This window comes from Nostoc sp. DedQUE02, from assembly GCF_034531035.1.
Taxonomy (GTDB): Bacteria; Cyanobacteriota; Cyanobacteriia; order Cyanobacteriales; family Nostocaceae; genus Nostoc.
This window is the reverse complement of record NZ_JAVRBY020000053.1, coordinates 1-50,714: the sequence shown is the minus strand read 5'-3', so window position 1 is coordinate 50,714 and position 50,714 is coordinate 1. Positions and strand designations below refer to the sequence as shown.

45 protein-coding genes and 2 pseudogenes are annotated in these 50,714 nt (G+C 40.6%); 29 read left to right on the top strand and 18 right to left on the bottom strand.

What is annotated here, in order from left to right:
• The first annotated feature begins 76 nt into the window (after positions 1–76).
• The 7 genes and pseudogenes from RMX98_RS28355 to RMX98_RS28325 all read left to right on the top strand — a co-directional run bounded on the left by RMX98_RS28355 (position 77) and on the right by RMX98_RS28325 (position 9,389).
• Positions 77–3,211, top strand: a complete 3,135-nt coding sequence (locus RMX98_RS28355; RefSeq protein ID WP_322681994.1) for a hybrid sensor histidine kinase/response regulator — start codon at positions 77–79, stop codon at positions 3,209–3,211.
• Between the two features lie 40 nt (positions 3,212–3,251).
• Positions 3,252–3,638: a four helix bundle protein gene (locus RMX98_RS28350; RefSeq protein WP_322681993.1), complete on the top strand. Its 387-nt coding sequence runs from the start codon at positions 3,252–3,254 to the stop codon at positions 3,636–3,638.
• 105 nt (positions 3,639–3,743) lie between these two features.
• On the top strand, positions 3,744–4,769 hold the full coding sequence (locus tag RMX98_RS28345) for a chemotaxis protein CheW (protein WP_322681992.1): 1,026 nt from the start codon (positions 3,744–3,746) through the stop codon (positions 4,767–4,769).
• Between the two features lie 134 nt (positions 4,770–4,903).
• On the top strand, positions 4,904–6,181 hold the full coding sequence (locus RMX98_RS28340) for a GAF domain-containing protein (protein WP_322681991.1): 1,278 nt from the start codon (positions 4,904–4,906) through the stop codon (positions 6,179–6,181).
• 183 nt (positions 6,182–6,364) lie between these two features.
• Complete coding sequence (locus tag RMX98_RS28335) at positions 6,365–8,617, top strand: chemotaxis protein CheW (RefSeq protein ID WP_322681990.1); 2,253 nt, start codon at positions 6,365–6,367, stop codon at positions 8,615–8,617.
• Positions 8,618–8,865: 248 nt separating this feature from the next.
• A pseudogene (locus RMX98_RS28330) lies at positions 8,866–9,060 on the top strand (DUF4277 domain-containing protein); the annotation flags it as partial.
• A 47-nt stretch (positions 9,061–9,107) separates the two neighbouring features.
• A complete protein-coding gene (locus RMX98_RS28325; protein ID WP_322681989.1) occupies positions 9,108–9,389 on the top strand; it encodes a 3-alpha domain-containing protein in 282 nt (93 codons plus the stop codon).
• Positions 9,390–9,564: 175 nt separating this feature from the next.
• Here the strand turns inward: RMX98_RS28325 and RMX98_RS28320 are convergent, their stop codons facing one another.
• Both RMX98_RS28320 and RMX98_RS28315 read right to left on the bottom strand, forming a co-directional pair.
• Complete coding sequence (locus RMX98_RS28320) at positions 9,565–10,113, bottom strand: HNH endonuclease (protein WP_322681988.1); 549 nt, start codon at positions 10,111–10,113, stop codon at positions 9,565–9,567.
• Positions 10,114–10,129: 16 nt separating this feature from the next.
• Positions 10,130–10,315 (bottom strand): hypothetical protein, encoded by a 186-nt coding sequence (locus RMX98_RS28315; protein ID WP_322681987.1) that lies wholly within the window; start codon positions 10,313–10,315, stop codon positions 10,130–10,132.
• A 443-nt stretch (positions 10,316–10,758) separates the two neighbouring features.
• Here RMX98_RS28315 and RMX98_RS28310 point away from each other — a divergent pair, with 443 nt between their 5' ends.
• Together RMX98_RS28310 and msrA (RMX98_RS28305) are read left to right on the top strand one after the other, a co-directional pair.
• On the top strand, positions 10,759–13,467 hold the full coding sequence (locus tag RMX98_RS28310; protein ID WP_322682011.1) for an MGH1-like glycoside hydrolase domain-containing protein: 2,709 nt from the start codon (positions 10,759–10,761) through the stop codon (positions 13,465–13,467).
• 464 nt (positions 13,468–13,931) lie between these two features.
• Complete coding sequence (msrA, locus tag RMX98_RS28305) at positions 13,932–14,609, top strand: peptide-methionine (S)-S-oxide reductase MsrA (RefSeq protein WP_322681986.1); 678 nt, start codon at positions 13,932–13,934, stop codon at positions 14,607–14,609.
• A gap of 49 nt (positions 14,610–14,658) precedes the next feature.
• Here msrA (RMX98_RS28305) and msrA (RMX98_RS28300) read toward each other — a convergent pair whose 3' ends face one another.
• From msrA (RMX98_RS28300) to RMX98_RS28285, 4 genes are all read right to left on the bottom strand, one after another.
• Complete coding sequence (msrA, locus tag RMX98_RS28300) at positions 14,659–15,150, bottom strand: peptide-methionine (S)-S-oxide reductase MsrA (protein ID WP_322681985.1); 492 nt, start codon at positions 15,148–15,150, stop codon at positions 14,659–14,661.
• Positions 15,151–15,432: 282 nt separating this feature from the next.
• On the bottom strand, positions 15,433–16,029 hold the full coding sequence (locus RMX98_RS28295) for a peroxiredoxin-like family protein (RefSeq protein WP_322681984.1): 597 nt from the start codon (positions 16,027–16,029) through the stop codon (positions 15,433–15,435).
• A gap of 453 nt (positions 16,030–16,482) precedes the next feature.
• Positions 16,483–16,686: a hypothetical protein gene (locus RMX98_RS28290; RefSeq protein ID WP_322681983.1), complete on the bottom strand. Its 204-nt coding sequence runs from the start codon at positions 16,684–16,686 to the stop codon at positions 16,483–16,485.
• Positions 16,687–16,893, bottom strand: coding sequence for a hypothetical protein (locus RMX98_RS28285; RefSeq protein WP_322681982.1), 207 nt, complete (start codon positions 16,891–16,893; stop codon positions 16,687–16,689).
• A 726-nt stretch (positions 16,894–17,619) separates the two neighbouring features.
• On the opposite strand from RMX98_RS28285, the gene RMX98_RS28280 reads away from it, so the two are divergent.
• On the top strand, positions 17,620–17,910 hold the full coding sequence (locus RMX98_RS28280) for a putative quinol monooxygenase (protein ID WP_322681981.1): 291 nt from the start codon (positions 17,620–17,622) through the stop codon (positions 17,908–17,910).
• Positions 17,911–17,955: 45 nt separating this feature from the next.
• Positions 17,956–18,630 (top strand): type 1 glutamine amidotransferase domain-containing protein, encoded by a 675-nt coding sequence (locus tag RMX98_RS28275; RefSeq protein ID WP_322681980.1) that lies wholly within the window; start codon positions 17,956–17,958, stop codon positions 18,628–18,630.
• Here RMX98_RS28275 and RMX98_RS28270 read toward each other — a convergent pair.
• Together RMX98_RS28270 and RMX98_RS28265 are read right to left on the bottom strand one after the other, a co-directional pair.
• On the bottom strand, positions 18,608–18,817 hold the full coding sequence (locus RMX98_RS28270; RefSeq protein WP_322681979.1) for a hypothetical protein: 210 nt from the start codon (positions 18,815–18,817) through the stop codon (positions 18,608–18,610). The two genes, RMX98_RS28275 and RMX98_RS28270, sit on opposite strands and share 23 nt — an antisense overlap.
• Before the next feature lie 224 nt (positions 18,818–19,041).
• Entirely contained in the window at positions 19,042–19,203 is a 162-nt protein-coding gene (locus tag RMX98_RS28265; RefSeq protein ID WP_322681978.1) for a hypothetical protein, read from the bottom strand.
• A 373-nt stretch (positions 19,204–19,576) separates the two neighbouring features.
• Here RMX98_RS28265 and RMX98_RS28260 point away from each other — a divergent pair, with 373 nt between their 5' ends.
• On the top strand, positions 19,577–21,214 hold the full coding sequence (locus tag RMX98_RS28260; RefSeq protein ID WP_322681977.1) for an AAA family ATPase: 1,638 nt from the start codon (positions 19,577–19,579) through the stop codon (positions 21,212–21,214).
• Between the two features lie 75 nt (positions 21,215–21,289).
• Positions 21,290–21,664, top strand: coding sequence for a DUF1257 domain-containing protein (locus RMX98_RS28255; protein WP_322681976.1), 375 nt, complete (start codon positions 21,290–21,292; stop codon positions 21,662–21,664).
• Positions 21,665–21,725: 61 nt separating this feature from the next.
• Here the strand turns inward: RMX98_RS28255 and RMX98_RS28250 are convergent, their stop codons facing one another.
• From RMX98_RS28250 to RMX98_RS28215, 8 genes are all read right to left on the bottom strand, one after another.
• On the bottom strand, positions 21,726–22,961 hold the full coding sequence (locus RMX98_RS28250; RefSeq protein WP_322681975.1) for a WD40 repeat domain-containing protein: 1,236 nt from the start codon (positions 22,959–22,961) through the stop codon (positions 21,726–21,728).
• A 79-nt stretch (positions 22,962–23,040) separates the two neighbouring features.
• On the bottom strand, positions 23,041–24,342 hold the full coding sequence (locus RMX98_RS28245) for a WD40 repeat domain-containing protein (protein WP_322681974.1): 1,302 nt from the start codon (positions 24,340–24,342) through the stop codon (positions 23,041–23,043).
• A gap of 37 nt (positions 24,343–24,379) precedes the next feature.
• Positions 24,380–25,165, bottom strand: a complete 786-nt coding sequence (locus tag RMX98_RS28240; RefSeq protein ID WP_322681973.1) for a GUN4 domain-containing protein — start codon at positions 25,163–25,165, stop codon at positions 24,380–24,382.
• An 8-nt stretch (positions 25,166–25,173) separates the two neighbouring features.
• Positions 25,174–25,776, bottom strand: a complete 603-nt coding sequence (locus tag RMX98_RS28235) for a hypothetical protein (RefSeq protein ID WP_322681972.1) — start codon at positions 25,774–25,776, stop codon at positions 25,174–25,176.
• Between the two features lie 90 nt (positions 25,777–25,866).
• Complete coding sequence (locus RMX98_RS28230; RefSeq protein ID WP_322681971.1) at positions 25,867–27,063, bottom strand: WD40 repeat domain-containing protein; 1,197 nt, start codon at positions 27,061–27,063, stop codon at positions 25,867–25,869.
• A gap of 58 nt (positions 27,064–27,121) precedes the next feature.
• Positions 27,122–28,681, bottom strand: a complete 1,560-nt coding sequence (locus RMX98_RS28225) for an Hsp70 family protein (RefSeq protein ID WP_322681970.1) — start codon at positions 28,679–28,681, stop codon at positions 27,122–27,124.
• A gap of 100 nt (positions 28,682–28,781) precedes the next feature.
• Entirely contained in the window at positions 28,782–29,441 is a 660-nt protein-coding gene (locus RMX98_RS28220) for a hypothetical protein (protein WP_322681969.1), read from the bottom strand.
• Positions 29,442–29,452: 11 nt separating this feature from the next.
• On the bottom strand, positions 29,453–29,665 hold the full coding sequence (locus RMX98_RS28215) for a DUF2997 domain-containing protein (protein WP_109012984.1): 213 nt from the start codon (positions 29,663–29,665) through the stop codon (positions 29,453–29,455).
• Between the two features lie 295 nt (positions 29,666–29,960).
• On the opposite strand from RMX98_RS28215, the gene RMX98_RS28210 reads away from it, so the two are divergent.
• From RMX98_RS28210 to RMX98_RS28160, 11 genes are all read left to right on the top strand, one after another.
• The gene (locus RMX98_RS28210) at positions 29,961–31,214 is read left to right on the top strand and encodes an STM4015 family protein (RefSeq protein WP_322681968.1); all 1,254 of its coding nucleotides are present in this window, start codon (positions 29,961–29,963) and stop codon (positions 31,212–31,214) included.
• 59 nt (positions 31,215–31,273) lie between these two features.
• Entirely contained in the window at positions 31,274–32,506 is a 1,233-nt protein-coding gene (locus RMX98_RS28205) for a hypothetical protein (protein ID WP_322681967.1), read from the top strand.
• Between the two features lie 74 nt (positions 32,507–32,580).
• Positions 32,581–33,810, top strand: coding sequence for a WD40 repeat domain-containing protein (locus tag RMX98_RS28200; protein WP_322681966.1), 1,230 nt, complete (start codon positions 32,581–32,583; stop codon positions 33,808–33,810).
• The gene (locus RMX98_RS28195) at positions 33,810–34,763 is read left to right on the top strand and encodes a HEAT repeat domain-containing protein (protein WP_322681965.1); all 954 of its coding nucleotides are present in this window, start codon (positions 33,810–33,812) and stop codon (positions 34,761–34,763) included. Before RMX98_RS28200 ends, RMX98_RS28195 begins: the two co-directional genes overlap by 1 nt.
• Positions 34,756–35,910, top strand: coding sequence for an STM4014 family protein (locus RMX98_RS28190; RefSeq protein ID WP_322681964.1), 1,155 nt, complete (start codon positions 34,756–34,758; stop codon positions 35,908–35,910). The genes RMX98_RS28195 and RMX98_RS28190 overlap by 8 nt, the downstream gene beginning before the upstream one ends.
• Before the next feature lie 35 nt (positions 35,911–35,945).
• Positions 35,946–37,187: a HEAT repeat domain-containing protein gene (locus tag RMX98_RS28185; RefSeq protein WP_322681963.1), complete on the top strand. Its 1,242-nt coding sequence runs from the start codon at positions 35,946–35,948 to the stop codon at positions 37,185–37,187.
• A gap of 115 nt (positions 37,188–37,302) precedes the next feature.
• The gene (locus RMX98_RS28180; protein ID WP_322681962.1) at positions 37,303–38,094 is read left to right on the top strand and encodes an STM4013/SEN3800 family hydrolase; all 792 of its coding nucleotides are present in this window, start codon (positions 37,303–37,305) and stop codon (positions 38,092–38,094) included.
• A 15-nt stretch (positions 38,095–38,109) separates the two neighbouring features.
• Positions 38,110–39,510 (top strand): STM4012 family radical SAM protein, encoded by a 1,401-nt coding sequence (locus RMX98_RS28175; RefSeq protein ID WP_322681961.1) that lies wholly within the window; start codon positions 38,110–38,112, stop codon positions 39,508–39,510.
• 80 nt (positions 39,511–39,590) lie between these two features.
• Positions 39,591–40,046: a hypothetical protein gene (locus RMX98_RS28170; RefSeq protein WP_409881921.1), complete on the top strand. Its 456-nt coding sequence runs from the start codon at positions 39,591–39,593 to the stop codon at positions 40,044–40,046.
• On the top strand, positions 40,047–40,847 hold the full coding sequence (locus RMX98_RS28165; protein WP_322682010.1) for an STM4015 family protein: 801 nt from the start codon (positions 40,047–40,049) through the stop codon (positions 40,845–40,847).
• A 22-nt stretch (positions 40,848–40,869) separates the two neighbouring features.
• Positions 40,870–41,745, top strand: coding sequence for an STM4011 family radical SAM protein (locus tag RMX98_RS28160; RefSeq protein ID WP_322681959.1), 876 nt, complete (start codon positions 40,870–40,872; stop codon positions 41,743–41,745).
• Between the two features lie 349 nt (positions 41,746–42,094).
• Here the strand turns inward: RMX98_RS28160 and RMX98_RS28155 are convergent, their stop codons facing one another.
• A complete protein-coding gene (locus RMX98_RS28155) occupies positions 42,095–45,205 on the bottom strand; it encodes a filamentous hemagglutinin N-terminal domain-containing protein (protein ID WP_409881488.1) in 3,111 nt (1,036 codons plus the stop codon).
• 56 nt (positions 45,206–45,261) lie between these two features.
• Here RMX98_RS28155 and RMX98_RS28150 point away from each other — a divergent pair, with 56 nt between their 5' ends.
• Positions 45,262–45,582, top strand: coding sequence for a hypothetical protein (locus RMX98_RS28150; protein ID WP_322682104.1), 321 nt, complete (start codon positions 45,262–45,264; stop codon positions 45,580–45,582).
• A gap of 121 nt (positions 45,583–45,703) precedes the next feature.
• Here the strand turns inward: RMX98_RS28150 and RMX98_RS28145 are convergent, their stop codons facing one another.
• On the bottom strand, positions 45,704–48,292 hold the full coding sequence (locus tag RMX98_RS28145) for a CHAT domain-containing protein (protein ID WP_322682103.1): 2,589 nt from the start codon (positions 48,290–48,292) through the stop codon (positions 45,704–45,706).
• 565 nt (positions 48,293–48,857) lie between these two features.
• Here RMX98_RS28145 and RMX98_RS28140 point away from each other — a divergent pair.
• The 4 genes and pseudogenes from RMX98_RS28140 to RMX98_RS28125 form a co-directional block, all read left to right on the top strand.
• Positions 48,858–49,712, top strand: coding sequence for a class I SAM-dependent methyltransferase (locus RMX98_RS28140; protein WP_322682102.1), 855 nt, complete (start codon positions 48,858–48,860; stop codon positions 49,710–49,712).
• A gap of 20 nt (positions 49,713–49,732) precedes the next feature.
• Positions 49,733–49,858: a hypothetical protein gene (locus RMX98_RS28135; RefSeq protein WP_322682101.1), complete on the top strand. Its 126-nt coding sequence runs from the start codon at positions 49,733–49,735 to the stop codon at positions 49,856–49,858.
• A gap of 243 nt (positions 49,859–50,101) precedes the next feature.
• On the top strand, positions 50,102–50,353 hold the full coding sequence (locus tag RMX98_RS28130) for a hypothetical protein (protein WP_322682100.1): 252 nt from the start codon (positions 50,102–50,104) through the stop codon (positions 50,351–50,353).
• 211 nt (positions 50,354–50,564) lie between these two features.
• A pseudogene (locus RMX98_RS28125) lies at positions 50,565–50,714 on the top strand (IS1634 family transposase); the annotation flags it as partial.

Genomic DNA, 50,714 nt, shown 5'->3' with positions numbered 1-50,714 from the left:
AAAAATTTGTACAAAAACTCTCCCCTGCTCCCCCTGCCTGCCTTAACAGATAAATCTCCTTGACACCAAGCGTATTATGAACCCCGATCCCAGTAATCAAGAGCAGGCTTTTCTTGCGGAAGCGGCAGAGTTATTGCAAACCATTGAGCAGAATCTGATCGGTCTACTTGATGAAAAAACAATAGAAAAAGTTCATGCCTTGATGCGAAGCGCCCATACTATCAAAGGGAGTGCTGCCAGTGTTGGGCAAGAAACTATTCAGACAATTGCCCATCATTTGGAAGATGTATTCCAAGCTTTATATGCTCCAGAATTGGAAATCGATCCAGAATTGGGTGCTTTGCTTCTAGATGCTTATGAATGCCTGCGAACTCCATTGAGTGCAGCCTTGATGGGCTTATCCTGCAATGAGGCAGAAATACTTGATCGCACTGCCTCAATTTTCGCCCAACTCCAACATAAACTAGGCGACTTTTTTGGTCGTGAGGCTCCGCTTCCCAGTTCGGAAGAACTTGGCTTTGATGTGGTAGAGTCAATCTTTTCCGGGAGTGTACTCCAGGATTTGCAACAACTTGAAGCTGATATCCAAAGCCAAGATCCGCAACAAATTCAAACAACACTCAACTCTCAAGCAGAATTTTTTGTTGAATTAGCAGCATCTTATGGCTTATCTGGATTGGAAGAAATTGCCCAGGCGACCCTAAACGCACTCAAAGCACATCCAGATAAAGTATTGGAAATCGCTCAGGTGGCTTTAGAAAATTTTAAAGCGGCTCAAACAGCAGTACTTGCAGGCGATCGCACTCAAGGAGGAGAGATATCTCTACAATTGCGAGAATGGGCAATGCTCACTAGTCCTGTCTCAGAACCGCAAGAACAGCCAGTTGCGATCGCTGCTCAAGCAACACAAACGACTACAACTGAGAATCAGCCATCTCCCCTCCTCAGTGCCAGCGAAGCGGAATCAATTTGGTCGTTTTTCCCGAAGCGGACTGATAACTCGCTACCGAAAACACCGGAGGTACTAGCACCTATTTCTCAGGATTCGGTAGTAGCCCCCTCCGCCATAGAGCGGATTTTACAGTCAATCTGGATCGGAGATCCCCAGACATCCTGCCGATACTCAGACTCAGATCGGCCAGCCTCTCCACCACCACCAAGCCTCCAGGCTCAATCATCGGCATCACTTCCCAGTATCCGAGTAGCGATAGAACAGCTTGATCGTCTCAGCCATACAATTGGGGAATTGCTAATCAGTGAAAACCAACAAAACCTGCAATCTAATCACATTCAGAAAGCAGCTCAAGATACTCTACTACAGTTTTTGTACTGTCAACAACAACTTAGTAAAGTTTTTACTTGGTCGGATCGACATCTGCTGCTTCCCGAACGCAAGCAGCGACATATACATGGCTCTCCACGCTCAGTTCCAACTACCGAGGCACAATCCAATTTTGATGCCTTAGAAATGGATAACTATAGCGAGTTGCACATTCTCCTGCAAAATCTTACAGAAGACATGGTGCAATTAGGAGAACGGATTGAGGCTGTTAATGGCTTAGTTCAGCAATCTCGCTTCAGTCTCGGCAAGCGCAAGCAACTGCTTTCAGGAGCGCAGGAGGATTTGCTGCAAGCCAGAATGGTTCCACTGGGAACAGTGTTGAATCGATTACCCCGGCTGCTGCAACAGATGGTAGCAACTTATCATAAGCCTGTTGAACTCAAGCTTGGCGGTACGAAGGTACTGGTGGATAAAGCCATTTCTGAGCAGTTGTACGATCCCTTGCTGCACATGATTCGTAATGCCTTCGATCACGGCATTGAACCGGTAGAAGCTCGCCGCCAGCAGGGTAAACCAGAAACCGGAACAATTACAATTCAAGCCTATCATCAAGGCAACCGCACTACTATTGAAGTACGGGATGATGGTCAAGGCTTTAACTGGGAATCCATTCGTCAGCGAGGTATAGAAAAACACCTGCTGACTTCCGAACAAGCTGCCTATGCCTCAGAAGACCAACTGGCAGAGTTATTATTTGAACCAGGCTTTTCTACCGCCAAGCAGATCGGTGAGTTATCTGGTCGTGGTATCGGCTTAGATGTCGTTCGCACTCAATTGCAAGCTTTACAAGGTTCGATTGTGGTGCGATCGCTTTCAGGGCAGGGAACCACCTTCATCTTGCAATTGCCTCTGAGCTTGACAACAGCACGCTTGCTGGTTTGTCAATCTCAAGGTATTACTTATGGCTTGCTGTCTGAAGGAGTTAGCCAGGTTTTATTACCGCAGCCAGAGCAGATTCAAGTCCAGCAATCTTTACACGGGCAAGGCAGCCAAAAATTCTGGCAGTGGGGAGAAGGGCAAAGTCAGCAACTAGTTCCCATCCGCTCGCTTGCCAATTTGCTGGATTACAAATATCCTTTATTCACCCAAGACCACAATTTAAACCTCAGTCCTTTTCCAGTCAAACAACGGAACACCGTTGAACCTCTGCTACTGTTGGAAACAGAGCATCAATACCTGTGTTTGCAAGTCGATCAGATTTTAGTCGAGCAGGAATTAGTAATTAAATCCCTCGGCAGAGTCCTGACTTTACCTAGTTACATCCAAGGCTACAGCGTGTTGGGCAATGGTAGTCTTACCCTAATCGTTGACCCGTTGGAGTTAGTTCGGCAAATCTGGGAGACAGATATGATGCCAACTTCCCCGGCATCAAGTCTTGCAACTAAACTATTGCCCGCACCTGAGCCTGTTCTGGCTCTAGAGGGTCAGCAATCCCAGCTAACGATAACGCAACCGCAACAACAGTCGGTGGAAGTTAATACAGCCGTTGCTCAACCTGACCGGCTGATGGTGTTAGTAGTGGAAGATTCGGTTGTACAAAGACAAAGTTTGGTGCAGACGCTCCAGAAAGCCGATTATCAAGTATTGCAAGCAGGCGATGGTCGAGAGGCGATCGCGCAAATGCTGCAACACGGTGATGTCGATTTAGTGATTTGTGACATTGAAATGCCACGTATGAATGGATTTGAGTTTTTAGAACACCGTCGCCAAGACGAGCGTTTGTCTGGGATTCCTGTGGTGATGCTGACTACCCGTAGCGGCCAGAAGCACCGCCAATTAGCTTTAGCTCTAGGGGCGAAAGCTTACATGACCAAACCCTATTCAGAACAGAGCTTTCTAGCCGCGATCGCTGAACTGGTTCATACCTGAGATGAGGCAGGGGAGCAGGGGAGCAGAGGAGTAGATGGAGATGGAAAAAGAACCAATTAAAAATCATAAAGACTTGAAAGTTTATCAAATGGCATTTGATGCAGCTATGAAAATCTTTGAACTCTCCAAAAAGTTTCCTGTTGAGGAGCGGTATTCATTAACCGATCAGATCCGTCGATCATCACGTTCTGTTTGTGCAAATCTGGCTGAAGCTTGGAGAAAACGTCGATATGAAGCAGCTTTTGTGGCTAAACTCAATGACTGTGAAGCAGAGGCAGCAGAAACGCAAACATGGATTGAATTTACTGTTAAGTGCAATTATTTGGATGTTGAATTAGGCAGAGAATTATATGGAATCTACAATCGGATCTTAGGTGGTTTGGTAAATATGATTACTGACCCCTCACCTTGGCTAATGAAGCGTTAATATCTTTCTCCCCTGCTCCTCTGCTCCCCTGCCCCTCTGCCCCTCTGCTCTCCTGCTCCCCTGTCCCTCTGCCCCCTAACCACAGTTTTCAACACCTACCGACTTATGCTTAACACTCCCTTTCCGTTTAAGCGATTATCTGGTGCTGTGAGCGAGCACGATTCATTACGAGTCGTTGTTTTTGCGATCGCAGACTATTTATTTGCCCTGCCAGTTGGGGCAGTTCTCAAGGTGATGGCTTGCCCTCCTATTAGCAATACGGTTGAAAGTGGTATCGGGATGGTTGATTTGGGAGCGCAAACGATCACAATTGTGGACTTGCGCCAAAAGTTCATTTCGCAAATGCAAGCCCAACAGCCGTATCAAGTTCCCTCTGCAGTTGACACTTCAGGGCGCTTCTTACTTCTGACTCAAACGCGGACTGGGGAAATTTGTGGCATTCCTGTGGACAAGCCCCCTGCCTTAATCGATATTCCTTTGTCAGCTGTGCGTCCCGTGCCTTGGTCTTATCGGCAAGTGGCAGAGTTAAGCTGTGTGAGCCACATGGCTGTTTTGCCTGTAGCACCAAACGAGGAACCACTCAAAGTACTTCTTTTTGGTATGAGCCAGATATTGGCTGATAAGTTGGGGTTGCCCGGAACAACCCCAACCTTGGCTCCTGGATTGACATCAGGCGAACAACGGCAAAGATTTCTCCGTTTTTCTTTGGGGAATCAAGGAAGTGGATTGCTACCATTTGACTCAATAGTGGACATGATTCATCTCGCTAGCCAAGAAATTTCCCCAGCCCCGGCCTTACCAAGTTGGATTTTAGGTTTCTATAATTGGCAAGGACAGATGCTGCGGCTGGTTGACTTGGAACATTTGCTTGGTTATGCGCCACTTTTAAAGCGGCAATCACGACCAGAAAAGCCAATGGTTCTGGTTCTCGAATTGCAAAATCAGGTAGTCGGATTTTTGGTGGCTCATGTCTACGATGTAGAGTGGCAGGATTTACAGCAAGCACAATCGGCACCAACCGACTTTTCGCCAAACAAACTACTAAATTTTGTGCGAGGTATTCTGCCAGGCGATCGCTGGATTTTAGACACCAGAGCGATCGCCCAGACATTGCAATGGCAAACCCACTGATAAGAGGCAGGGGGCAGGAGGAGGGGGGCGGAGGAGAAAGAACTTGGTATTTGAACTCTCCTTTGCTCCCCTGCTCCCCTGCTCCCCTGCTCCCCTGCTTTTTTATTTGACTTGATGCTGCCAAGGAGTTTTCTGTGACGATCGCAACTTTAGACCCTAATTCTGAAACCCAGCCTGTTGAAAATGAAATCCAGATAGAAGAAATTTTGGCTAATGTGGCTGTAATCAAAGCAGTCTTTCAATCTGCTAAGGGGCCAAAGGTCGCTCAATTGCAGCAGAAGGTAAGTCAAATCGAAGCTTTTATCCAAGCTTTAGCTAAAGCTAAGGATTCGCCCAGTGACAATGATGAAAATGTTCGAGGGGCTTTTCAACTTCAGCGAGAACAACTTGCGACCATCGAGCGACAAATGCAACAAGCAAAAGGTCAAACCGCACTTTTGGAGGTTACAGTCACCGCCCTTCGAGATGTTCTCAAAGCCGATCGCGTCTTGATTTATCGTTTTGAGGAAGATAATCGTAGTCGGGCGATCGCTGAAGCTATACAAGCGGGTTGGACATCCTTGCTCAACCAATCCCTACCGATAAATTTGTTTGTTAATAAACCCGATGTTGGCGACGGACAAAACTCGCAGGGCAACCTAACTGAAGTATTGGAATTAACTCCACGCCAACAGCAATTTTGGCAACGCTTTCAGGTGCAAGCTAGCCTGTGCTTGCCCTTGATTGTCAAACAACAGCCTTGGGGTTTTTTAGTTATTCATCATTGCCTTCAACCACGAAAATGGCAGGAAGCAGAGCGCAGTTTGCTACAACAAGTAGGAATGATTTTGACAATTAACTTGCGTTGGGCTGAAATAGTAGCTCCACCTGCTCAACATCTGTCATCGCCTCCCCAAAAAGCTGAATCCTGCGATCGCTCTGAGTTACTAGTGCCATTTCAGCAGGTGAGCCAGGCTGTACAAAAAGGAGTAAGAATCGCCGAACTTGCCAACGAGCATTTAATGTCTATTCAAGATACTGTTGCTATTACTAATAAACAGCTGCAATACCTTGGTGAATTTTGCCAGCAAGCTTCTGGCTTTGTTCATCTTGTGGAAGGCTTGAGTAGCAAAATTCAGGTTTTGTCCCTGAATACAGCCATCGAAGCCACAAAAACTAGCGACCAGGAACGAGGTTTGCTAGCTGCTGCCGAACAGGTGGAAATTCTCGCCCGTCAAGCCCGCGACAGCACCTTAAATATAGAGGAATGGTTCCAAGAACTCCAGGTCGCAGCAGCAGACGTTGCTTCTGCTATCGAACCTTGCGATCGCCAAATCAGTGCGGGGCTGGAGTCAATCGCGCAAATCCAGGAGCAATTCACAGCGATCACCGACATCGCTGCTTGTACCCTCAAATCAATGTCGAAGCCATAAGACCTCTTGGCATTTGTGCTTTTTGCAAGAGGTGGGAAAAGGGTAAAGGTTAAAGGGGAAAGGCAAAATACAGAACCTTTCCCCCTTATCCCCTTCTTGGGACCCCACCTTCGCCTTTTCCCGACAAATGCCAAGAAGTTTATAGAATTGTCACAAACCCCATAGAAACTGAGAGTTGTTTTCATGAGTACCGATTTTGTCCCCCAACCGCAGAACGACGATCGCTTTCTAGAAGAAGCGATCGATCTGTTACTGTTCTTGGAGCAGGAGTTGCCTAACTATACAAAAGACAGTAACCCTGGTACAGCTTTGGCTCTCATGGAAGCTGCTCGCTCTCTGCATTCGATTGCCATAGCAGCCGAGTTAGATGCCATTGCCATAGTTGCGGCTACACTAGAAGAGATTTTTCAGCTTCTGCATCAGTATCGGGCAACTGTCAACGCCCCAATCGCTTCCCTGTTGTCAGAAGGATTAGATTGTCTACAGATGCTATTGATGGCATTTTTAACAGCCTCGCAAATTGACGAAGTAGAAATTCTGGAGCGGATGTCTGCCATTGTTGCTCGTCTACAAGCAGAGTTTGGCAATCGCCAACAAAGCGTTATCACCCAGGAAACAAACCTTGAGATATCGATAGAGCAACCACACGAATGTGAAAAAGCAGGGGAGCAGGGGAGCAGGGGAGCAAAGGAGAGTTCAAATACCAAGTTCTTTCCCCTCCGCCCCTCTGCCCCTCTGCCCCTCTGCCCCTCCGCCCCTCTGCCCCCTGCCTCTTGTGAGACTAGCCCCCAGTCTGACAGCCTTGTTCACGTAGATACAGAGCAGCTTCCCATCAAGGTAGGGGAACTAGCAAACCTAGAGGAAGAAGATTTTCATGCTTGGTTAGGGGATTTTTCCCTGCCTACTGAAACTTCTGTTGCATCCCTAGTTAAATCTGTTCGCGATCAACATCCACTCTCTTTGCAAGAATCGATTTCTACCATTCTTGCAACAAGTATTCCAACCGCCACACCCATCAACATTGAGCATCTCGAACAACTAAACGCGTTAGTTGCAACATTATTAACTACATATAATCAGCAAGCCTGTCAAGAAGAACAACAGCAACATACGATCGGGCGGTTGCTCCGACAAGTTAAACGATTACAACACCTGCTGGATAATCTACAGGAATGGTCAGGACGTTTAGTAGCAATTTCAGATACCCTTTCTCCTCTAGCTGCTTCTCGCTCTCAGCAATTATACAGTACTCTGCAATCTGTTTTAGCTGAAGCGTCTCAGGTGGCATCAACTGTTGATTCGCTGAATAACAATCATCACCAACTCAAACAAGAACTTATACAGCAGAAAAAGTTACTTAACCATTCTTCCAATTTAGTCAAAACAGTTACAACTATTCCTTTAAAAGTAGCCTTAGAATCCTTGCATCGGCTTTGGTCTCAGTTACAAGCTCTACAAGATAAGTCTGCTAGACTACATTTACAAGTTAGCGATATCCAAGTCGATCGGGCATTTAGCGATCGCCTCCATGCTCTTTTGTTACATATAAGTTGCTATTTACTAGAGCAAAGTATTGAGTCTGGCCAAACACGCCAACACCTTGGTAAAAATAGCAACGGTATTATTGAAATTCAAGTTTACCAGCAGGGAAATCAACTAATTATTGATGGCTGTGATGATGGCGCAGGACTGAACTTATCTCAAATCTATCAACAAGCTTTAGCCCAAGGACTCGCCCTGACAAAACCAGGGGATATCTTACAAGAACTGGTAATTGAACCAGAGGTTTCATCTGTTTTATGCGATCACGCTGCTTTAGAGTTAGGAGTAGAATTAACTGAAGTTTGCAAGCAATTAACAGCTATTCAGGGAAGAATAGTATTGAAGTCTAAAGCTGGACATGGTACAGCCTTCTCACTCCAAATTCCCCTCAATCAAAAAATTGCTCAACTTATCATCTGTCAAGCTAACTCCAGAGTCTATGCATTTATTGCCGATTCTGTAGAGCAGATTTGTCTATCTCAATCCGAACAAATCATCCAAACTCAAGCGGGACGTATGTTATTTTTGCAGTCTTCTGGCACCAGTGGCTTTCTTGGTTGTGCTGATGAGGATTTAACAACAGAAATACTCGTGCCTATCCACTTATTGACTGATGTGCTGATTTGTCCTAACCACCTTCCCACCTCAGCTACTACTTACAGCACAAATACACTAAATGCTTTCAAGCAGGATAAGCCTTTATTAGTATTTCGTTACTTAGACAAACGATGTGCTTTAGAAGTAGATTGCATCATCGGCAAGCAATCTTCTGCGATCCATCCTCTGGGGGAAGCAATCCCAGTTGCTGCTTATATCCAAGGAACTAGCATTCTTGCTAATGGGCAACTTAGCCTGGTTTTGGATGGTCAGCTTCTCACAAAATCTCTAACTTGAATCAATACCTGCCGAAATGTTTGTTGCACATGAATTACAGCAGTTTTAACCCACGTTCTGCACCTAAAACTAGCACACAGAGAAAGCAGTAAGTAAATCAAGAATAATAGTAATAATTGAGACAATAAAACCACATAAGTAAAGTTAATAGCCAGAATTAGGGTAGAAGTCAAAAAATAAATAAAATTAGCACTATATAAGCTTCCATCATGAAAAGCTAAAAATAGTTGATGGGATATAGTGTGAAAATGAATTCGCCCTTGAGCATTGAAGTAAAAAATCTAAATCATCTGGGGATAATAGCAGGAATTATTGATGAAATAGGGTTGGTAGACCAAATAAATAAAATACTTGGACAGCACCCGCAAGAAAAGGTAAGCGCGGGTCAGGCGGTCAAAGCAATGATACTAAACGGGTTAGGGTTTGTATCTGGAACATTATATCCGGGATTCCGCACCCAGAACTGTCACATCACAATAAAATGGAGATATTGGGAATTAAGTTTGGAAAGGCTGATATAGTTAAACAGTTTTTAGATAGCCGCCTAACGGGGTTCTACTTTTCGGTGCTGCAAGAGGGTAAAGTCGGAAATGATGATACTTTGTCGTTAATCAGTCGAGACTCAAATAATGTCACTGTTGCTGATATTACCCGACTTTATGCACGGGAAACACACGACTTAGAATTGTTGCACCGCGCCGTACAAGTTGAGGCGTTACCTACAGGTTGGCGAGATTACTTTCAACAGCAAATCGATAAGTTTAAAAAATGAATTTTTGCATACTTGGCTGGCAACAGAAAGTTGATATTGGGAAATAACTTATGACTTGAGGATTGGGTTTAACAGCACAGTTGAGCAATAGCAAATGACCTCGAATTTAGCATTAGTAGTTTCGGCTGTTCACTCAAATATTGTGTTAGCCCTTGCTTTTATACTCCCCATACTACTATACTTCACAGCGTGTCTGCATGAGGTTATCGGACAAAGATATGGCTTTATATAAAGCTTCTGTTGAAGGTCTTTTTTTCACTAAAGATGGATCGAGACCATAATACAAACCAGCTAAATCATACAACTCTATTAATAACTCAATACCACATCTCTGATTACAATCATTACAAAGTGTTACTAAGTTCCTAATTGTTGTTTCACCTCCCCTACTATAAGGTACTATATGTTGCATTGTAAGTTGTGATTCGGCTCCACAGAGAAGACATTTTTTACCGTCACGTTCGATAACCTTACGGCGTATACCTGAATGCGCGTACTGTTTTAAAATCGAAGGTGGGGCAAGTTCAATATCTGTAAATACACCTAATGGGGAATGTAAGCATTCACGCTGCTTTAACCATTGTGGCATCTTTCTTTGAACGTATTGCTTGGTGAAAAAGCCCCATCCTTTACGATACAGCCATTTTTCATATTGCTCTTCACTGCCGATAACCAAACCCTTATGAAAAAAACTTTTACTCTTGAAGTGTCCTAATTCTTTCAAGGCATCATAAAAGTGTTTAATTAATATTTACCAAATCTGGTTTTCTAATTTCTCTTTGCAATTTACCAAATCCAACCCAAGCAGTAAAAGTTGAAAAATAGGCATAACCCCCACATAACAATTTCAAGTCAAAGACATAAATACCATCTTCGAGCGCTTGAACCATATTATCAATTTCTAGATTATTAAAAACTTGATCCATTACACTCACCTATTCTTCTACAAGTTGAAATAATATTCTTGATCAGATAGTTCTCAAAATAGTAAGCAGTATAATAACTAATTACAGCACAACTTTAGCTCAATGCCAGCGCTCCTTAATCAGTAATTGCAGCACTTGCGCTTGTCGTTCTTACAACATCATCATCAATCTCTTTTTTGAACTAATGCTATCTTAATTGTAAATATATGATTTATACTTTGGCTGTAAGTTGCAATTTAGTTGCGCTAAATATTATAAAATATAACGAGCATCTGAGATAAATAACAACTAATATTATTTTTTGCTGAGTTTATCCTAAATTTTTATTTATCAATTCACCTAGCAAACTTTAATCAAAATATCAGCCGCATCTTTGATAAAAACGTGATACTCAATATAGCCAATTAACTCAACTAAAGTGCAGATATGCAGAGGGTGAGATGATGACAACTCCAACCCAAGAAGAAATCAGATTAGCAGAAGCCCAAAATCAGATAGCCCATTGGCGCAGATGGGGGCCATATTTAAGCGATCGCCAATGGGGAACAGTACGCGAAGACTACAGCCCCAACGGTACAGCCTGGGACTATTTCACCCACGATCAAGCCCGTTCTCGCGCTTACCGTTGGGGTGAAGATGGGATTTTTGGTATTTCTGATAATCATCAACGGCTTTGTTTTGCGATCGCTCTTTGGAATGGTGAAGATTCTATTCTCAAAGAAAGAATTTTTGGTCTAACTGGTAGTGAAGGTAATCACGGTGAAGATGTTAAGGAATATTATTTTTATTTAGACAGCACCCCCACACATTCTTATATGAAAGCGCTGTATAAATATCCTCAAACCGCTTTTCCCTACTCCCAATTAGTTGCGGAAAATCAACGCCGAAATCGTCAAGAGCCAGAATTTGAACTATTAGATACAGGTGTATTTGATGATAATCGCTATTTTGATGTTTTTGTGGAGTATGCCAAGCATTATGCTGAAGATATTCTCATCCAAATTAAAGTCGTCAATCAAGGTACAGAAGCTAAGACATTGCACCTGTTACCTACTATTTGGTTTCGCAATACTTGGTGTTGGAATGGAGATGCAGATAAACCGACTTTAAAAGAGATTAAATCAGATCGTAGCTTCAATATCATTGAAGCGTCTCACCCAAGTTTAGGAAATAGGTGGTTGTATTGTCAGGAAGCAACAGAGATTCTCTTTACAGACAACGAGACAAATTATCAGCGATTATTTGGTTCTCTCAATACCTCTGCTTATGTGAAAGATGGCATTAATGATTACATCGTAAATGGTCAAAAATCAGCAGTAAATCCCGATAGAATTGGGACAAAAGCATCTGCTAATTATGTATTAATAATTGGAGCAGTTGAAACTAAAACTCTTAAATTGCGACTCAGTAATGCAGCCAATTTAGTTGAGCCATTTGGTAATGAATTTGAGGCAGTTTTTAGTCAGCGACAAAAAGAAGCTGAAGAATTTTATCAACGTATTACTCCATGTACTCTAAGTGAAGATATGCGAAATGTGCAACGACAAGCATTTGCTGGGATGTTGTGGAGTAAGCAATTTTATCATTATATTGTAGAGAATTGGTTGAAAGGCGATCGCAACACACCAACACCCCCAGCAGAACGTCAAAATGGCAGAAATCAAGAGTGGTTCCATCTCTACAATGAAGATATTCTCTCTATGCCTGATAAGTGGGAATATCCCTGGTTTGCAGCTTGGGATTTAGCATTTCATACTATTCCTTTGGCAATCATTGACCCAGATTTTGCTAAGTACCAATTGGATGTTCTCACACGGGAATGGTATATGCATCCTAATGGGCAAATTCCTGCTTATGAATGGGCATTTGGTGATGTTAATCCCCCTGTTCATGCTTGGGCAACTTGGCGCATTTATAAGATTGAACAGAAGATTTACGGGCGAACAGACCGACAGTTTTTAGAACGGGTTTTTCAAAAGCTGATGCTCAATTTTACCTGGTGGGTAAATCGTAAGGATGCTGAGGGGAATAACGTCTTTCAAGGAGGATTTTTAGGATTAGATAATATTGGCGTATTTGACCGCAGTGCAGCCCTTCCCACAGGTGGACATATTGACCAATCTGATGGTACTAGTTGGATGGGAATGTACTGTTTAAATATGTTAGTGATCGCTCTCGAATTAGCCAAGACTAATTCTGTTTATGAAGACATTGCCACCAAGTTCTTTGAGCATTTTCTCTACATAGCCGATGCTATGAATAAAATTGGCGCAATGGAAGCCAGTTTGTGGAATGAATCAGATGGATTTTACTACGATGTGCTACATTTACATGAACGGCAGATTACCTTAAAAGTCCGGTCAATGGTGGGATTAATCCCCCTATTTGCGATTGAAAGCATTGAACCAGAAACCTTAAAGATGCTTCCTGGCTTTAAAAAACGGCTGGAATGGTTTATCCAAAACCGCCCTGACTTGCGGCAAAATGTAGCTTGTATGGAAACAAAAGGAATTGGTGCTAGAAGATTATTAGCAATTGTTTCACGGGATAAATTAAGAAGTATTCTGCAAAAAATGCTGGATGAAAGTGAGTTTTTTAGCCCTTATGGTATTCGCGCAGTTTCCAGATTTCATGCTGAACATCCCTATACTTTTGATGTCAATGGTTCACAATTTCGTGTAGATTATGAACCTGCTGAATCTAGCAGTGGTTTATTTGGTGGTAATTCTAACTGGCGAGGCCCTATTTGGTTTCCGGTGAATTTCTTACTAATTGAATCTCTGCAAAAATTCTATTATTACCTGGGCGATGATTTCAAGGTAGAATGCCCTACTGGTTCTGGTAAGATGATGACACTTTGGGAAGTTTCATGTGAATTATCTCAAAGATTAACTAGAATTTTCTTGCAAAATTCCTCTGGTCAACGTCCTGTGTATGGTGGAATACAGAAGTTTCAAAATGACCCACACTGGCAAAATTTGATTTTATTCCATGAGTATTTTCATGGTGATAACGGAGCCGGAATTGGCGCTAGTCATCAAACTGGATGGACAGGATTAGTTGCTCAACTTATTCAGCAATTTGGTGAATATGAAGCACAACATCAGGAACCAAAAATTGAGCAGGATAAAAAAGCGATCGCCATAGCATAAATCCTCTCAAATCATATCATATCCGGTTAAACACTTGTCATTGCGTTAAGCGAAGCCATGCCCGAAGGGCTTTACGAAGCGTTAGTGTAATGAAGCAGTCCCAAAACCTTTGCGATTGCTTCTCTACGAGACGCTACGCGAACGCCAAAGGCGAACGCAATGACATATCGTAAGTGATTTGGCAGATATGATATCACTCTTTTCATAATAGTAGATTGGGCTATAAGTCTGCATCTACAGTTTTTCTCTGCCTCAATACAAAAATAAATTAAGGAGTGCAATAAATTGAGGATTCAACAAAAAGAAGATTCTCGCTTTTGCTGGATTAATTTACATTCGTCGCGGAAAAATACTTCTGCCGAAAGTTTTCATCGCTGAGTTGGGTTTGAAGACTGCTATCTAATGACAAAATAGCTAAATAAACTCGGTTCTTCGTCTATTAAATATAAAGAGTTCACAACCTCATGTCAATTCATAACTTTACTCTCTCCCGTCAGTTATTACGCAACTTGTCCATCATTTCGCTGACTTTTGTACTCCTATACAGTGCATCTCGTGTGATGCTTTCTGCTCCCGCCACTGATATTTCGACTGTTGCACCGCAGGGAAAGCAAGTAGCGGTTTTCGCTGGTGGCTGCTACTGGGGAATGGAAGCAGTTTTTGAGCATCTATTAGGTGTTTCTGATGTCGTTTCTGGCTTTTCTGGGGGTGATGCAAGAACCGCAGACTACACACTTGTTAGTGCTGGATTAACTAATCATGCTGAATCCGTAAAAATCACTTACGATCCATCAAAAATATCATATAACCAACTTCTGAAGGTCTACTTTTTGGTAGCGCATAACCCAACACAGTTAAATCGACAAGGCCCAGACTCAGGTAAGCAATATCGTTCGGCGATCTTTTTTGCTAACGATGAGCAGAAACAGGTCGCACAAAAATATATCGCTCAACTCAACAAATCGCAAATTTTCGACAAGCCGATTGTGACGGAATTAGATCCTCTGAAAGGTTTTTATCAAGCGGCGGCATACCATCAGAATTATATAGTGCATCATCCGAGCGATCGCTATGTGGTAGTGAATGACTTGCCGAAGTTGGCTAAACTTCAAGCAAAGTTCCCTGATATGTATAGCAAGTAAGGGAATTTGCAGCATTCGACTTTTAACATCCCCCTGAAGCAGTGAAAGATTAGCCTATCTTGTAAGATGTTCGTCCATGCTTCTTTTGATATTGCTGATGATACTCTTCTGCTCTATAGAATTGTGATACAGCTACAATCTCCGTCACAATTGGATTTTTGTGATAACGAGAACTATTTTCAAGCTGCTCCTTGGAGGCTCTTGCTAATAATTCCTGCTCTGGTGTGTGGAAAAATATCACTGACCGATATTGATAACCAACATCTAGCTCCTGATGGTTTGATGCTGTGGGATTGTGCTTATTCCAAAATACATTTAGCAGTTCATTATAAGATACTATTGCTGGATTGTATTCCACTTCCACTACCTCAGCATGTCCAGTTTTTCCTCTACAGACATCTTCGTAGGTTGGATTATCAAAGTGTCCACCACTGTAACCAACTGCTGTAGAAGTTACTCCTTTTACTTGACGAAATGCTGCTTCAACTCCCCAGAAACAGCCTGCTCCAAATGTCGCTTTTTGTAGATTAACGTTTTGCATATCTTTGACAACTATTTTGTGATAATTTTAAATGAAACTCATCAAATCAGACAGATACTTGAGAAGGAAATATTATCTCAATACTGCCTGATTGATTTTAATTATTAGAGTGACAGATTATGCTGAGATAAGTATGGTATAAAACTGAATATTATCTAAGAATTGGAAAAAATAGTTAAATCTAAAATTAATATACTAGTACCGCAGGGCAGAATTAAAAATGAATGCCGCGTAAGCGTTTCATTGCTTTTGGAATGGGTGGTTTATGTACGCCGTGCTCTACTAGCTTTTGTTAACTATAGGAATATTTCGTAAGATACTCACTATTTCAATTGGGTCTAACCGTTTAGTATAATCTGCATCAACAAAAGCATAGACGATTTTTCCGTCTCGATCGACTACAAATGTAGCTGGAATAGGTATTTCAAAAGACTCATCTCCATTGTATCTAGGTAACACATGACCCTTTGACTCTAATATAGGTCTTAGATACTCCGGGATTTGAAACACAATCCCAAATTGACGAGCAATCATATTGCTGCGATCGCTCAATACTTCATAGGTTAGTTCATGTTTTTCTACAGCTGATATGGTATGACGAGTAGTTTGAGGTGAAATAGCAATTAGTGATGCTCCTAATGTTTTAATGGCAGGTAATGCTTGCTGGAGTCCTGCTAGTTCCAAGTTACAGAAAGGACACCAAGAACCTCGAAAAAAGGAAATAACTACAGGCCCACTAACTAGTAGTTTTTGTAATTCTACTGCTTGGTTGAAAGCATTAGGTAGAATGAAATTAGGAATAATATCTCCTATCTTTAAAGTTTGGTCAATCATACCCGAAGAAATTAGCTCATTTTTGATAGACTCTGTAAAATTCATCGTAATTTTCCTGAAAGTTAACTTATACTTTTATGTACCTTTCTAGAGAAATACTGTTGCAGTGAATTTACTGAAATGAGAAAAGTAGACCCTTGGATTTGCATTATTGGGATAATTGCTTTAGGTTCCAAGGCATGATTATCATCTACTATTCTTGTTATTTTTATACACGTTAAGCCATCCGTTCAATGAGCCGGGAATAATCCGTTCAGCACAAGTGGCGCAAGTGTTTTCGTCGCTTAGTAGTTCGTACAATAACGGCTTGAAACTGAAGCGTTCGTGCTGTTCAATTAAAATAAGGGGACTGCCATCAGCTGTTCAGACGTTGCCAGTCAACTGCAACAATAGTGGTAGGGGCCAGAGAAAATTTTGTGATAAACCGGATCGCCCCACTCAGAAAATTAAAACCCAAAGATAACGGAATTCCCTTAACTGTACATTAAAGACTGAATCTCAATTGTAATCGTTACCCTGCGGTGCAGACAGTTGAATCATTTCAGAGAACCGTGAATACTTAACCACATTAGTAGCTGGATAATCCTCTGACACTGCAATTAAGCCAATTTTGATATCCTCGAAATAAATTACACCCCCAATACGTCCTTCGAGAAAGGAAAGCTCCATGAAATAAATGATATTGAGCGATGTAGATAGCATTCAGTCACTAATCTTTATTGCCCTGCCAAACAATGCTCTCCAAGTTTTTTGTAGGACAGCATCTAGGTATTCATTATAGGCAGGCTCACCCAGGTCAGTGAATTCTAGCCAATCTGCAAAATAATCCATATAAAATAGCCAGATATCGGGCAAGTTTGCGTCATTCGTGAGTTTTCGCTTAAGTTCTTGCAATCGGTCGATATTCATATTGTGAATATTGAGTAGATGGAATAAACAGACAGTACTGTTAAAATTTATCAATTATTTTTGCATTAATGGGGGATAAAGAATCGCCACCAAAGGTTTATAGCAAATTGTGGGGGACTTAGATCGCGGGATAAATAGACCACTGATAACTTGTTCACTGTTAAAAAGCTAGCGAGTGCGATCGCATAGAAATATGGAACCTGGCTGTTGCAGAGCATGAGTATAAACTAGATAAACTTGAGATAAGGTAATATTGTCCTTAAGAATGTCTATCTCAACTGGAGACATTGCCAAATCCAGTTGTGTTACAGAGAAAATTCCGTTTAATACTCTAAATTAGGGACATCCAAAAATTACATTACTCAATTTTTGCATCCAATAGGAGCAGGGGAACAAGGTAGACAAGGTAGACAAGGTAGCAATACCTCGTCCCAAGTCTCCCCCCTCTCCCAAGTCTTTCCAAAGCGATTGATTATTTTTTTATTTGGAAGTCCCTTAGGATGTTATACGGAAAATTCTTGATAACACCAAGGGATATACGGAAAAATTCTTTATAATCCTTCAGTAAAAGGTGGTTATACGGAAAAATTCGGTATAATACCCAATTATCCAGCGAGAAAAGGCCGAACATCTTAATCGCAGTTAAGCATTCACAGACGGCACGACAACTGTTTCGCAAGCTACTGGGATGTTAGTACCCTTGTCTTGTAAGGGAGCCGTAAGCACATGGAAAAGATCGTTATCGTGAAATGGAGAATTAAGGAGTCGGAAACGTCCCGGATACTGAAATTGCTACCGGAGCTGGCCGAGAAGACCAAATCGGAGGAAGGCAACATTTCCTACACAATTTATCAGTCGGAAAGCGATCCTTGCGAACTCATTCTTTGCGAACACTACACCGACACCGTTGCTGTAGAATCTCACAGACGATCGGAACACTATAAAAGAATCGTCGCAGAAGAGATCATCCCCCATCTTGAAGGCCGCGAGGTGATATTGGTGAAGAAGCTTGTTTAAATCTCTGTCCCGAATCGAACCAAACAACCGTACTAAGGAGAAGTTATGTCAAAGAAGATTCTCATTATCGTATCGAACGCGTGCGCTATTGGTCCGAACAACCGAAGGACGGGAAATTTCCTGCCAGAAGTTGCACATCCTTATGCTGAATTCGACAGAGCAAAATACCAAATTGATTTCGCAAGTCTCACCGGAGATACGCCGTTTCTGGATGCGCTCAATCTTGCTGATGACCCTGACAACCTAGCCTTCTTGGTAGGAACAGGGTGGGCCTCAATGCAGAAAGCGAAAAAGCTCTCAGACGTGGATGTCAGCCAGTACGATGCCATCTTTGTGCCTGGCGGTTTGGCACCGATGGTCGATATGCCTGAGCATCCGCTTCTCAAAAAGGTTGTGAAAGAGACATACGAACGAGGTGCTGTTGTTGGGGCTGTTTGTCACGGTCCAGTTTCGTTGCTGAACGTCAAGCTCAACAACGAAACTCTCCTTCTTGCTGGGAAGAATATCAGTTCATTTACGAACGACGAGGAAGAAAACTACGCAAAAGCTGATGTGCCTTTCGAGTTGGAAACGGCGCTCACTAAACAAGGTGCACTCTTCCACAAGACAGAACCCTGGCAGGCATTCAGCATTGCCGATGGAAATCTCGTCACCGGACAGAATCCTGCTTCTGCCAAAGGTGTCGCAGAGAAGATGATTACGCTCTTGGAGTCTGCTTGACGGGGAGCATCCCAATTAAAATTAACCCAATGCCAATTAAGATAGGTAACTTGAGCAAATTATGTTTAACTTTGGCTGCGTCGCGTCGATAGATAATCGCCAAAATAATGAAAACGGCAAAAGCGATCGCTATTTCCGCAGTAGCAATAGCAAGTGTCAGCAAAATTAATGGGTTGAAAATTTCCACACGTATCCTTAAATCTTATAAGAAACTTTAATTTTGAACCTGGATACGATCCATGAAACCAAACCTGGGAGATGGCGTTTCAGAAAAATAATTACCTTGCTGTAATTAGCGATCGCTAAATGCCCTGGGCTTATCTTTGTCAGACCCAGATTCGAAGTTTACCGAGAAGTTTTCTCTGCACTATTACTTCCTGAGCCAAGGCTTTAGCATAGGCTTTACCATCACTAGTTAGTATTGTTATTTGCTTTAAATAATGGCTTTTTAGCTTCTATTCTCAGTTTTAATACTGGATGAGATTTATCTTCCTCTGTTAAAGTGTGAAATTTACTCAAATCAGGGCGATAGTTTACTGTTAAGAGTGATTTTGGGTCAAGAGTAGCACTCATCCATAAGACTTGTCCGAAATATTAATTTAGGAAAAGAAAAGCGATCGCCAGCCTTTTTACGCTGGTACAGACTGTTGATTACTGGAAGTCCTTAATTTTTATATTTTTTTGATGAATTAATACTAGTATCGTTGGAAATAATATAGTATTAATTAAGACTAGTTGATTACTAGTACAGCACGGCAGAAATAAACATACCCTTCGGGTGACGCTCCTGCGTCGCTAACGCTACGCTAACACCAGTCGTTTGCGGAGGGAAACCCTCCCTCCGCGTTGGTTCACCATTTTAAATGGCGCAAAAGCGCAAAGATAAGAGTTTTAAACAACGCTAAAAACTCTTTTTCCTATATCCTTATACCCATTTTCAAGAGAAATGAGCAATTTTCATCAATATGGAAAAGGAGATGCAACTCATAACAGCGAGAATCAGCAATACGCCCCCTTAGTAGAGCAACTTGATTTGATGATTCGGGCACGGTATCCCTTACTGTATGTGATTTCCGTTGAAGAAGAACCTGTAGAAGAAGTGTTGCAGCAAGTTGCATTGCGTTCTGTGCCCAAACGACAGCTTTTATTTTGGGATATTGTCCGGGGTTGGAGTGATAATGGTGCAGATAAAGGTTCGGTGATGGCGGCGTTAGGGCGAATTGGCAAAGCTGATGCCCAAATACCTGCGATGTTTGTACTGCGGGATTTGCATCCATTTGTGAAAAATCCGACTACGGAGAAGAATGCCCCAATTGTGCGGGAGTTGCGAAACTTGACGCGGGAGTTAAAGCGATCGCGTAAAATGATCGTTACTACCAGTCATACTTTAGAACTTCCCGACGAGTTACTGCAAGAGGTAACAGTGGTTGATTTTCCCTTACCTAGCGTTGGCGAAATCGATTATTTAATTCAGCAGTTAGTAGTACCAGACAAATTAAATGTTTCCGGTTTGGCGCGGGAACAGCTAGTCAAAGCCTGCCAAGGTTTAAGTCGCACTCGTATTTCTAGAGTTTTGGCAAAAGCTTTAGCTGCCAAACAGCAGGTAAACGAATCTGACATCGATGGCGTATTAGAAGAAAAAAAGCAAGCAGTTCGCCAAACTGGGATTTTAGAGTTTTTCACACCGCAAGAATCGCTCAAACGCGTCGGGGGATTAGATCAACTCAAACAATGGGTATTGATGCGCCAAGATGCTTTTACCGAAGAAGCCAGACGCTACGGTATTCCTAATCCCAAAGGTATGCTTTTGGTAGGGATACAGGGAACGGGTAAATCTCTCTCTGCTAAAACTATTGCCCATGAATGGCGCTTACCTTTACTGAGATTGGATTCCGGGCGTTTATTTGGCGGGATTGTTGGTGAAAGCGAAAGCCGCGTCCGCCAAATGATTCAGCTAACCGAAGCAATGGCCCCTTGCGTTTTGTGGATTGATGAAATTGACAAAGCCTTTGGCAATATTACCAGTGGCATTGATGGCGATTCTGGGACATCGCGCCGGGTTTTTGGCAGTTTAATTACTTGGATGCAGGAGAAAACCAGCCCTGTATTTATTGTCGCCACTGCCAATAATGTGCAAATATTACCAGCCGAGTTGTTACGCAAAGGACGATTTGATGAGATTTTCTTTTTGAATTTACCTACACCAGCCGAACGCCAAGAGATTTTTAAAGTGCATTTGCAAAGGTTACGCCCCAACCGCCTGCGAGAATTTAATTTAGCTGTGTTAGCCAAACAAACTGCGAACTTTAGCGGTGCGGAAATTGAACAAGTAATTATTGATGCCATGCACCAAGCATTTTCTACAAGAGTGGAGGGACAGCGACGAGACTTCAATACAGAAGATATTTTACAGGCTGTAGCCCAGACAGTACCACTAGCTGCGATCGCCCGCAATCAAATTGAAGCCTTAAAGCAATGGGCAGCAGAAGCAGGGGCAAGGCCAGCTTCCAATGATGTTCAGTTAGTGGAGGAATTAAAGCACTACTCAACCCAACAAGGAATAGGCCCTTTAGAAGTTGATTAAAATAGAAAAACTATGTGTTTTCTGCCCCTCGTTTTTTAATCCAAAATCCAAAATCTAAAATCCAAAATTGATATCATGTCTCATTTCACAACTATTAAAGTTCAAATCAAACGCGGTGACATTCTTCATGAAGTGTTGCAAGAATTAGGTTATCAAGTGGAGTCTAACACCAATGTACGCGGATATCGAGGCGATACAACTCAAGCCGAGTATGTAATTCGCCAAAAAAACGGTTATGACTTGGGTTTTCGCCGCAGTGGTGAAGATTACGAAATAGTTGCAGATTTTTGGGGAGCAAAAATTAATCAACAACAATTTGTTAATTCCATCAGCCAAAAATATGCTCATAAAACCTTGATGGCAACAGTGCAAGAACAAGGTTTTAATGTTGAGGATGAAGAAGTATTAGCAGATGGAACCGTCCGAGTAGTTGTAGGACGTTGGGTGTAAAAACTTTGTAGGATGGGCATCTTGCCCGTCCTAGATATTTAATACTAATTCGTAATTAGTATTACTCTGGTATACCCCAAATTTTGATAGTTCTATCGATGCTTCCGCTAACGAGAGTTTTACCATCAGGACTCAAAGCTATACACCAAACAATACCTAAATGTCCTTCTAAATCATGAATTGCCTCACCTGTAAGCAAATTCCAAATTCTAATAATGCCATTCTTTAAACCACCAAAGAAAGCTTGACCATCTTTGCTAACACATATTGACTGAATATCATTATCTGCTTCCAGAGTGAGTGTATAAACTTTCTCGCTTTTTTTTATATCCCAAACATCAACTTGATTTTCTCCTCCAGCAATGGCAATTGTTCCATCTGGACTAATAGCAACACAAGAGAGTCCTGGTACATAATTATTTAAACCCAAAGTTTCTTTACCTAGTGTTGTTATTTGTTGTCCTTGCTTCCAATCCCAAATTTTGATATCCCTATCAACAGAACTACCGCTAATCAAAGTTTCCCCATCAATACTAAGAGCGATGTTAACACTATTTATTCCCCAAACATGACAAGGATGCCCTCCCAAACAATAGTATTTTCCCGAACGTGGCTTTTTAAAAACATGAATATATTTATCTTGGCTACCACTAATCAGAGTTCCATCAGGAGCTACAGCCAGGGATAAAACAGCATAAGAATGTCCTTTAAGCCCAGGAAGTTCTTGCTGATTTTCTAAATCCCAAATTTTTATTGCATTCCAATTATTGCTATACAAAGACTTGCCATCTGGGCTGAATGCAAGTGCGTAAGGACATGATAAATCTTCGGCTAATGTACAAATTAATTGGCTGGTTTGAATATTCCACAATTTGATAGTTTTATCATGACTTCCACTAGCAATAGTTTTTCCATCGGGACTAAATGCTATTCCATATACATCAGATGTATGTCCGCTTAAAGTAGTTAAACATTCAAAAAATTTATAATGGTATAGATTTAAAACTGTAATAATTTGTTCAACACTAAGTTTTTTCCTTTGATGTAATAAACTATATGCTAATATTTGTAAATGTAATGATTCATTCTGCAAACTTTGAATGACTAACTCTAAGCCTGCATCACCATAGTTAATTGCATCAGCGATCGCAGCCATTTTTGCTTCTATATTATCACTTAAAAGACGACGCTTAACGCCTTCGATTCCGCCAAGAACTAACCCATCTACAGGAGGTGGTGCTTGTCCTCCAAGTACAGCATCATATTCTCGCGGTTGATTGGGATTATCTGGTATCATTTTCTTCTTCTACGCTAATATCAGTGTGTCCAATTTAGGAAATGCGATCGCATTTATTTAGAATACGCTATATCTTATTCTATGGAACTCGCCATACTTGAATTAATTTTCTAATATAGGTAACAATAGTCTGTGCATCTGGGCTAATAGCAACACTTGTTCCATAAGAAGAAAGTTTAGCAAGTCGTTCTTGTGTCTTCAAATTCCAGATATCAACATCACCACCACAATTAATAAATATTTTTCCATCAGAATCGAAAGTAAAAAAGCTTAAATGACCACTATTAGGAAATAAAGTATGAACTTCTTTACCACTTCTCAAATCCCATATTCTAATGCGTGTTGGCAAATGATTATCGCCAGTTATTAAAGTTTGTCCATTGGGACTAATTGCTAATGAGATAACGCCATAAGGATGTCCATTTATAGACTCATGCCCTACTAAGGTATAAATCTCACTTCCCGTTATTAAATTCCATAGTTTAATAGTCTCATCTAAACTAGCACTTGCTAAAATTTTTGCATCTATATTGATCGCAAGGGAAGTTATATTTTTTGAGTGTCCTTTGATAGTGTAAATATTTTGTTGTGTTTCCAAATCCCAAACGAGAATATTACCAGCTTCATTACCGCTAGCTAAAATTTTGCCATCAGAACTGAGAGCAATAGCTGTAAGAGTATTACGCCTTCGAGTTCCAGACTCCCACAATGGTTGTCCGCTAATAACATGACTTAATTGCTCAGTATTGAAATTCCAGATTTCAGTTCTAATAGTACTGTCATGCTGAGAACCACCTATTGCTAAAGTTTGAGCATCAGAGCTAAAAGTTAAATGCTTTGGGTAGTCTTTTACTCTCGTACCAAATATTTTAGTGATGGTGCGAAGACTTTTTCCTGTCTTCAAATCCCACTTTTTAAAGTCTATATAAGTCCCCCCAAAGATACTGCCATCTCTTTGAGGTTCTTCAAAAGAACTACCGCCAGCATCGCAACAGACTAGGGTTTTGCCATCGGGATGAATGGCGATCGCAGCATCATTCCTATTAAGTTCAATTGTATAAACACACTCAAAAAAACGATAGGGATTAAACTCTAATATTGCCTGCCTTACTTTTAATTCTGGAATATCTCGCAATAATTTATATGCTGCTAACTGTACCCGTTGCGATGGATCTTTTAAACCCTGAATTACTAAATCCCATCCTTCTTGTCTATGGTGAATGAGTTGCGAAAGCGCTAACAGACGATAATTTTCATCACTGCTAGCGAAACGCTGTTTTGCACCTGACAATCCGCCTAAAACTACGCCATCTTTTGGCGGTGGTACTTGCCCGCCAAGCACAGCATCATATTCTCTTGGTTGATTAGTATTTTCTGGCATCGCTTTTTACCTATGGCTAATACCAGTGTTCCCAAATTCAAGCGATTTTGCAGTTGGCTAATTTCTCTGCAAGCGCAGACAGGGTTCTGCAACCTGTCCAAAAGTCGCCTAACCCCCAACCAATAAATGCACCGCCACGGGGTAAGTTTCCCACCGGCGCACTCAAGTTGAATTTCAAGTCATTCCAATAGCACCAACCACCTTGAGAAAACCATCCCACACCTTTACCAAACCGACACCATGCTTCCCAGTCGGGATTTGATGTACCGCCAACGATTTGCCAGATATGGGTTTGGACAACAAAGCCAAAGCGTCCGTTGCTATATTTTTGCCAGAGAGTTTCAATGGTGCTTAAGTCTGCACAAGGGAATTTTTCGATATCTGATGGATCTAAAAATCTTTGTGGTTGGCGATCGCATACCCGCAACATTATACTAGCAGTCTCTTGGTCTGCATCTTTCCAGTTTCCGGAAGCGAGTAAATTTTGCAAACGACTGTAGTTGAAATCAACCGCAGAGATTAATGGTATTTCCTTGTCTAGATGGGACTGCACTTTTGCTAATGCTTGTTGTCCCAGGAGTGACGATATTGTAGATTGCAACTTTTCCGAGTCAGTATTTACAATCTCAAACACCAACTTGATGCCGGCTTCGCCATACTTTAGGGCTTCTGCAACGGCAAGAATTTGTTGTTCTGGAGATGTCGCCGCTAAACGTCGTTTTACACCTTCCAGACCTCCTAAAACTACGCCATCAACAGGAGGTGGTACTTGTCCGCCAAGCACAGCATCATATTCTCTTGGTTGATTGAGATTTTCTGACATTGTGATTTTTATTTAGAAAAGGCTTGCAATTTATCAATACAGCCCTGTTTTACTGCTTCTTTTAAAATATTTTTTGCTCCGCGTCGTTTAAAATAAAGTGCTGCATAATTACGTTGTATCTGCGTGCCGTTGAACAGGTAATGTCGAATTCGGTCTTCACTTTGAGAAGTATTAACTAAGCCCAGTGTAAAGTCAACTAACTTGTAGGTGGCGCTAGTGCGCTCATTTTCTAGATTCTCCATTAGTGTATCGATATCGGACACTCCGCCAGCACGCGCCATCGCTACGAAAGCATCATATCTGTCAATTTTATGACTATAGTCCTGAAGTATTTCTTGTACTATAGGTTCTGGTCGAGAAGCTAGTAGTGAATAAGCTGCTTGGCGTACTTTCCATAATTTATCGTCTAACGCCCAGATTACCAATTCCAAACCTGCTTCGCCATACTTGAGTGCTTCTTCTAGTGCTGCGATTCTTTGTTCAATTAGCGGATTTGCCAAGCGTCTTTTAACACCTTCTAGTCCTCCTAAGACTAAAGCACCAGGAGGCGCTTTTTCTTGACCGCCAAGAACAGCATCATAAACTCTTGGGCGATTGGTATTTTCTTTCATCAGGTTTTTAATGTTGAGCCTACTACTTAGTATTCCCAATCACTTGCGTTAGGCGATCGCATCCCTAATTTTTGACTCGACTCGCTTTTTCTAGGACTTAATACCCCAGATTTTGATAGTTTTATCTCTACTGCTGCTAACAAGAGTTTTTCCATCTGGACTGATAGCTACACAATAAACCCAATCAGTATGTTCTTTGAGAATGCGTAGGCATTCCCCAGTTTGCAAGTCCCAAATTCTGATAGTTTTGTCTCTACCACAACTAATAAGAGTGCTTCCGTCTGGGCTGATAACTACACAATAAACCCACCCAGAATGTCCTTCAAGTGTGAATTGAAGCTGTTTTGTCTGTAAATTCCATACTTTAATTGTTTTGTCTTTACTGCCACTAACAATTGTCTGGCTGTCTGGGCTAATAGCTACAGACTCCACACCATTTGAATGTTTTTTAAAAGTGTGTATAAGTTCTCCAGTTTCAAAATTCCACACTTTGATAGTTGCGTCATTACTACCACTAACAAGAGTTTTTCCATCTCCACTAATAGCTAACGTTTGAACTAAGTAGTGTGAATGTCCATTCATAGTACGTATAATTTGTTCTGTTTGCAAATCCCAAACATTAATTCCGCTATTCTCACTACCGCAGGCAAGCGTCTTTCCATCTGGACTAATAACTAGAGAAAAAACTCTGTAAGTAAATTCTTCTAAAGTTTGTTTACGCTTTCCACTTGGGAAATCCCAGATTTTGATTTTATGGTCACCGTCATAAGTTCCTCCTCTACTAACTAAAGTTTTTCCATCTTGGCTAATAACTAAAGAATTAACGTCAAAATTATTTATAGAAAAAGCTTGGAGTTGTCCGGTATGCAGATCCCAAGCAGTGATGCCTCTTCCAGAACTGAGAAGAGTTTTCCCATCTGGACTAATGGCAACAGCTGTGACCAGTATCTTCTGCTGTAAAGTGCGGAGGCAAGTGATTTTTAACCAGTGATTATACTCTTGTAACGACTGTTTGACTATTGCTTCTTCTCGGTGGCGAAGTAACGAATAAGCAGCCCACTTTAATTTTCCTGATTCATATTGCCAAGCCTGAATTACTAAGTCTAAACCTGCTTCTCCATAATTTAATGCCTCTTTTAGTGCGGCAGTTTGCGCTTCTATATCTACACTTTTCAAGCGGCTTTTGACACCTTCCAGTCCCCCTAAAATCACACTACCAACTGGGGCAGAATTTTGAGTTCCTAAAACGGCATCATATTGTTTTGGTTGATTTTGTTTTTTTGCCATTGCAATTTACCAAATTACGATTATTTTTTAAACGAACCGCCAAGACGCAGAGATAAGATTATTTGAGTTTGGCGATCGCCCCTCTCTCCACTAACATTTTTCCCGTCAATAAATCTTTTACAGTTACTACTAATACCCGTTGTTCGTTAACTTCAAATTGTGCTTGGATTCTGTCTACTCCTGTTTGTCCTGGCGGTTCGAGATGGGCGACACATACTTGTTGATGATGAGTTTCTAATGAACGATAGCTATCTTGTTTTATTAACTGGCTACTCGTCATTCTGCCTTGAGTATCGTAAGAAACTTCTGCTTGCGAAACTTCTGCAACTTCGCCAATATCAAGGCGAATTTCTCGCTGTCCTTCGGTGGCTACTTGCAAAGTTAAAGCTTCAGAACGCGCCCCTGGATACTTTGCTCCTTTTTCAATCAAAGTAAAATAAGAATAAGTTTTGCTGTGGGGTTCCCAAAGCCGAATCGCGTAACTGTGGCGCAGGTAATCATCAACTGCTGTCATTTCGCTTAATGCTAATGCGCCATGTGCCACAGCTTCAAAGGGTTTATCTAATTTAACTTTTTGTTTGCCGAAATAGGAAATTACTAGTTGTTGAATTGCGGGAATTTGACAAGTACCGCCGACTAATAAAACCTGTTCGATGGCAGATTTAGCGATACCTTTGGAAAGGGCGATCGCTAATACTTCATCTATTGCTTGTCTTAACTGTTCTAATAATTGTTGATTTTCTAAAATTTCGCTCAATTCGTCCCGATGTAACTGCAATTCATGAGACATAAAATTTTCATCATCAAACCAAGCTTCTTTCGCCTCATCTGTTGTCGAAAGTTGAATTTTTACCCTTTCTGCTACTTCCAATAAATTCATAAAACCGATTTCTCCTACTTCAGCGCGGGAGGAACCGATTTTTTGCAGATAATGTTCGACAATCCAATTGTCGATATCTACACCGCCAATAAAAGCATCAGATTTAGCTAGAACTTCAGCGCGTACTGCTTGCTGTTCGGAAGCGACGCTGACAGTTCGTACTAAACTTAAATCCAACGTTCCGCCACCAAAATCGATTACCAAAACCACAGTACCAGGACGCTTAATGGCATAACCAAGGGCGGCTGCTGTTGATTCATCAACAATTTGTACTGCGGGAATATTCAGCTTATCGGCTAAATTGCGGAACCAGTCAAGATATCGCTCAAATGCACCTACAGGAACCGTAAAGATAACGTGGCTTGGCTGCAATTGCTGTTCAACCTGTTGCCAAATTTCTAACAGAAACAGTTCTGAAACAATCTCCGCACTATAACTATTACCATCCAAAAGTCGGGGAGGCGGCACAAAATCTGCTGCTAAATCGCGTTTGAAAGCACGAAAACAGCGTTCAGGCTGGGCAAACCCCAAGCGTTTGGCACGTACAGATTCACCAAACAAAATGCTATTTTGCCCTTCCACAAACACAAAACTCGGCACCACGCTAACTTGTTCGCCCCCAACCTCAAACCGCCGCGACATCGAATCAAATCGCAACGTCCGCGGCTTTTGCGTAATCAAATCTGTCGTACAAACAACAGTATTGCTAGTACCAAAATCAATTATTACTGTAGTCATTAGTTATTAGTCATTAGTCATTAGTCATTAGTCATTAGTCATTAGTCATTGGGCATTGGTTATTCCCCGCGTCCCCGCGTCTCCCCATCCCCCCATCTCCCTACCTCCCCCCTCCCGGCAAACTCCGACTAACCTTAGCAGGGCAAAGAATTCTTCCTTGATGCTGATAGCCAATAAATCGAATGTAAACTAATTCACCTTCGGTAATATCAGCATTGTCTGGTTGATGAAGTTGGGAATTATAAGGCACTTGTTCCCAAGGTTTGCCTATCTGTTCGTAACCCCATTTACTGAGAAGATTATCTAGAGGAGTAAACATCGAAAGCAGATTTTTCACGGGCAATTCTGGTTTAACACTCACCATTTGGTGGATGCTGGGATAGTTTGCCAACAATGTCTGCAATTGCTCAAATGTGGAAGTACGAAATTCTTCCGTTAGTTGTAGACGTTGCTGTTGCAACTCTTCATGGAGTCGCACACCTTCTTGATGCAGTGCGGCTTTTTCAGAAATAAGTTGCTGTATTTTTTGCTCTAATTCTAAGTGTTTTTGTTGAGATGTTTGGAGTTCATCTTCTAGTAATTTAATTTGCGATCGCGCCAACCCTAACTTATCAATTCGCTTGTTTGCTTGAGAAGCGATCGCCGCGTTAATTACTGGAATAATCAAAAGTAACGCCAAAAATCCGATTGCGATCGCTAAAATACTTTCCAGAGAAAACATTCCGCCTCCCTCAATGTCTGAGATGATGTCTGCAAGCATCTGTATCTCTCCTATTGTTGTTTGAGAGACTGTTGTTCTGTTCCTGTGACGTTTTCTTCTCCCTCGTAATATTCAGGAAGCAGTTCTTGAGTTTCTACGTCTCCCAAAGCATCTTCAATTCCAGATGTTGTGCTGGTACAACTTGCGCCAGAAGCACCAATCACTGTTTCCGTAATTTTGCCATCTTTACCGATGCGATACTCAATTTTTTGATACTCAGCCATAAGTAAAATATCTATATTTTCAAGGTTTTCAAGCAATACGCAGTTATTCCGTTGTATCACTTTTGCCAGCTAACCGCAATTAGCATCTGTCACTAGCACAAACAAATAAATGTGTAAGGGCTTTACTAATTTACTAAAACAAATGTACTATTTTGGATGAGATTACACAAGCCTCAAAGAAACGAATCAAGATTATGAGTGTGTTAATTGTTACAAATTGTGGGCGATCGCAACTTGAGCAAGCTTGTAATAAAGTTTTTGGGAACCCTAATTAAGACTTGAAAGGTAAAGCAACATGACTGACAATCAAAATCAACCCAGAGATTATGATGCTGTACTTGGTGGACAATCGCCGCCTCCTATAGATGGAGTTGTTCTTGGAGGAATTGAGGGAATTAAGCGTTGTTTATCAAATCCTGTAGCTAATGTGCGAATTGCTGCACTTAGCGAAGCCTTGAAATATGGTGATGCAGGGTTGGATGTAGTGAGACAAGCGTTGCAAGATAAATCGAAATTAGTGCGGCGTTTTGCTTATCGACTATTAAAACAAAGAGTAGAACCGCAAGTTATACAAGCATTGCAAACATATAAACCTTGGAACTTGGAAGAGAGATTTGAGAAGTATCAAGAGTCTGACATTAGTCAATTTGCTAATCGGCAAGTTGTAGATTTTGAGAAAAATATAGGTATTGTTGAACCTGTTAACAAAGCTTACGCGCTCAGATATGAGTATGATAATGAAGAGGATTTACCGAGTCAAATTAGTAGGCTTTTGCAAGAACCCAACGCTAACAAATTAGAAGCTTTAATCTTTGGTTTGTGGGCAGAAGCTTATGAACGTGATTCAAGTGATATTGTTCAAACTTTAGTTGATGCCAAAAAATATTTAACTAATCTCAAAGCTGTTTTTATTGGTGATATTGCTTATGATGAATGCGAAATTTCTTGGATTCAACAAAGTGATATTAGCCCGATTTTGCAAGCTTATCCTAAACTGGAAATTTTACAAGTTCGTGGTGGCGACGGTTTACATTTTAGTCCACCAGTGCGACACAATCGCCTCAAAGCTTTAATTGTAGAAACTGGGGGTTTAAGTCGAGATACTGTTGCCCACATTTGTAATATGAATCTGCCAGCATTGGAACATTTAGAATTATGGTTTGGCAGTGAAGATTACGGTGGAGACTGTTGGGTTGAAGATATACATCCGATTCTTTTTGAAGATAAGTTTCCCAACTTAACTTATTTAGGGTTACGCAATAGTCAATTTACCGATGAAATAGCTAATGCTATTGTGACCTCTCCAATTATTAATTCTATCAGCGTACTTGACCTTTCGATGGGAACGTTGAGTGATGCGGGTGCTGAAGAATTGCTGAATTGTGAGGCTATCAATTATCTTGACATTCTCAATGTTTCAGAAAGCTTTTTGTCTCAGGAAATGATTGAGAAATTATCTGGTTTGGATGTGCATGTTTTGGCAAATAGTCAGAAAAAAGAAGATGAAGATAGCTACATACATGGACGCTATTGTTCTGTTGCCGAGTAATTTATCAATAAGTAGATCGTGCCTAATAGTCGAAATTAATGAATGCAAGGAAATCTCAGATGAGTAACAATCTAAATCAACCCGGAGAATTTGACGCAGTACTTGGTGGTAAAGCACAAAATCCAAATTATGCCGTAGTTTTGGGCGGAATTGAAGGGGTTAAAAATCGTCTAAATAGTGAAGATTATGAAGTGATATTTGCAGCACTTGAAGATGCGCTTAAATATGGTGATGCAGGAGTAGATTTGATTATTGAAGCGTTATATGACTCTTCAGAGCCAATACATGATTGTGCTGTTGATTTACTACATAAAGCGGGTATTAAAGGAAAACAGGCATTACTTGATTACGATCCTTGGTTAGTTTTAACTACATTTCAAGATTGGCATAATGCTTATTATGAAGGTAGGATACATGACCCGATAGGTAGAGCATATTGTGTACATAGTAAAGATAGACTATCGCATTTGCTTAAAGACTCCAAAGCTAAGTCTATAGAAGCAATCAAATGCGAAATATATTACAGAGATCCAGATATTAAAAACGCTTTTAAAGATTTCATTGATACGCTGGTTAATGCTCAGGAATTACTGACAAGTTTGAAAGCTTTATTGATTGGGAATTGCTGCGATTTAATGAATATTAAATATCAAAAATCAAATATCAATGTATGTAGCATTCATCCCCTGTTAAAAGCCTATCTTAAATTAGAGTTACTTCACATACGCGGGTGTATGGTGAAGGAAGATATTTTAAAACCTGAATTAAAGATAGTACAAGTTCGTAATCATCAAAATAATTCTAATATACCGATCAAATCTTTGAAACATGAGAGTCTAAGAACTCTGATTGTTGATGCTGATGGTATATCTGATGAGAATTTAGCGAAAGTTTGTAATTTAGATTTACCGTCTTTAGAATACTTTGAATTATGGCTAAATAGAAGCAATTTAAGCAATATTAATATTGATAATTTAGCCTCTGTACTTTCAGGTAAATCTTTTCCTAACTTAGCCTACTTAGCAATAAGACAATGTGGAAATCTGAGTGAAGTTGCTCAGGCTATCGTTAATTCTCCAATTATGGAAAATTTGAGAATACTTGAATTAACAGATGGGAATATAAGTAATTGTGATGTTTTATTAGAATCTCCAGCAGTTAATTGTCTACACACTCTCAAGATTTCTGGAAATCGTTTACATAACAATACAATTGAGCAATTTTCTAAGTTGAAATGTCGAGTAATTGCAGATTCTCAGTTTAGCGATCGCTATTACTCAGTCTGGGAATAAAGTAAAGCCAAAATTACCATTTGTCAATCTATCAAAGTAGCGAATATAACAATATAGGCGATATACAACCCAAGATGAACAACAATCGAAATCAACCTAGAGAATATGATGCAGTGCTTGGTGGAGAACTACCTCCTCCTGTTAGCGGTGTGGTTTTGGGAGGACTTGAGGGCGTACAAAATCGGTTGCAAAGTTCCGTGCTTGAGGCGCAAGTTTCGGCGCTTTCTGAGGCGTTGAATTATGGTGATGCAGGTTTAGAGATAGTAATTAAAGCCTTACGTAATCAATCAGGACAGGTTAGATTATCAGCTTATAATATTTTGCGTAGGCGTAGCCCGTCGCAGACATCGCGTCCTGAAGCATCTGTAAAACAAGCACTGCAAGACTTTAATATTTATGAATTTTTTCGGTGCGATCGTACATTACAAGCATATTATCCACAAGTTCATTCTCTAGCTATTAGCCCAGACGGCAAAACTTTAGTATGTAGTGCAGGTGATAACCGTCATAAAAGTATCAATTCGCCAAAGGTTTGGAATTTAGAAACAGGAGAAGAAAAATTTGATTTGCGCTTTAATCATCATCACACTGGTGATATTAATTGGATAGCCATTAGTCCTGATGGAAAAAAGATGATTAGCGCTGGTGCAGATAAAGTTATCATGCTTTGGGATATAAGTAAGGGGAAATATCTGGGTAAATTAAGCAAGCATTCAACTGTAATTTATGCTTTGGCTATACACCCTAATGGAGAAAGCTTTTTTAGTGCAGATGGGAATGGATGTATTAAAGTTTGGCAGTGGAATTGGGGTGAAGAAATTGCTACTTTAGAAGGGCATTCTCGCTCAATTTTTGCTCTTTGCGTATCTCCTGATGGCAAATTGTTAATCAGTGGAGGCGAAGATAAAGATATTAGAATTTGGGACATAAATTCTAGACGTGAAATTTGGAAAATTCAAGGACATTCACAGTCAATTCGTTCCCTAGCAATTAGTCAAAATGGGCATTATTTGGTTAGTGGTAGTGACCAAAGAATCAAAATTTGGGATATGCAAACCGGAAAACAATTATTTTCTTTTTATGGTCATGCTGACTGGGTGCGTTCTATTGTATTCAGTCCTAACAGTCAAACTTTTTTAACTGCTGGCGACCAAAATATTAAAGTTTGGGATGTAACTTCAGGTAAGAAAATATTTTCATTTTCAGCACATACGGGATTAATTCGTTCATTAGCACTTAGTCCCGATGGGCAAACATTGGTAAGCGGTGGTGTAGATAACAAAGTAAAGGTATGGAGGTTTTAATGTCAGAGAGTTATAATCAATTTTTTGTTAAACTAGAAAACTGGAAATACCAAGAATTTAATCCTCAAGTTGGTATTACAGACCCTATAACTTATGCGTATGCGACTCAGTTTCAAACAGAAAATCGCAGCCAAAGTATAAATTTAGAACCTTTTAATAGGCTCTTGCAAGATACTCAAATTAGTCAACTTCAAGCTTTGATTTGCAAAATAGGATATAGTTACTCTAATGATAATACTTCATTTGGAATTGTCTTAGAAGCCATCTGTGATGCTTGCGAACAACTGCCAAATCTGCAAGCATTATTTATCGGAGACACAGAACAACACGAATATCGCAAATCCAAACTCGCAATTTTTGATATTCGTCCGATTTTAGAAGCATTTCCTAACTTGCAATTACTAAAAGTCCGAGGTCAATTTTATCAGTACCTCTTAGAATGCGAATCTTTCAAACATGAAAATCTCAAAACACTGATTATAGAAACAGCAGATATTAATTCTGAGAATTTTGCTCAAATTTGTGCTTTGGAATTACCCAATTTAGAATACCTAGAACTATGGCTTGGTAGACAGCTACCTCACTCAACATTTGTTATGGATGTATTAAAGCCAATTTTAGATGGTGAAAAGTTTCCCAAGTTGGCTTATTTGGGACTTCGTAGCAGTGAATTTTCTGATCTGCTTGCAGAGAAAATAGTGCAGTCACCAATTATAGAACGTCTTTTAGTGCTTGATTTATCAAAGGGAAATTTAAGCGAACGCGGCGCACAGGCTTTGTTAAACTGTCCAGCCATCAATCAGCTTCATACACTCAATATTTCTAATAACTGCTTATCAGAAGGTATGGTTCAACGATTGTTACAACTTAACTGTCAGGTAATTGTAGATGCACAAGAAAGTGAAGTTTATAGAGGTTGTAGTGAATCACGATACTGTGCTTTGTATGAATAAAAATTCAGAACAACCGCTCAACTTTATCCTTATCGCCAACCCTGAAAATCGCCGTGTCGGTTTCCTCCAACAAGCACTAACTCATTTCAACTTACCACCAGCTACCGTAATAGATTACGCAGATTTAATTTCCGGTAAACAAACCCTGGAACAATTCAACGCACCCAACACCATTATCCGCTTCGATTCTCCTGAGAAAAACTTTGATATCGATCAAGCCATCATCGCCGCAGGTTTCAATGTATCAGATAACGGACAACATCAACGTATCAGTCCTGGCGAAGCTATGGAATTAGAATTCGACAAAGGACGCATCCTTTACCCGCGACAGTGGTATTTAGGCTGGCGATATCTATTACAAAAATGGGAATCTCAACTTACTCCTCTTTTGGGTAACTTCATGAACCATCCGCAAGATATTGCTGTGATGTTTGACAAACCAGCCTGTCACGAAAGATTCAGCCATCACAATATTCCCGTTCCTCGTTCTCTAGGTAAAATTCACAACTACGAACATTTGCGCGAACAAATGCAAATCCAGGGAATAGAACGAGTATTCGTCAAACTTTCCCACGGTTCCGCCGCTTCTGGAGTCGTTGCTTACCGCGCAAATTCCCGTTTTGAATCAGCTATTACCACCGTCGAACGAGTGCGGGAAAATGGCGAAACTCTACTTTACAACTCCCGGAAAATTAGCCACTACACCCGCCGCGAAGAAATCGCCGATACCATCAATATCTTGACAGCAGAAGGCGTACAAGTTGAAGAATGGCTACCCAAAGCACATTTACAAGGATGCGGCTTTGATGTGCGTGTCGTGGTTATCAATGGTGAAGCACAGCATATAGTTGTTCGCCTTGGTAAAAGTCCAATGACAAATTTGCATTTGGGAAATGAACGGGGAGATACAGAGGAGTTTTTAGCAAAAGTTGGTGCAGAAAATTGGGAGATGATGAAGCGAACTTGCGAACAAGCAGCAGCGTTATTTCCTAATAGTTTGTATTGCGGAGTTGATTTACTGATTTTACCAGATTGGAAAAATCATGCAATTTTAGAGATTAATGCTTTTGGTGATTTACTACCGGGGATTTTATGGAATGGGATGGATACTTATACGAGTGAAACTAAGGCGATTTTGGCAAGATAAATTTAGGGTGCAACTATAAATTAGGATTAACCAAAATGAACAACAATTCAAATAAACCGGGAGAATTTGACGCACTACTTGGTGGAGAAGCACCACCTCCTGTTAGTGGTGTGGTATTAGGAGGAATTCAAGGGGTAAAAAGTCGCTTAAAAAGTTCGGTTATTGAAGTGAAACTCGCTGCTATTTCTGAAGCTTTGAATTATGGGGATATGGGTTTAGATTTAGTGATTAATACTTTAACAGATTCTTCCGAGCGAGTGCAGCATTTTGCTGCAAGGTTATTAAAAAAAAGGGGAGGAGACAAGGGAAAACAAGCGTTATTATCTTTTGCACCTTGGTTATATTTCACACAATTGGAAGATTGGACGAAAGAATATTTTAATCCTGACGTTGGAATTAACCATCCAGAAGGTAAAGTTTATGTTGTGAATTTAGAATTATTAAAGATATTATTGCAAGATTCATATACAAGCAAAATCGAAGCTTTAAGCCGTGAAATACGTGGTTGTAATTATAACTATGTACCACGGGGTTCTTATTCTATCGGTGATAATTTTGATGATTATATAAAAATTCTACTTGATGCTGATGATAAGTTAGCTAATCTTAAATATTTATTTATCGGAAATGCAGAAGCACGTCCATTTATGAGTTCATACTTAGAGTTAGGTGATGTTACACCTGTATTAAGAAATTTTCCTAAATTGGAAGTATTACAAGTAAGAGGTGGTTGGTGTTCACCTATCAGACCTAAACCTTTACGACATAAATATTTAAAAACTCTAATTTTTGAAACTGGCTTAATATTTATCAACTCGGATACTGTTGACCAAATTTGTCAGCTTGATTTACCAGCACTAGAATATCTTGAATTATGGCTGGGTGGTTGCCATAGAACTAACAGTGATAGCGGAACTATGCATCTATTACCAATTATGTCAGGAGAGTTATTCCCAAATTTGAAATACTTGGGGCTAAGAAGCAGCGATTACTCTGACAATATTGCTATATGCTTAACAGAATTACCAACAATCATCGACCGTCTTGCAATACTTGACCTTTCGATGGGAACTTTGACTGATGAAGGTGCTAAAGCTTTACTGAATTTTCCTTCTATTAATCAGCTTCATACCCTTGATGTTTCAATGAATTATCTCTCTACAAATATGATTGAAGAATTATCTCAACTAGATTGTCAAGTAATTACAAATCCACAGGCTAACGACGAAAATGAGGAATCTGAATTTGGCGATCGCTATACCTGTTTATACGAATAAATAATACTTCTAAATAAGGTAGTTTTTAATTTTCGATGGCGCGTTACGCTAAGGCGATAACACACTATACTGGCGGACTATAAATAGAGCATAATTTTTCCTCGCTATGTTCAATATGAATCAAATCGTCGGAACTCATGATATTTTATTTATCACCTTAGACACACTGCGTTATGACGTAGCCAAGGATTTACTCGCACAAAAACGCACTCCTAATTTAGAAAAAGTACTCCCCAAAACAGGTTGGGAAGAACGCCATTCACCCGGAAACTTTACTTATGCTTCTCATCATGCTTTTTTCGCAGGCTTTTTACCTACGCCTGTAACGCCAGGAATTCACCCCCGCCTTTTTGCTTTGGGATTTGAAGGAAGTACCACCACAACTGATAAAACTTGTGTGTTAGATAGCTCAAATATTGTTAGTGGATTAGCTGCTAAGGGATATCATACAGTTTGCATTGGTGGAGTTGGTTTTTTTAACAAACGCAATCCTATAGGTAATGTATTTCCTTCAATGTTTGCTGAAAGTTACTGGAGTCCAGAGTTAGGTGTTACTAACCCAACATCTACAGAAAATCAGGTAAATCTGGCGGGGGAGATTTTAGAAAAAACGCCACATAATCAACGGATATTTTTATTTATAAATATTTCGGCTTTGCATCAACCAAATTACTTTTACCTTCCCAATGCCAAGGATAAAATTGACACCGTTGAATCTCACGTTGCAGCTTTGGAATACGTTGATAGTCAATTAGCTAAACTCTGGAATATTATACGCCAAAGACACTCTACTTTTTGCATTCTCTGTTCCGACCACGGGACAACTTATGGTGAAGATGGTTACACTGGACATCGACTTAGCCATCCCGTTGTTTGGACTGTTCCATATACAGAGTTTATTTTATAAAAACCTTAAAAGTTTATGATTAAAATCCAAAATCCTCAATCTAAAATCCAAAATCTAAAATCCAAGATTGCCCAGTCTCCTTATCAAGCATACGTTTATTCTTATCCCCACAAAACAGCTTATCGTCCTTTCAACCCACCTGTATATCTTCCGGAACTTTGGACGCAGCAAGATAGACAAGCGTTATTTCTCTATATACACATACCGTTTTGTGAAATGCGTTGTGGTTTCTGCAACTTGTTTACTACAGTCAGCCACAATGAAGATTTTATCAGTCAATATGTCCGCACGTTACAGCGACAGGCGCAACGGATGAAAGCGGTGTTAGATGATGCGTCATTTGCGAGGTTCGCTATCGGTGGCGGAACTCCAACTCAATTACCCATTGAACACCTCGAAACTGTTCTCGATATTGCTGAAAATACGATGGGTGCGAAATTACAGGAAATTCCCATTTCTGTGGAAGTTTCACCAGAAACCGCAACTGAGGAGAAGTTAAAACTGTTGCGATCGCACGCCGTCGATCGTGTTAGCATTGGTGTCCAAAGCTTCATCAATTCGGAAGTTTTAGCCACCCAGCGCCGTCAATCTACTACCCAAGTAGAAGCAACGCTGACAAGAATAAAAGAGATGGGATTTCCCACTCTGAATATTGATTTGATTTACGGTTTACCCGGACAAACTGTAAATACTTGGTTGCAATCAATACAAGCTACTTTGCGTTTTCAACCAGAAGAAATTTATCTATATCCATTGTATGTGCGATCGCTCACAGGTTTGGGACGCACAGATCGAGAATGGGACGATATTCGTTTAGCTTGTTATCGAGAAGGGCGATCGCTATTATTGTCAGAAGGATATACGCAAGTTTCCATGCGGATGTTTCGACGGGTGGAAGAGGGACAAGGGGGACAAGGTAGACAAGGTAGCAATATTTCTTCCTTGTCTGCCCCCTCTCCCCCCTCTCCCGTCTACTGCTGTCAAGCCGACGGGATGATTGGTTTAGGTTGTGGCGCACGTTCGTACACTAATACTTTGCACTACTCCAACGAATATGCAGTGGGAGCAAAGGGAATCAGCGAGATTTTACAAGCATATATTCAAACAGCAGATGAGTCATTTGACTACGCGCACTATGGTTTTCAACTAAATGCTGAAGAACAACGTCGGCGGTATATTTTGTTATCTTTGCTTTCCGATGAAGGATTGAATTGTGCTAATTATCGTCAGCAGTTCGGTAGTGAAGTATACGCTGATTTTCCAGAATTTTCAGAACTGCTTGCTTTGAATTTGGCGATAAAAGATGAGGATATTTTACAGTTAACTGAATTTGGCATTGAGCGTTCTGACACTATTGGCGCGTGGTTATTTTCTGAGAAAGTCCAGGAATTAATGGAGGATTATGAGTTGAAATAGTGGGTTTCAAAAAGATTTGTAGAGAAGCGATTGATCGCGTTTTTACAGATATTTACATTACATCTACCATTAAGGAAAATATGACAAACAATCAAAATCAGCCTAGAGAATTTGACGCAGTACTCGGAGGAGAAGCAGCACCACCAGTACAAGGTGTGGTTTTAGGTGGAATTGAAGGTGTTAAACAACGCTTGGCAAGTTTTCTAGTCAAAGCCAGAATAGATGCTGTAAATGACGCACTGCAATATGGTGATGCAGGTTTAGATTTAGTAATTGCGGCTTTAAATGATGAATCATCCCTAGTGCAACGTTCCGCCTATTTATTACTAAGAGAAAGAACAGAAACACAAGTAAATCAGGCTGTAAAAGCTTATAAAAGCTGGAGATTGCCTGAGCGTTTAGAGTGGTATTACGACCATCATGTAAGTAAATTTTCTAATAAAAAGGTTGAAGATTTTGACCCAGCAATTGGAATTATAGACCCTATGAGAATTGCTTATGCTATAAGATGTCGAAAATGGGAAGAAAATGTATAAATTTTTAGAGAAAAACTGAATATATTAAGTCAACATCCCAATGCCAATAAAATTGAAGCTTTAGTAATTGGTATGTGGGATAAATATGGCGATTGCGATTCCAGTGTTGTAGTTAATGCTTTAGTTGAGGTTAAAGACAAACTGAAAAATTTGAAGGCTATATTTATTGGTGATATAGAATTTTCTGAATGGATGATTTCTAGTATAGAGCAAAGTGATATCAGTCCTCTATTAAACGCTTACCCTCAGTTAGAAATCATCCAAATACGTGGAGGGAAAGGTTTACAATTCAGTCAGTTAAAACATGATAATTTAAAAGCAATTATCATTGAAAGTGGAGGATTAATTCCAGAAACTATAGCTCAAATATGTGCTTTAGATTTACCAGCATTACAACATTTAGAATTATGGCTAGGAAGTCCTAGTTATGGTGGTGATTCATTTATTGACGACCTAATGCCAATTATTAGCGGCGAATTATTTCCAAGTTTAAGTTATTTAGGACTACGAAATAGTGAATATTCTGATGATATTGCTCGTGCGCTAGTTAATATGCCTGCAATTAAGTTTCTTAATATCCTCGATCTAGCAATGGGAACTCTTTCAAATGAAGGTGCAGAAGCTTTATTTAACTCATCACACGTAAACAAACTCGATATTTTAAATCTTACTGAGAATTTTTTATCTGATGAAATGATTGAGCGTTTATCCCAGTTAGACTGTCAATTAATTAATGATAATCAAAAACAAGAAAAAGATAAGAAATACTATATATATCGCTACTGTTCTATTGCTGAATAATCAGATTTCACTAATTATTAATATGCACCTCACCATCCTCTATCGCGGCCCTTTAATCAGTTGCAACTACGGTTGTGAATATTGCCCCTTTGCCAAACGCCAACAAACAGCCGCAGAATTAGCAATTGATCAACAAGCACTAGCACGTTTTGTCAATTGGATTTCCCAACATACCCAACATCAATTTTCAATTCTTTTTACTCCTTGGGGAGAAGCTCTAATCCATTCTTGGTATCAGCAAGCACTGATAAAATTAACACAGTTGCCCAATGTTAACAAAGCAGCAATTCAAACTAATCTATCTTGTAATTTAGATTGGTTAGAGGAATGTAATAAAGATAAATTGGCACTTTGGGCAACTTTTCATTCTGAATGGGTGTCACGCGATCGCTTTTTACAAAAATGCCTCAATCTAGATAACCAAAATATCAAATTCAGCGTTGGAGTTGTCGGTTTTCCCAAGTTTCAAGCGGAAATAGCAGCTTTACGTCAAGAGTTACCAAACCACGTTTATTTGTGGATTAATGCTGTGAAAGCTGAACTTCCTAATTTATCACCAGAAAATCGAGAATTTTTTCAATCTATTGACCCATTATATGAATTAAACACTCATCATTATTCTAGCTTTGGGCATTCTTGTCGGGCTGGAAAATCAGTGATTTCTGTTGATGGTGACGGAACAATGTACCGATGTCATTTTATTAAAGCAGCAATTAGTAATATTTATGATTCTGACTGGGAAGCAGCTTTATTTGAGCAACCTTGTAGCAACCAAACTTGTCACTGTCATATTGGTTACGTTCATTTAGAATATTTAGAAATGAATAAGGTGTTTGGTTCTGGTATTTTAGAAAGAATTCCTGATAATTGGGTTAATCAAAATTGTACTGTAATATAAATATCAATGTTTATCAATTTAACTAAAAGGGTCAGAGAAAGCCACATTTTCTTCACCTTTGCACCCTACCACTTGCATTTTAACTGGTTCTTGACTTCTGAATTCTGTTTACGCTGCCACTAACTCGCGGCTTTTTAAAGCTTGCCGAGATGACAGCCAATACTTGTCGGTTAAGGGGAAAAGGGGAAAGAAAAAACCTTTAACCTTTACCCTTTAACCTTTTCCCTAAACCCAACTCCGAGTTAAAAATCCAAAACCCGAGCAGTATTGAGATGACAGCTATGCATCCTGTGACTATCAGCAAGCACAAAAATATTCGTGTGATGCCAGAGAAAATATTGCAAAGCTCTTAACTGTCAACCCGGTGAGCTGCTCTGCAAGATGCAGGCTTCAACCAAGGACTATGGGGCGTAGTGGTGGGAAGATTTGCTGTCAGGACGACTTCCCCTTTTTGGTTTAGCGCCAAACTAGTAGCTTCTATGATCGGTTCTGGTACAAAGGTAGTTGTTTTGCTGGGAACAAAGGAGCTACTGCGGTTATCATCGCTTGGATTGAGAGTCACCAAATCTACTTGCACTGCATCAGTGTTAAGAGCTTCACCTGGATTAGGGGGCAAGCCACCGCGTCCAGTGATTGTAAAACTGCTCTTAGCTAAACTTCCGCTAGCTTGACAGGTCTGTGCTACTTCAGTGTTAACTGGTACGGTTGGCAGGTTAACTAAGCCGTTGTTAGGGTCTACATCAGGTGTGTTGATTTTTACAGTACCACTTAACTCAGAACTTACCCCAGTGGCGGTGATATCGCTTGTTTTATCAGATGCGATATCTCGAAATTGTATACCAAAGACACCTTGGGCATTGATTCGTACATTCCCACCACGGAAGTTAGCAGAATTAGCGCTGATATCACTATTTTCAAAACCAACAAGGAAATCGGTATTAATATTGATGTTGCCGCCGATAACATTTTCTCCTGTTGCGTTGGTGAAAATATTGCTATTGCGGCTGATTATCAAATCTCCTGAGTTAATATTAATTGTCGCTTGCTCCCTATTCGGGTCAACTTTAGCACTGCGTGTATCAGCGCTAAGAAAAGCATCATTATTTACACGAATAGAGCGAGCATTTAATGTCATATTGCCTGCGGTTCCTATTCCCAAACTTTCCACAGCGATAAAAGCTTTATCTTGTACTAGCAAAGTATTAGTTTTAATTGTCAAATCTCCCGCATTCCCTATTGAGTTTCGCTGTGCGGAAGCAGCCAAAGCACTGCCTGTACCAATCAGTTGCACTTTATCAGCAGTGACGGTCAAATTCCCCCCATTGCCAGTACCAAATGTAGCAGCACTGACCTGTGCTCCATTCTGAATCAGTAACTCACGAGTTTTAATTGTCAACTCTCCCGCCTTTCCTGTTGAGTTTCGCTGTGCGGAAGTAGTCAAGGCACTGCCTCTACCAATCAGTTGGACTTTATCAGCGATAACAGTTAAATTTCCCCCATTGCCACTACTAAATGTGGCAGCACCTGCTTGTGCTCCATCCTGAATTAGCAACTCACCAGTATTAATCGTCAAATTTCCCGCATCTCCAGTTGCGCTTCGCTCAGTAGTAACAGACAAGCCGCTGGGAAAGCGATTATCATCAGAGCGACCAATCAATCGTACTTTGTCAGCATTGATACTTAAATTCCCTCCATTGCCACTACCAAACGTGTTGGCAGTTACCTGTGCGCCGTTCTGAACGAGCAATTCACCAGTGTTAATCGTCAAGTCTCCGGCATCACCAGTTGCGCCTTTATCAGCTTGAACAGTTAAGCTGCTATAAAGACTGTCGGCAGATTCATTAAACAGTAGCACTTTGTCAGCATTGATGCTTAAATTCCCTCCATTGCCACTACCAAATGTAGCAGCACTGACATCTACCCCATCCTGAATCAGCACTTTGCCAGCATTGATGCTTAAATTCCCTCCATTGCCACTGCCAAATGTATCAGCGCTGACATTTGCCCCGTTCTGAATCAGTAACTCACCAGCGTTAATCGTCAAATCTCCGGCATTTCCAGATAAGCCGGTGCCCGCTTCAGCAAACAAGCCACTGGAAACTTGTCTATCATCAGACATACCAATCACTTGCACTTTGTCGGCATTGATACTCAAATTTCCTCCCTTGCCCTTACCAAAGGTACTAGTGTTCACCTGTGCTCCGTCTCGTACTAGCAAGGTATTAGTTTTAATTGTTAAATCACCCGCATCCCCTGTTGAGTTTGTCTGTGTGGAAGTTCCTAAGTAACTGATACGACCATCAGCTGATTCACCAATCACTTCCACGTCTTGGACATCAACAATTAAATCCCCCCCCTTGCCAGCACCTGATGTACCAGTAACCACTTGTGACCCTCCCTCAGTTTGCAAAGTGTTAGCAGTAATATTGATGTCGCCTCCTTGCCCTTTTGCTTCTAATCCCACATAATTGGCAATTTCACTCACATTATGAAGATTAATTGCTCCAGTTGCATTAATTTCAATATTTCCCGCCTTACTAAGATCGGAACCCAGTTCAATATCTATTCCTGCAAACAGTCCACTCTCTCCTGTCATTTCTAAATTTCGGGTATTAACCGCGATACTTCCACCATCGCCAGCAGCTACATTTACTCCAGCGCCATTGCTGAGGGACACATCACTTCTTTCTACACTATTGGGAAAACTCAAGCTCAGATTATTACCATACTCATTCAACCCAACTATTCCCGCACTTGCTAACCCACCTAACTCTACTCGCCCACCAAAAGCAAACAATGCTCCACCATTCATATTGATATCACCGCCTACCAGCAGCAAACTCTTGCCATCTGGTACACGTAAACCCGTTGCTATAAATTCAGAAGATGGATTTAAACCGGAGGGAGCAACTGAGTTATTTTCGATAGATGCAATTTTGATTTGATTAAATAGTAATGCCGTTGGATTGACTGTTAGCAGCGATGAAGAACTTTCGGGATTTGAAGCGCTAAAGAAACCTTGATTGCCAAAAACGATCGCATTCGCTGTAGTCGCCACAAAGGAACCACCAACATTTAATTGAGCATTCTGACCAAATACAATTCCATTGGGATTAATCAAAAACAAATTAGCTGTACCATTAGCGTAAATTAACCCATCAATATTAGAGACCGATCCACCCGTTACCCGACTGATAATATTCTGAATATCCGCAGCATTATTAAACAAAGCAACGCCGTTAGTCGGGACAGAAAACTCCCGAAAGCTGTGGAACAAATTGCCACCTGCTTGGGTTCCTCCTTCAATGATGCTGTTGTTCCCTTCTAATTTGACACTAGAGTTATTAGGCAAAGTCCCATCCGGGATAATTTGGGCAAAAGCGCAATTTGTACTCCAAATGCTTGAACCACATATTGCAATTCCTATAAACCAGCCCCAACGAATACTTATTTTGGACATTGCAAGCCTCTTAGCAAACAGCGATCGCTAACTTTTGGTTATGTCACACTATTAATGTGGGTTTACGGTGGTTGCAGTCACCTCTAATAATTTTCAGTTGCGATCGCGTTAGTTTTACGCAAAACTTACTAATTTCTTTACATAAATTTATACGATATAATTCATCAGCCGATGCAATGGCGTTGTCAGTCGGTGCAATGGCGTTGCAAGTCGATGTAATGGCATTGTTAGTCGATGCAATGGCATTGCAAGTCAATGCAATGCCATTGTTTGTCGAAACAATCGCATCTGCGGAAGTAAATTCACAAAAAGTTAACTCCAACTCCCAACCTGAATCCCAATACGGTTCGGATAAGCATTTTTCACTTTCCTTATGATTTGGGGAAAGGGTAAGGGGTAAAGGGGAAAGGATGTATTCAAAACCTTTCCCCTTTCCCCTTTACCCTTTAACCGAACCGTATTGACCTGAATCCCACTACATGAAGTGGCGAGAGTGACTCAAAGCCAATTACCCAACAAAACATAGGGGGCCCAAAACCTGGGACGTTTATATTTAGGATTTTGCAAAAGAGCTAGTTGGGCGCGACGGAGTACTTCAGCTTTAGTCAGGTTTTTGTTGACTAACTCTTGGTAAAATTGATTCATCAACACAGCAGTAGACTCATCATCCAAGTTCCATAAAGAAGCGATCGTACTGCGCGCTCCTGCCTGAAAAGCAACACCAGCAATTCCCAGTGCAGCTTGTTCGTCGCCGGCTGCTGTTTGACAAGCACTAAGAATGAGCAATTCAATTGCTTCGGGTCTGTTTTGCTCTAGTGTTCGCACTAGTTCACTTAACTTTTTCACATAAATACGCTCATTCCAAGCGACAATAAATGTCTCCTCAGCTTTGGAGCTAAACTGACCATGAGTTGCAAGATGAACGATAGGGAAAGATAAAGAATTAATCCGATTTTGCAAAGCTTTGCTAGTAAATTCTTGATTCAGAAGGATGCTGCTAGGGATTTGAGAGTGGATTTGTTCTAATTCAAGTTTGACATTGGGTAGTGCAGAAAATCCTGAACTTGCTTGTGTCAATCCTGCGGCTATTGCCTTTAATCCTTTCTCTAATGGTTTGGGTTCAATTAATTGCAGACTGGGGGTAAGTGTAATGTTATACTTCTCAACTAGATACTGTTTGCCATCGTAGAGAACTGCCATCGGAATATTCCGCAACCAACCATCCAACACAAACACCAAAGTAGGAGTTTTAGTTTCGGCTAAGGCAGCTTCAGCAGGTTGAATTAGCCATTTGTAAACCTTCTGGGATAAAGATTGAACCTGTCGCAGCGTGTGTGGTTTGGGTAGATTTTCCTGTAGTTGCGCTAAAGTAGTTTCCAATTCTTTTTTAACTACAGGGGTAGTGTAGTGCAACCAACGCTGTTGAGGCAACTCAACGATCACCTCTAATCGGTCTGGCAAAATAAATGGATAAATAATTGTTGCCGTTGGATCTTTTTTTGGATTACTGATTTGAACATTTAAACAGTTATTGCGAAAGAAGTTTTCTAGTTCTGCTATTTGGAGTAATTCGATTGTATTGCTGGCTTTTTTGAGATTTTCAAAGCTAACTTGCAAGTTCCCCTGAGATTGCAAAAGTAAATCAACCAACTGTCGATAAACTGGTTCAACTTCCTCTCGAAAGGAAAATTTCACTGTAGAATTGACGGCAACTAAATCACTGCGGAGGGCTTGGAGATTATTAACTGCTTCTGTGTAAGCTGATACTGCTCCTTTGATATCTCCCTTAGTTTTCAGTAAACGTCCCAATTGCCATTGCCATTGATAGCCAATGTCTTTAGCATCGATAGCTTGAGCGATGAGCAAAGCTTGCTGGGTGAGGTTTTGGGCATCAGACCACTGTTGAGTTTGTTCGTAAACTTGTCCTAAAACACCAATAGCATAAGATTCTGTGCGTTTATCTTGCAAACTTTTTGCTTGTTCAATAGCAGTTGCCAGTAATTGGGCAATTTCCAACCATGAGTCCGTGTCTGCGGCGGTTTTTTTTCGGAATTGCATCAGACTTTGGGCAAAGTTAATGCGGGCAGAAATTGCTGTCCGACTAAGGGGTAAGTCGTGAAGCTGAGTTTTAATTTGAGAGGACAATGTTTGGAAAGCTGCTAATTGCTCAGTTTTTAGCAGTAGTCTGAGTTGATTGGCTTGAGCTTGGATGCGTGTAGTGGGTGAGGTTGCAGTTTTGATAGTTTGTTGATAATATTTTATAGCTGTTTGCGTGTCTTGCTGAACACGGGCTGTATTACCCAGACTGAGGAGAATATCAGCGATCGCTTCTTGATCTGGCAACGATAAAGCTACTTCTAAACTTTGCTGCAATATCTGCCGAGATGTTTCTAAATCACCAGTGACTTGCACGACATTGCCGAGACTATGCAAAGCTGCGACTTTAACAGGTGAGTTGGGTTGACTTTGGAGAATTTGGGTACTTTGCCTTAGCGTCTTCTCAGCTTGACGATAAAACCCTAAAGCTTGCAAAGCTTGCGCTTGGTTAATCTGGTTACGAATAACTGCTTTGTTGTCTCCTATTTTTTTGTAGATGTCAACCGAGAGTTGCCAAGTATTTAAGGCATCTTCAGCCTTGTTTTGAGCCAATTGTAGGCGACCTTTAATATCTAGGATTTGGGCTAGAATTTGCGATCGCTCTTTGGTGTCTATATTTTGAGCAGTTTGTAATAAGTTGAGACTTTGAGCGATCGTACTTTCTGCCTCAGCCCACTGTCCAAGTTGCTGATTAGCTAATGATAAATCGCCCAGCGTCATCGCAATTCGCAGTTCATCTCTATTGCTTTTGAATCCAGAGATAGCTTGCTGCCATACTTTAACAGCCTCAGCAAATTGTTCGGCTTTATAGAATTTTCTTCCCTGCTCATACAAGTTTTGGGCATCAACCAAGCTTTGAACAATAGAATTATCCTCTATTACATGTGCAAAAGTGGGTGGTAATAAAAGAGTGCCTAAGAATATAGCCAAAAGTAGCAGTACATTTAAAAAGCGTTTGATTTTCCATAATCTAGATTTTTTTGATACCATATTTTTGCCTCATTTGCACTGCGTCTTTACTAAAAGTAGAGAGTGTAAGTTGCTATATCAACCTCCCTAAATTTTTTTCAGAAATCAAATATCAGTCCTATAGTTAATAAAACAATAAAGAGTATGAGGGCAACACGCTGCGTGAAAATCTCGGATTGGCACGCCCCGCTAAGAGGATGTCTAAAAAGTTATTTTATATACATTTAACTCTTGAAGATCCCCCTAAATCCCCCTTAAAAAGGGGGACTTTAAGACTCTTATTCCCCCCTTTTTTAAGGGGAGTTAGGGGGGATCGATAAATATTTGATACTTCTCAGACATCCTCTAACCGCTTCTTCAATACCAGTCTGGTGTAAACCGCGATCGCTAGTATCAAACCTATGGTTTCTTTCTTTTTACCACTTGCATCAATAGCACCATCATCCTTAGTGCTTGATTTTTAAATTAGCTTGTGTTAACTTCCATACAATCATAATCAACTGTAATTCTGTATAATTACAGTGAATTACTTAAATTAGAGAGTTTATAAATTGAGTCTAAGAGGTTGTTTGAAAAGTGTTTCGCTGTGGCTTTAGGACTTTTAGCTCCCCCACTACACCCTCATGGTATGACCACAAACATGACAGATGAAAGAAGTCAATTAAGAACCACTTTTAATCAAGTAGCACTGTTGTATGACCAAGTTCGACCAGGATATCCAGAGGCACTTTTTGACGATGTGGTGTCTCTCTCAAAAATCACTCCAGACGGAAAGATATTAGAGATTGGTTGTGGTACTGGTCAGGCAACTGTGCCCTTTGCCCGCCGGGGTTATCGTATACTCTGCATTGAGTTGGGCGAGAATCTTGCTAAAGTTGCTCAAAAAAATCTGGCTGCTTATCCGCAAGTAGAAGTGCGTAACATCGCTTTTGAGGATTGGGTGACGGAAGAAAATGCTTTTAATTTAGTGATTTCGGCGACTGCTTTCCATTGGCTTGACCCAAGTATTGCTTACAAAAAAACGGATCTTGCTCTCACATCTGAAGGAGCGATCGCGCTATTTTGGAATGAACACGTACATAGTGATTTTAGTAATTGCTTCTTTGAGGAGGTGCAGGAGCTATATCGCCGCTTTGTTCCTGAGTTAGTTAAGGATGATCAGCCTCTTCTTCGTGAGCATGAAGTACCTAGTAAAACAAGTGAGATTGAGCAAACCGGTTTGTTTGGCAAAGTGACATATCGCTCTTATCGATGGGATGCAAAATATGATACTGCAACCTATCTCAACCTCTTGAATACCTACTCTGGTCATCTTAGTTTGGATAGCCTTAAAAAGGCGCGTTTTTTCGATGCGATCGCTGAATTAATTAATACTAAATTCAATGGTCAAATAACTAAAGGTTACTTAACTACTTTATACGTAGCTCACCTATTTTCATAGGGAACTGGTTGCCAATAACGATGTTTCGCCCACCTGATTGTGATGCTCCCAAAGGAAGTCGCCTTCTTGCGATCGCTGTGTTGATTTTACAGGAAGTCTTACGTCACAAATTAGTAGAAATTGAAAAAATACTAAAACAAAATTAAAGATCGGTCGCTACCCTCTACTAACAGCAATTCTCATTTGAAGATTTCCTGACATAAAAACCCTTGTTATTCAAAGGGTTAACAATTCTTAACAATTTCATTGAACGCTCAAATGACGTAAACTGGTTTCAAAATGAGAATTGCTGCTCTGCTAACTAATTGTCACTGTTTTAGTAATTAGATGTACGAATATATTGATGCTTAGAAATTATCCTTAAAAATAGAATACCGCTCACTAAGCCGATGCCCAGCAAAATTATTGAAGTCCGAGAGTACACCGTCAGAGCGCACAAGCGGGAAATTCACACCCGCGTTTTCAACTTCGTATGCAAGCAGTGCGAACAACCGACCCAGAGAGAAACTTTTGGTGTACGACCGCTTTACTGTGAAAAATGCCGCCCTCCTCAACCTCCCAAGAGATCAACAGTAGTCCCTATCGGCAAGAGGAAACCTAGAGCTATGAACTACAAGAGTGGGAAAGATATTGCAGGATAAGTTCTTGTCTCAAGGATAAAGATGATCGCTGTAGGGGGTAAGTAGACGGTCAACCCCTGCGGGGAATTCAAAATTCAAAACTTGTACTGAGCGCAGTCGAAGTATTCAAAATTCACGCATTGAAGACCCCACGGATAAATCCGGGGGCTTGAATTAATGTTGCTTTGCATTTTTTCTTTTCCATAAATAAATTTGGAGACGGTAATGAATCCGACTCAGCGATGATGATGTTTTACGTGAATACAAAGCACAACAGTCTACTGAGCGAAGTTTCCGGTTTCTCAAAGATCCGTTGTTTTTTACTTCAAGCGTCTTCCTCAACTCAACTCAACGAGTTGCCGCATTGGCAATGGTTATGGGT

Excerpts from the sequence above, each read along its gene's own strand:
- RMX98_RS28185 (WP_322681963.1), top strand. The coding sequence starts at position 35,946 with ATGAACAACAATTCAAATAAACCGGGAGAATTTGACGCACTACTTGGT.
- RMX98_RS28355 (WP_322681994.1), top strand. The coding sequence starts at position 77 with ATGAACCCCGATCCCAGTAATCAAGAGCAGGCTTTTCTTGCGGAAGCG.
- RMX98_RS28130 (WP_322682100.1), top strand. The coding sequence starts at position 50,102 with ATGCCCAGCAAAATTATTGAAGTCCGAGAGTACACCGTCAGAGCGCAC.
- RMX98_RS28275 (WP_322681980.1), top strand. The coding sequence starts at position 17,956 with ATGTCAAAGAAGATTCTCATTATCGTATCGAACGCGTGCGCTATTGGT.
- RMX98_RS28205 (WP_322681967.1), top strand. The coding sequence starts at position 31,274 with ATGAGTAACAATCTAAATCAACCCGGAGAATTTGACGCAGTACTTGGT.
- RMX98_RS28135 (WP_322682101.1), top strand. The coding sequence starts at position 49,733 with ATGTTTCGCCCACCTGATTGTGATGCTCCCAAAGGAAGTCGCCTTCTT.
- RMX98_RS28145 (WP_322682103.1), bottom strand. The coding sequence starts at position 48,292 with ATGGTATCAAAAAAATCTAGATTATGGAAAATCAAACGCTTTTTAAAT.
- RMX98_RS28280 (WP_322681981.1), top strand. The coding sequence starts at position 17,620 with ATGGAAAAGATCGTTATCGTGAAATGGAGAATTAAGGAGTCGGAAACG.
- RMX98_RS28295 (WP_322681984.1), bottom strand. The coding sequence starts at position 16,029 with ATGAATTTTACAGAGTCTATCAAAAATGAGCTAATTTCTTCGGGTATG.
- RMX98_RS28160 (WP_322681959.1), top strand. The coding sequence starts at position 40,870 with ATGCACCTCACCATCCTCTATCGCGGCCCTTTAATCAGTTGCAACTAC.
- msrA (WP_322681986.1), top strand. The coding sequence starts at position 13,932 with ATGTCAATTCATAACTTTACTCTCTCCCGTCAGTTATTACGCAACTTG.
- RMX98_RS28250 (WP_322681975.1), bottom strand. The coding sequence starts at position 22,961 with ATGATACCAGATAATCCCAATCAACCGCGAGAATATGATGCTGTACTT.
- RMX98_RS28345 (WP_322681992.1), top strand. The coding sequence starts at position 3,744 with ATGCTTAACACTCCCTTTCCGTTTAAGCGATTATCTGGTGCTGTGAGC.
- RMX98_RS28285 (WP_322681982.1), bottom strand. The coding sequence starts at position 16,893 with ATGAATATCGACCGATTGCAAGAACTTAAGCGAAAACTCACGAATGAC.
- RMX98_RS28200 (WP_322681966.1), top strand. The coding sequence starts at position 32,581 with ATGAACAACAATCGAAATCAACCTAGAGAATATGATGCAGTGCTTGGT.
- RMX98_RS28335 (WP_322681990.1), top strand. The coding sequence starts at position 6,365 with ATGAGTACCGATTTTGTCCCCCAACCGCAGAACGACGATCGCTTTCTA.
- RMX98_RS28255 (WP_322681976.1), top strand. The coding sequence starts at position 21,290 with ATGTCTCATTTCACAACTATTAAAGTTCAAATCAAACGCGGTGACATT.
- RMX98_RS28175 (WP_322681961.1), top strand. The coding sequence starts at position 38,110 with ATGATTAAAATCCAAAATCCTCAATCTAAAATCCAAAATCTAAAATCC.
- RMX98_RS28350 (WP_322681993.1), top strand. The coding sequence starts at position 3,252 with ATGGAAAAAGAACCAATTAAAAATCATAAAGACTTGAAAGTTTATCAA.
- RMX98_RS28180 (WP_322681962.1), top strand. The coding sequence starts at position 37,303 with ATGAATCAAATCGTCGGAACTCATGATATTTTATTTATCACCTTAGAC.
- msrA (WP_322681985.1), bottom strand. The coding sequence starts at position 15,150 with ATGCAAAACGTTAATCTACAAAAAGCGACATTTGGAGCAGGCTGTTTC.
- RMX98_RS28215 (WP_109012984.1), bottom strand. The coding sequence starts at position 29,665 with ATGGCTGAGTATCAAAAAATTGAGTATCGCATCGGTAAAGATGGCAAA.
- RMX98_RS28210 (WP_322681968.1), top strand. The coding sequence starts at position 29,961 with ATGACTGACAATCAAAATCAACCCAGAGATTATGATGCTGTACTTGGT.
- RMX98_RS28240 (WP_322681973.1), bottom strand. The coding sequence starts at position 25,165 with ATGTCAGAAAATCTCAATCAACCAAGAGAATATGATGCTGTGCTTGGC.
- RMX98_RS28230 (WP_322681971.1), bottom strand. The coding sequence starts at position 27,063 with ATGGCAAAAAAACAAAATCAACCAAAACAATATGATGCCGTTTTAGGA.
- RMX98_RS28170 (WP_409881921.1), top strand. The coding sequence starts at position 39,591 with ATGACAAACAATCAAAATCAGCCTAGAGAATTTGACGCAGTACTCGGA.
- RMX98_RS28220 (WP_322681969.1), bottom strand. The coding sequence starts at position 29,441 with ATGCTTGCAGACATCATCTCAGACATTGAGGGAGGCGGAATGTTTTCT.
- RMX98_RS28260 (WP_322681977.1), top strand. The coding sequence starts at position 19,577 with ATGAGCAATTTTCATCAATATGGAAAAGGAGATGCAACTCATAACAGC.
- RMX98_RS28265 (WP_322681978.1), bottom strand. The coding sequence starts at position 19,203 with ATGAGTGCTACTCTTGACCCAAAATCACTCTTAACAGTAAACTATCGC.
- RMX98_RS28310 (WP_322682011.1), top strand. The coding sequence starts at position 10,759 with ATGACAACTCCAACCCAAGAAGAAATCAGATTAGCAGAAGCCCAAAAT.
- RMX98_RS28190 (WP_322681964.1), top strand. The coding sequence starts at position 34,756 with ATGAATAAAAATTCAGAACAACCGCTCAACTTTATCCTTATCGCCAAC.
- RMX98_RS28245 (WP_322681974.1), bottom strand. The coding sequence starts at position 24,342 with ATGCCAGAAAATACTAATCAACCAAGAGAATATGATGCTGTGCTTGGC.
- RMX98_RS28225 (WP_322681970.1), bottom strand. The coding sequence starts at position 28,681 with ATGACTACAGTAATAATTGATTTTGGTACTAGCAATACTGTTGTTTGT.
- RMX98_RS28235 (WP_322681972.1), bottom strand. The coding sequence starts at position 25,776 with ATGAAAGAAAATACCAATCGCCCAAGAGTTTATGATGCTGTTCTTGGC.
- RMX98_RS28155 (WP_409881488.1), bottom strand. The coding sequence starts at position 45,205 with ATGTCCAAAATAAGTATTCGTTGGGGCTGGTTTATAGGAATTGCAATA.
- RMX98_RS28290 (WP_322681983.1), bottom strand. The coding sequence starts at position 16,686 with ATGCTATCTACATCGCTCAATATCATTTATTTCATGGAGCTTTCCTTT.
- RMX98_RS28315 (WP_322681987.1), bottom strand. The coding sequence starts at position 10,315 with ATGGATCAAGTTTTTAATAATCTAGAAATTGATAATATGGTTCAAGCG.
- RMX98_RS28195 (WP_322681965.1), top strand. The coding sequence starts at position 33,810 with ATGTCAGAGAGTTATAATCAATTTTTTGTTAAACTAGAAAACTGGAAA.